Here is a 57,671-nt window from a genome sequence, read left to right as displayed (position 1 = left end):
TGGAGAAAGCGTTCCTTAAATAGGTGAATTTTGCACGCTTTTCCGGCGGCATCTGCTCGATCGTGCTCCAAAACGGCGCAGCGATCACATTCGCAATCTCCTCATGGCTGAGTCCCTGCCGCCGTCCGAGATAATCGATCATATAGGTGATTACCTCCGTATCCGTAAGAAGCGTACATTTATATCCAAACATTTCGATATAGCGGCGGTTCGCGTCATAGGAGGATATTTCCCCATTATGTACGATGGAATTATCCAGCATCGCAAAAGGATGCGCGCCGCCCCACCAACCGGGCGTGTTCGTCGGGTAACGTCCGTGAGCTGTCCAGCAGTAGCCGTGATATTCCTCCAGCCGGTAAAATTCCCCGACGTCTTCCGGAAATCCGACCGCTTTGAACACTCCCATATTTTTACCGCTCGAAAAAACGTATGCACCATGAAGCTGCGTATTGATCTTAATGACGCTGCGTACGACAAATTCCTTTTCATCGAGCTGGCTTTCTTTCAGCTTCGTATGCAGCGGCGTTACAAAATACCGCCAGATAAGAGGCTCGTCTGTGATGCGCGGATGCTTGCGGGTCGGTATCTTGGAAAGATTGATGATATCGAAATGCTCTTCCAAAAACTCCTCGCATGCCAGCTTTGCCGCTTTATTGTCATAAAAAATGTGAAACGCATAATAATCCTTATATTCCGGATAAATACCATATCCTGCGAATCCGCCTCCAAGACCGTTGGAACGGTCGTGCATCATGGAGATCGATCGGATAATAGAGTTTCCGTCCACTCTCTTTCCGTTTCTGGAAAACATCCCGGATATTGCGCATCCTGACGGGATCCTCACTTGTCCTTCTCTTGGTTGCATCATTTTTTCCACCTTTTCGTTATACATTTTTTACAATCGCTATGATACGCTTCTCTCCCATCTCCTGTCAATAGAAAAATGAAATATTTTAAATTTTTATTGCATTTTATAGCTATTTTATCAAATTTATCAGCCTAATAATTCAATTTATTGCAATTTTATATAAAAATATTTCATTTTTTTACAAAAATGCCTTGACTTTTCCTTTCCGCGGTCTTATAATCCGAACTGTAGACAGCAAAGGCGCTGCGGAAAACCAAAAAAACCTTTCCCGCAGCGTCTTTCAAATTTTATAAAGAATCTATATAACAGGAAGGAACAAGGAAAATGACAAAGGTACCGGAATTGTTTGGCAGTATGGTGTTCGGTGACGCGGCAATGAAAGAGCGCCTGCCGAAGGATACCTACAAAGCTCTGAAAAAGACGATCGAGGACGGGAAAGACCTCGATATCGGCGTAGCGAACGTCGTAGCGAACGCTATGAAAAACTGGGCGATCGAGCACGGCGTCACTCATTTCACGCATTGGTTCCAGCCCATGACGGGAACGACGGCGGAAAAGCATGACAGCTTCATCTCTCCCTCGCCGGACGGCAAGGTCATCATGGAGTTTTCCGGTAAAGAGCTCATCAAGGGTGAACCCGACGCGTCGAGTTTTCCTTCCGGCGGCCTGCGCGCGACTTTCGAGGCGCGCGGCTATACGGCTTGGGACCCTACCTCCTATGCCTTTATAAAGGACGGTATTCTCTGTATCCCGACAGCCTTTTGTTCCTATGGCGGAGAAGCGCTTGACAAAAAAACGCCCCTGCTCCGTTCTATGGAGACGCTGAACGATCAGGCGCTCCGTATCCTGCGTCTGTTCGGAAATACGAAAGCAAAACGCGTTCTTACTACCGTCGGGCCTGAACAGGAATACTTTCTCATCGACCGCGAAATGTACGAAAAGCGGCGCGATTTGAAATATTGCAACCGTACCCTGTTCGGGGCAAAACCTCCTAAGGGTCAGGAAATGGACGATCATTACTTCGGCTCGATCCGTCCGCGCGTTTCCGCTTTTATGAAAGAGCTTGACGAGGAATTGTGGAAGCTGGGCGTTCTTGCCAAAACAAAGCATAATGAAGTTGCTCCGGCGCAGCATGAGTTAGCTCCTATTTTTACGACGACGAACATCGCCACAGATCATAATCAGCTTACGATGGAGGTCATGCGGCGGGTGGCTTATAAGCACGGCCTTGCCTGTCTGTTGCACGAAAAACCGTTTGCAGGAGTGAACGGCAGCGGGAAGCATAACAACTGGTCCATTTCTACCGATACGGGCGAAAATCTGCTGAATCCTACAGACGATCCGCACAGCAATTTGCAGTTTCTGCTGTTCCTGTGCGCCGTCATCAAGGGCGTAGACGAATATCAGGATCTGATGCGCGTCTCCGTCGCCAGCGCAGGCAACGACCACAGGCTGGGCGCAAACGAGGCTCCCCCGGCCATCATCTCTATGTTTCTCGGCGATGAGCTGACGAGCGTATTAGAGTCTATCGAGACGGACAGCGATTATATCGATCAGGCTAAGTGCGATATGGAAATGGGCGTTCACGTTCTCCCCAACTTTCAGAAAGATACGACAGACCGAAACCGTACTTCGCCGTTTGCATTTACGGGCAATAAGTTTGAATTCCGTATGCTTGGCTCAAGCCTTTCGATTTCCGGCCCCAATGTCGTGCTCAACACAGTCGTTGCGGAAGAACTGAAGCAATTTGCAGATGAACTGGAACGCGGAGACTGTTTCACACAGGATGTGCTGAATCTGATCAAAAAGACGGTGAAAGAGCATAAACGCATCATCTTCAACGGCAACAATTACTCTGACGAGTGGGTCGCCGAGGCTGAAAGGCGCGGGCTGCTCAATTTAAAGTCCACCGCCGACTGTATGCCCTATTTCATCCACGCAAAGAATGTGAAGCTCTTTACGGAGCACCATATTTTTACGGAAGCAGAGATGCATTCGCGGTATGAGATCATTCTCGAAAACTATTGCAAGACACTCAATATCGAGGCTTTAACGATGCTGCAAATGTCTAAAAAAAGCATCATACCTGCCGTAAGCGCCTACACAAAAGAGCTCGCAGACGCAGCAATCTCCAAGAAGCAGATCGGTGCGGATACATCGGCGGAGGAACGTCTTGCAAAAGAGCTTTCAGCTCAGCTGTCTTGTTTCTTAAAGGCAGTTGATGCGCTCGACCTCGCTCTTCTCGGTGCAAAGCAATATCCCGAGATCGGTGAATGTGCGAAATACTACCGCGAGTCCGTCTTTACCGCCATGCAGGAGCTGCGCGGTATCTCCGATACGATGGAGACCTTCGTCAGTAAAAAAATCTGGCCGTGGCCGACCTATGGCGATCTGCTGTTCAGCGTATAAAGTAGCGGAACGCAAACTGAATATCATTCGACACAAAGGCGTGTCTCAGACGGTTCCCCGTCCGAGACACGCCTTTTATATTTTTTAGGAGGTTTTGTATTATGTTTTCTGCAGTCGACACAGTATGGGTACTTCTCGGTGCAGCACTGGTCTTCTTCATGCAGGCTGGTTTCGCCATGGTCGAAACGGGCCTTACACGTGCAAAGAACACCGGCAACATCATCATGAAGAACCTGATGGATTTTTCTCTCGGTTCAGTCGTCTACTGGGCTGTCGGCTTCGGCCTGATGTTCGGCGTCTCTGCGGGAGGGTTTATCGGCACTCCGAGCTTTTTCGCTCAGAGCGGATATACCTCCGGGGATATCCCGCCATACGTATTTTTTATTTTTCAGACGATGTTCTGTGCAACAGCCGCGACGATCGTATCCGGAGCAATGGCGGAGCGCACTAAATTCTCCGCATATTGTATCTACAGCGTTATCATAAGCCTTGTTATCTATCCGATCTCCGGTCACTGGATCTGGGGCGGCGGCTGGCTTTCTGCTCTCGGCTTCCACGATTTCGCAGGCTCCACCGCCGTTCACATGGTAGGCGGCGTGGCGGCACTGGTCGGCGCTAAGATACTCGGGCCCCGTATTGGGAAGTATGACAAGAATGGCAAGCCTAAGGCGATCCTTGGACACAGCATCCCGCTCGCTGCGCTCGGCGTATTTATCCTGTGGTTCGCATGGTTCGGCTTCAACGGCTGTTCCACGCTTAGCGTACAGGGTGACAGCGCCAACTGGGCAGGCAAAATCTTTACGACCACCAGTCTTTCGGCAGCAGCCGGTTCCATCGGCGCAATGTGTATTACATGGGTCCGCTATAAAAAGCCGGACGTATCCATGACGCTGAACGGCGCGCTTGCCGGGCTTGTAGGCATTACGGCAGGCTGTGATACGGTAGAACCGTGGGCCGCTTTCGTCATAGGCTTGATTAGTTCGTTTGTCGTAGTCTTTGGCGTTGAGCTGCTCGATAAAAAGCTCAGGATCGACGACCCGGTCGGCGCGATTCCCGTACACGGCTTCTGCGGTGCTGTCGGTACCCTTCTGGTAGGTATCTTCTCCGTAGATGGCGGTCTTATTTATACCGGAGACGCTTCTTTCCTTGGAATTCAGGCTCTTGGCGTCGTATGCGTCATCGCGTGGGTGGCCGTTACCATGACGGTCGTATTCCAGATCATCAAGCACACGATCGGCCTGCGCGTATCCAAAGCGGAGGAGCTCGCCGGGCTCGACATCAAAGAGCATGGTCTCTCCAGCGGTTATGCAGATTTCATGCCCGCCGCTCCGTCGGGCTTTGCAGCAGCCGAGAAAGCCGGCTCTCCCGTTTCTTTGGAAAACGCTGTGCCCGTTGAACGGATGCCAAAAGCAGCGGCGGCGACTTCCGCTTCTGATGTCAAGATGACAAAGCTTGTAGTCGTAGCAAATCATGACCGGTTCAACACGCTGAAAGCCAAGTTGGAGGAAATCGGCGTGACCGGCATTACTGTGTCGCAGGTCATGGGAGCCGGGATGCAGAAAGGTCATACGGAATATTACCGCGGCGTAGAGGTCGATATCAATCTTCTTCCAAAGGTAAAGGTAGAGATCGTTGTCTGCAAGATACCGGTCGGGACCGTGATCGCGGCAATCAAGGAGGCTTTGTATACCGGTCATATCGGCGACGGAAAGATCTTCGTATATGATGTCGAAAACGTCATCAAGGTCCGTACGGGCGAGGAGGGCTACGACGCTTTGCAGGACGAAACAGAATAAAAGCTCCTATCTCATTATCCCATTGTAAAAGGGAGAACGGTTTCGAACCGTTCTCCCTTTCTCATACAGGGAAGGCTCCCATTTTTGCATCATTTCTGTGAACTCTTCCGCAAGCATCTTGGGCGGCAGGCACTCCTATGCTATACTGGTTGTTAAGGACATACCACAGGAGTTTATTATGAAGCGTTTTCTTACTGCAGTATCATACTTTTTTATCTGTATCGTTCTCTTCACAGCCTGCGCGCAGACCCCGACGACGGCGGGCTCCCCGGCAGCAACGCCTTCTCCGTCTGCAGAAGCCACGCCTGCGCCGTCTCCTGTGCTTTCCCCTTCTCCTGCCCCAAGCGCCGCGCCTTCTGCGCCGCCCACTCCGACCCCGGAGCCAACGAAAACGCCGATCGAAGATATCCCAATCGATTATACGGCGCTCTCTGCTCTCGATGGAACAAAGGACGGCTGGGGGCAGGGGCTTGAGAAAGACGCTCTGAACCGTCCGACGGGCGCCTTATCCGCACAAGAGGCTTATGGGAAGTACAACGCTCTTTTCATTATGCCGGAGGAGCCAAAATTTTATCTTACCTTCGACGAGGGATATGAAAATGGGAATACCGCTGCGATCCTCGATGTGCTGAAAGAAAAAAATCAAAAGGCGACGTTCTTCGTCACCGCTTCCTATGTGCGCGATAATCCGGAGTTGGTCGAACGTATGATCGCTGAAGGCCATGTGATCGGCAATCACAGCGTGAACCACCTCTCCATGCCAGACCTGTCTCTTGAGCAGGCGCGCGATGAGATCGTTGGCCTGCATACCTATATGCGCGATACCTACGGGATCGAAATGACCGTTTTCCGTCCGCCGATGGGCGAATATTCACAGCAGACCCTCGCGCTCGCACAGGCTCTCGGCTATAAAACCGCTTTCTGGAGTTTTGCCTATTACGATTACGAGCCAGACGATCAAATGGGGCCCGATGCGGCTTATGAAAAAGTAACGCAGAATATCCATCCCGGCGAACTGATCCTTTTGCACGCCGTCTCTTCAGACAATACGGCGCTTCTTCCCGGATTGATCGACTGTCTGCGCGGGCAGGGATATGAAATATTGCCTCTTGCATAACAGCAAACGAAAAAGCGCCCTTGCCGGGCGCTTTTTGAATAGGGTTTCATTCGGCGCTGTGTATGGCGCGCGCCATTTTACGTACATATTCCGCGGCACGCGGGACACACTCCTGTCCGTATCGCCCGATGATCTCTACAACCGCGCTTTCCACCACAATTCCGTCTGCTTTTCGCGCCGCTTCTCCGGCCTCTTCCGGCGAAATGGCGTCAAACACAGATAGACAGGGAACGCTTCCCGCTGCTTTTGCACATGCGATAGTCTCATCATTCGGAAACACGCAATATAAGAATCCCTCCGCCGCCTGTGCCACCGCCTGTATCCGTTCTTCCGGCGCAGGCGCTACCGGCGAGGCAAGGTCTACCCCATATCGGCCGCAATAAGGCTGTAATTCTTTCCGCTCCTCAAGCGGCATATCCGGCACCACAAGCGCACATACCCCGAGCTCTCCGCAGCGCGCTACAAAGCGCTCACTCCCGTAGGTAAAGATCGGATTCAAATAGGTCATAAAGGAAAACGGTACATTTGTTTTTTTTCGCACCTGCGCGATCATATCGAATATTTTATCCGTCGTGGTCCCCGCAAGAAGCGCCCGCTCGTCTGCCTTTTGGATCACGAGCCCTTCCGCCACCGGATCGGAAAACGGGATCCCAAGCTCGATCAGGTCTGCTCCCGCCTTTGCCATTTCCAAAATCAGCTCCTCCGTAACAGTAAGATTCGGATCTCCGGCCGTGATAAACGGTATAAACGCTTTTCCCTTTTCAAAGGCCTGCTTTGTTTTAATCATGGATATCCACCCCCCGATACCGCGCGATCGCCGCAACGTCCTTGTCTCCCCTGCCGGAAAGATTGACAACGATAATCTCGTCCGGCTTCATCTCTGGCGCTGCTTTTTTGGCATACGCTACCGCATGCGCGCTCTCTATCGCAGGAATCACACCCTCCATACGGGACAGGTATTCAAACGCCTCCACCGCCTCGTCGTCAGTCACGGCAACATATTGTGCTCTGCCCGTATCATATAGCCATGCGTGCTCCGGTCCGATCCCCGGATAATCGAGGCCTGCAGAAATGGAATAGACCGGGGCGATCTGCCCATATTCGTCCTGACAAAAATAGGATTTCATTCCATGGAATATGCCCGGCGTTCCCTTTGCGATCGTTGCCGCATTGCGGTTCGTATCAAGCCCGCGGCCCGCAGCCTCGCAGCCGACCATTTTTACCCTTTCATCGCCGATGAAATCATAAAAAAGCCCCATCGCATTGCTCCCGCCGCCGACACAGGCAATCAGCATGTCCGGAAGCTTCCCCTCAGTCTTTAGAATCTGCTCCCGCACTTCACGCCCGATCACGCTTTGGAAATCCCGCACGATCGTCGGAAACGGGTGCGGCCCCATGACCGAGCCCAATACATAATGCGTGTCCGCAACGCGTTCTTTCCATTCCCGAAGCGTTTCGTTCACTGCGTCTTTCAGCGTGCCCGTTCCGCTCGTCACCGGATGTACCTTTGCGCCTAAAAGCTCCATACGATATACGTTCAGTGCTTGCCTTTCCGTATCCTCTTTTCCCATAAACACTTCGCATTCCATGCCGAACAGCGCGGCCGCTGTCGCCGTGGCGACTCCATGCTGCCCTGCGCCCGTCTCTGCGATGACGCGGGTCTTTCCCATTTTTTTCGCAAGCAGCACCTGTCCCAATACGTTGTTGAGCTTATGCGAGCCAGTATGATTCAGGTCTTCGCGCTTCAAATATATTTTCGCCCCTCCAAGGTCCTCCGTCATCCGCTTTGCATAATAAAGCAGCGACGGGCGCCCCGCATAAGAGGCGAGCAGCTCTTCCAGTTCTTTTTGAAAGGCTTTGTCCGTCCTATAATGTTCGTATGCTTTTTCGAGCTCGATGATCGCATTCATGAGCGTCTCGGGCAAATATTGACCTCCATATCTGCCAAATCTTCCTTTTTCGTCCATCGTTTCTTTCTCCTGCCATTTCTTTCCAATAAAAAAACCTTTCATCCCAAGGGACGAAAAGCTTCGTGGTGCCACCCAAATTCCAGACCAAACGGCCTGCTTGTTGCGAATACGGCGCGCAAACGCGCTTATATCCTTTCCCTTAACGCGGGAACTACGGCGAGGTATACTCAAATTTCCACCTGCTCCTCACGGACCCATTCGCCACCGCCGTACGCACGGGCTTTCCACCAGCCGCCCGCTCTCTGCCACGCCGTTTCGGCCGCTACTTACTTCCGCTCACTGGATTTCCTGTTTCAAATTAGTTCTATTATATTGCTGCGGCTTCGTTCTGTCAACCCGCTTCATCTTCCGCTCTCTTGTTCTGTACCATTTCATGCCGCGAGCCCTACCGCCTCTCTGTTTTCTATGTAACATTTTTCTGATACAGTTGTTATATAAACAGATTGTCCCCGCGAGATCCGCAAACGCCATATTTTGAGGAAAGGAGGATAAAACGTGGAGCACGGCCTTTTGAACCGATTTTATCGCCTCTACCGGAAAGAGATCTATCTATACCTCTATTCCTTATGCGGGGATGCCGGACTGGCAGAGGACTTGTCTCAGGAAACGTTTTTAAAAGCACTTCTTTCACTTGGAGATCAACATTCGAATATCCGCGCGTGGCTTTATATGGTGGCAAGAAATCTCTACTTCAATCACTATAAAAGAGAGAAACGGAATGTTCCGTTGGAAAAATCGTATGAAATATGTGATGAAAGCGAGACTATGTTGGAACGATTGATCGCCGGCGAAGAAAGACGGCGTCTTTACCGCGCGCTCGGCAGCTTGGATAGAAATAAAAGGGAGGTCCTCCAAATGCAATATTTTGGCGGACTGTCGCAAAAGGAAATCGCGGTTATCCTGCAGACTACGCCTGAAAATGTCCGTATACTGGCATTTCGGGCAAAACAAAAGCTGAGAGTCTTACTTGGAGGTACAAATACATGACTTACCGTGAACTTCTTATGTTATATAAGTCCGGGAAGCTCGATGAACAAAGCCGGAAAAAGGTAGAAGCCGATATCGAGCGTCAGGACGCGATCAGCGATTATCTGTTCAATGAATCCGATATTCCTGATCTCGATATCTGTAAAAAAGAAAAAGAGAACTATGACGATGCCAAAGATGATACGGATGAAAAATTTATTCGTATGATCCACCGCTCCATCCGCCGTGTTTTTATAAAAATGGGTTTGATCGTAGGCGCCGTCATTTTAGCAGTCCTGCTGTGCGTCATCTTTCTCCTGCCAAGCGCCGTTTCTCTGTTTTATTACGATCCCACCGAAACCGTCGGTCAGAACGCACAGACCGGAAGTGAAACGAACCGCATGAGCCTTGATCTGTCTGTCTATACCGAGATGTTCCTCCCGGGCTGCTACCGCAATAAGGTGATCGCAGACAGCGAAGGGTATGGAAAATATACGATCTCTATTCCGCAGGTCGCCTCCTATACGGGAACATTCACAGATTTGACCGGAACACTGGAGCGCGGAAAGCTTACGCTATATAATACAAACGTTCTGAAAGCCCCTGCGGGCAATGCTTTTTTGCTGCCTGCCGGAACGCCGGGCGCCACTGCTTCCCTTCAAGACGAAGGAGGCGCATTGATAGGCCCGGCCGGAACGAAAGAAGAAGCCTATGCCGCACTTGATGCACTCGACGAGGACGAGTGGTATCTGGCCTATATTTCCCTTGCGGATATTACGGATTACGAAACATTTTATCGGTGGCTGGAAGAAAAAAAGCTTACCTACGGTTCTCTGTGGTGCGGTGTTTATACCGAAGATGAAAACGGCGTTTTCTTGACCGGCTCCGATGCCGTCGGCTTTTCTCCACAGCTTGCGGGAGAATGCATCGATTGGGACCGTAACGCTTATCCGAAGCTCAGCCTTTTGGACAACGCGGCAGAAGATGGGCATTGGGATGATGCTGAAAACGGCGAAGCGATGCAAACGCACTTCATCAGCATGCTGCGCTATCTGAAAGAACACAACGATATCATGACGATCATGAATGCGGGCGCGCTTGATTTTGATGGAATGATCCGCAGCATAGAAGAAAACGGACTTCGCATCTACGGCTTTGCGGTCGGCGCCAAAAAAGATACTCTGCTTTGTTTGAGCAAAGACCCGGCAGTATCCTACATCTATACCAATGCCATGATATAATAGCTTTCCTCAGCAAAATATGGTATGATTGGTAACAAATAAAGGAGAAAATGGGCATGTTATGACAAAAGATGAGATTTTCGCCTTTCTTGACCGGAAAGGTATCCATTATAAAAGGGTCGATCACGCTCCCGTTCATACCATAGAAGAAATGGAGGCCGCGGGGATATGCGGGCAGGGAAATGTCTGCAAAAACCTGTTTCTGCGGAACGGAAACGGGAAGCGCCACTTCCTCGTATGCGTCCATAAAAATAAGACCGTCGATCTGAAACAGCTTGGCTCTCTTTTAGGCTCCCGCATGAGCTTTGCTTCTGAAGAGCGCCTTCAGAAATATCTGGGGCTTGCCCCCGGTGCGGTCACTCCCCTCGGCATTTTGAACGACCAGAAAGCCGAGGTAGAGGTCGTGATCGATGAAGACCTCATGGGCGAAGCATCGTTGGGCGTGCACCCGTGCGAAAATACGGCCACGATATTTTTAGATTTTGCCGATCTTCGGCGCTTGATCGAGGAGCATGGCAATCCCATTACTTACTGCAAGCTTTAAATCAGGTCTGATGGAAAGGAGCTTTCATGAAAGAATCCGTCGAGTGTCCTAAATGCGGGGCACGATTTGAATTCAATACCTTCCCGCTTTTGGAGGATACGGAAAAAATCCTTGATTTTTCAGCTTTCTGCGCCGCATGTCCGTCATGCGGCGCAGAACTGACATTCCCCTATCCATGTGTCTATCACGATCAGACGCACCGCGTTATGATTCGTTTGATCCCGCGCGGATTTGATATCTCCGATCTCCCTGTAAGCATGCCTGCGCCGCGGCCCGGTGATTTCCTGCGCGATGTATACTCTATCCATAGTCTGCGGGAGAAAGCTCTTATTTTTGAGCATGGCCTTGACGACCGGGCTGTCGAACTGCTCAAGGTCTTGACGATCCAGCAAAATCCGGAGCGCTTTGATATCCATGATCCGGACGTATTATTGCTTGCCGCTGCAGATTCAGAAGCCCTCAGTTTTTTCGCGCTTGCAAAGGACGGAAATGATTTTATGCTCAAAACGCCGGTTGGATTGTATGAGCAAATGTGCAGGGAGCTTTCAGCGCCATGCTTTGAGCTATCCGGTGATTTCGAGACAGTAGACGCACAATGGGTCTTCGACCACTTTCACCTGCTCGAAAGTTAAGAGCTCCCGTCGGAATATTTGATTACTTTACGGAAAAAGCCGCCTTTAGGCGGCTTTTTCTATCGCTCCTGTCCATAATAGGCGTTTTTTCCATGTTTTCTCAGATAATGCTTGTCAAGCAGACTCTGGGATATCCGTTCAGGACCGCTTCCTTGAAGCTCTCTTGCGACAAACGCCATTTTTGCCGCCTGTTCGAGTACGACTGCGTTGTGTACGGATTCTGCCGCACTCTTTCCCCATGTGAACGGCCCGTGATTTTTCACCAGTACGCAGGGAATAGCCGCGGCGTCCAGTTCCCGAAATGTTTCTACGATCACCCTGCCCGTATTCAGTTCATAATCCTCCCTGATCTCATCCGAAGTAAGCCCGCGGGTGCAGGGCACATCTCCATAAATATAATCGGCATGCGTTGTTCCGCAGGCCGGGATATCCAAGCCTGCCTGCGCCCATGCGGTCGCCCACTCGGAATGCGTGTGTGTTATACCGGATATACTTTCGAAATTCCGGTACAGCTCCAAATGCGTGTCGAGGTCCGAGGAGGGGTGCAGCGCTCCCTCCAAGACCTTTCCTTCCAAATCCACAAGTACGATATCTTCCTGCCGGAGCATGTCATATTCCACGCCGGACGGCTTGATCGCAACGATATCTCCCTCACGTTCCGATACGTTGCCCCACGTAAATGTGATGAGACCATATTTGGGAAGCAGCATATTTGCTTCATAAACTCTTTGCTTCAGTTCATCCCTCATGTTCCTTTTTTATCCTCTTCAGCGTCTTCATAACGTTGTTTCCGCCTCTTCCGAAATAGTCATGAAGCCGTGTATACTCCGCATAAAGGAGGTCGTATGTTTTTGTTTCATCTTCATTCGGCATATAAACGACGTCTTTTAATTTCCCCATTTTTTCAGCAGCCTCAAATATGCTGTCATATCCTCCTGCCTCGCTCCCCGCTGCGACTGCGCCAAAAATCGCCGCGCCCAGAGCCGATCCCTGCTTGCTTCCTGAAATGCGGATCGGCTTACGAATGATGTCTGCATAGATCTGCATCATAAACGGACTTTTTTCCGCAATGCCGCCCGCAGCATAAAATTCATCGACAGGTACGCCGTTCTTTTCAAAATTCTCTATGATCGTGCGCGTACCGAATGCCGTCGCTTCCACCAAGGCCCGATACATTTCCTCCGGCTTTGTCTGCAGCGTCATGCCCAGCATCATTCCGGTAAGGTCCACATCCACGAGGACCGAGCGGTTTCCATTCCACCAGTCAAGCGCCAAAAGCCCGCTTTCTCCCGCCTTTTGCTTGCCTGCCAGCTTTTGCAGATATACTTGGATATCGAGGCCCTCTTTTTGTGCCTGTTCCACATAGCTCTCCGGCACACAATTTTTCACAAACCATGCAAAATGGTCTCCTACGCAGGATTGCCCCGCCTCATATCCATAGAAGCCCGGCAGTATTCCATCCTCTACATAGCCGCAGATACCCGGCACGGCCTGCTCCTGTTCGGAAAGCAGCATGTGGCAGGTAGAAGTTCCCATGATCGCAAGCACTTTTCCCGCTCCGCAGATTTTGACCGCCGGAACGCATACATGCGCGTCCACATTTCCCACCGCAACCGCTGTTCCGGGAACAAGCCCCGTTTTTTCCGCAATCTCCGGCGTGAGTCCGCCCGCCCGGCTCCCGAGCGGCAGTATCTCCGTTCCCAGCTTTTCCTGAACCACATGTTCAAGCCGCGGATCAAGGGCCGCAAAATATTCCCGCGGCGGATATCCTCCCCTCTTATGCCACAGCGCCTTATATCCTGCCGTACAGGAGTTACGCGTTTCCACTCCGGTCAGCTGCCATACGATCCAATCCGCCGCTTCGATAAAGCGGTCCATCGCCGCATAGACCTCCGGGCTTTCATCCAATATCTGCCATATTTTTGCAAACAGCCATTCCGATGATATTTTTCCGCCATAGCGTGCCAGCCATTTCTCGCCGCGTTTTTCGGCCGTCTCGTTGATCCGGTTTGCTTTGTTCTGCGCGGCATGATGCTTCCACAATTTCACATAGGCATTTGGCTCGTCCTGATATTCCGGCAAAAAACATAACGGCGTTCCGTCTTTTTTCACAGGCAATACTGTACATGCCGTAAAATCGATCCCCACTCCAACTATATCTTCTGCATCTGCACCGCTTTCCCGCAGCACCTCGGGTATCGTATGATAGAGGACGTCAAGATAATCCTGCGGATGCTGCAGGGCCCAGTCTACCCCTAATTTTCTCCCGGACGGGAGCGCTTCGTCCATTACTGCATGCGGATATTTGAATTCACTCGACGCTACTTCCCGGCCATCCGCAACATCTACTAAAACTGCCCGGCCGGAAAGCGTGCCGTAATCGATACCAATCGTATATTTTCCCATGGTTCCCCTCATTTCCATAAGCACTCTGGCCCGTAAATATTCTATTCGTTTATTGATTCCATTCTGTTTCTCGTCATACTCCCCCGACAGGCTTCTATCTCAGCCAGCGTAGGCATGGAAGGAATCGCTCCGCGCTTGGTAGCCGTAAGACCTCCTGCCGCATTTGCGAAGTCCAGAACGTCCTCCAGCTCTTCTTGAGACAATCCGTCCAGCTCGTCCGCCGCCTTATCCCGCAGCCTGTAATGCACCGCACCTAAAAATGCATCGCCCGAACCGGTCGTATCCACTGCATGCACCCGGAACGCAGGCACCTGTCCGGTTCCGCAGGCGGCACAATAAAAAGAACCATATTCTCCGCGGGATACAAGTACGATTCGCGGCCCTTGCTCCATCAGCTTGCGGGCGCCCGCCTCAAGACGGCTTTCTCCCGTAAGAAGCTGCATCTCTTCTTCCGATACCTTTAGGATGTCCGTCATCGGGAGAGCCCACAGCATTTCCTGCACTGCCCGTTCCTCTGTATCCCATAAAAACGGCCTGTAATTCGGGTCATAACTCATGAGCTTTCCGCGCTCTTTTGCATAGCAGATCGCGGCATGTGCAGCACTCCGGCAGGGCTCATCCGTAAATGAAAGGGAGCCGTAATGGAAAGTATGGCATTCATCGATAAGCCTCCATTCTATTTCACTCTTGCGCAGCATCACATCCGCCCCCGGCTTTCTGTAAAAGCTGAACGACCGGTCGCCGCACTCGTTTAAATGTACGAAAGCGATCGTCGTATTAACGCTCCCATCCTGTACGACGCCCTGCGTATCGATTCCGTTCCCATTCATGACGCTGATCAAAAAGCTTCCAAAATCATCCCTGCCGACCTTTCCTATGAAAGCAGTTTTTCCACCGAGCTTTGTATTCATAGCCAATACATTGGCCGGAGCGCCGCCCGGATTCCGCGCAAACAGCGCCATGCCCTGATCGTTTGTTCCATTCGGCGTAAAGTCGATCAGTACTTCTCCGAGCGCTACTACATCATACATCTCTCTTGTTCCCCTTCCCCTTATTTTTTATGTTACGTCTTATTATACGTCTTTCCATTTCTGTCAACAAGTCTTATTGACCGGTTTCTATACTTTTGCATAAGCGGGCATAAGCAGCATTCTTACAGAAAGCTTTAGAAGCGCGGCAATCAATGAACGTTTTTTTCCTTTTTGCGGTTCAAATCCCCTGTTTTCTTTTACAAAGCAGTTGCTTTCTTACCGGGATCAGTATATTATTTTTGCAGACAAAGCAAATTGGAAGGAGGATATTTATTTGCGCCTCATTCACCAAAGCAACAAAAAAGCATGGGCTATCACGGTAGGATGTTTAGCCGCCGCATTTATCTCGTTTCTGTTTCTTCCTGAGAATATTGTCGTACATTTCAGCGGCAGCATGCCGGATGGCTATGCGGATAAGGCCTTGATATTCCTTTTCCCTTGTTTGCAGGCATTATTATTATCAGTTGGGGAGATAAAATCTTTTCAATACTGGTGTATATATTGTAAGACGGCAGTTAAAACGAAATTTCAATATTATATGATATTGTTTTCCGTTATTACAATTATTGCGTTTTTTGAAGTGATCGTAATTTTCTTTTCCTTTTCGCAGGGAGCAGCATAGGCGCTTCCGGCCCATACAATAATTTTATCCAGAAAGGGATTGTATATGCAGAAAAAATTTGATAAAATATTATGGTATTAAAAATAAATCGTCTGGGTGTGGCTCAGCTTGGTAGAGTACCTGAATGGGGTTCAGGGGGTCGGAGGTTCAAATCCTCTCACCCAGACCAGTCCGAGTGTTCTTACAGAATTTGAGTTTGTAAGAACACTCTTTTTCTTTATACGGCCTGTTCCACTTGTGAATACTTTATTTCTACACCCTTGCGGGCTTGAAACTGTACATGGCAGTCCGCGATATCCGGCAGGTCTGGAATTTCTATGGAGCCCAAGCAGTTATAAACGATCCGTATTCGCTGCCTGCGCTCCCCGTTCTCTGTTCTTTCCGCGTGGAATACTTCGATCCGCTCTATCAGTTCGTTTAACATCCGTTCCGTCAATTTCCGGACATGGGTATATTTTTGCAGTGCCTTTACAAAGGAGGAAACGTCTGCGTCCCTGTTTTCCAATTCATCCAGTTCCTTTGCCAGCTTCTTTAGTTGTTCCGCCAGCGCGGCCTGCTCCTTTGCATATTGCGCTGACATTTTCATAAACCGCGCATCGTCTATCTTGCCGGAGATATTATCTTCATATAAGCGGTTAAAGATTTTATCCAATTCACGGTCGCGCGCTTTTTTTGCCTGTAATTCACGCTCTTTGCGTTTGCGCAAGGTTTCCTCCGCCTGCTGCGTAAATCCGATTGCCGCCTTTATAAATTGATTTCCATGCTTATTTACAAACTGCGTCAACCGCCTGATTTCGCCGAGCACGATCCTTTCCAAGAAATCCACCCTGATATGATGCGTTGCGCTGCAAGTCCCTCTGTTGCCCTTGTAGTTGGAGCAGTTGAAATACTGTATAGCGGGATTATTCTGGTTAAAATGGAACCACAGGTTGCTCCCGCAATCAGCGCACACTACAAGGCCGGAAAACATATTCTTTACGCCGTCGTTTGTTTTGCGTTTCCGGGCCTTGCCGCGTTTTTCCTGCACTCTTTCCCAAACTGCACGCTCAATAATGGGCTCGTGATTGTCCTTGAATATCACCCGGTTTTCTTCGCTTGTTACGAGCCGCCGTTTTAGCTTGAATGACTTGGAATAGGTCTTGAAGTTGATAACGTCGCCGCAATATTCCTGTTGGGAAAGTATCTTTATAACTGTTGAGGATTTCCATTTATACGGATTTTCAGGATCAAATTTTCCGCCCCTGTTCAGTCCTTTGCTTTTCCAATAGTGCATGGGGCGCAAAATCATATCTTCCTCCAACGCCCTGGCAATCTGTTCGCTGCCAATACCGGACAACCACATATTATATATCCTGCGGACAACGGCTGCCGCTTCCTCGTCTATCAGCCACCGTGTAGGATCGTTGGCGTCTTTCATATACCCATAAGGCGGAAGCGACAGGGGAATACCGGAATTGACCTTGACCGTGTTAGTGAGCCTGCGTTTTTTGGAAATATCCCGCGCATACCATTCGTTCATCAGATTGCGGAACGGTATAAACTCATCTTCGCCGTTATCGGTATCCAATCCCTCGGAAACAGCGATCAAGCGAATGTCATGTTCCGGGAAAAATTCTTCGATTAGTGTATCGGCACGAATATGGTCGCGGGCCAGCCGGGATAAGTCCTTGACAATGACGGTCCCGATACATCCCTTTTCCAGTTCCGCGATCATTCTCACAAATTCTTTCCTGTCACGGTCTGTACCAGTGATCCCATCGTCCATAAATTCAATGATACTTGTAAATCCCTTTTCCTTTGCCGCGCGCGTCAGCAATTTCCTTTGGTTCGTGATGCTGTAACTCTCGTCAAGCCCTTTATCGTCACGGCTTATGCGTAGATAGATAGCGCAGGTCTGCTCCCTGTCGTCCCAGCTTTTCGGTCTTGTCATTTTTCCTCCTTTCACGCAACCGAAAAAGCAGTATTTACAGTATCATTATACCGCTTTTTCGGCAAACCCGTAAAGGATGTCGCCGCCTTAAAAGGGCTCTGTTTCAGCTTTTATCAGCCGCAGCAGCAACGCGCCGAGGGAACAGTTGGCGTCGTCCTTAAAAATCCTTTCCACGTCAAAACGTTGCCCGTCTATCGTGTAACTGGCAAATTGTTCAACTAATATTTCTGTGTTATGCTTATCCCTTGAAGTGTCGTTGCATTGCAGCATATTTTTACCCCCTTATGTTTGCCGGGGAAAGGAAACGGGCAACGCAGAAGCGCCGCCCGTGCTCTTGATATGCACATCGGGCCAGGTTGGCTCGATGTGCAGGATAAATGCCGGACATATTTATTTCCATTTGCCGCAGGGCAAAAAATGCTCCGGTCTGCTTTATCCGACGCCAGCAGATAAAAAATACATCTTCACTATATAGTGAGAAATGAGGGATGTTTGTTTGACACTTTAATATATATTTTCAAAAAATTTTTTCATAGATGCTAACCCCCTTTTGATAGAAATGCTCACCGAACCTTTTGTAACTCCTTCTGCTCTCGCGATTTGATGTATGCTCATCCCGAACAGAAAACGCGCTTCGATACGTCTGGCCTGAATATCTGGCAGAGAATTAAGTGCACAACAAAGATTGCAGAACATTTCCTTAAATTCCAAGACTTCATACGGAGATTTTGCTGTGAATGATGTTCTGAGTTCCAAGCCAAAATATCCAGCGTCAAGAGAATATTGCGCTTTGTTATAATAGATCCGCCGCTTTTGCGCACTTTCATGCCGTTTGTTTGTCAATAGTTCCACGGCGATCTCATCAGAAATTTCCACATATTCATCATGCGTGTACCACGGATAAAAGTCTTTCAGGTTGATTTTCATCATTTCATTGACCTCCATTCAATTTTGAGTGTTGAGAAAACAAAAAAATTGAACAAAGGGCGGTGGGGAGCGGCAACGGTTTTGCCCGCGCTTTGCTTCGAGCCAAGTCGGCCCGAAGTCGACAGTAAACATATTCCCAAGATTTATGACAAAACAAAAATGGCGGTTCTTTCAAACCGCTATTTCTATATTCTGCATAAAACAATTTATTGCCACAATAGCATTTTTTCTTTTCTGTTGGTTAGGGCAACTGCGTAAAGTAATCTTTAAATCATTTGAATCTACATTGATTTGGTATGTTCATTTGTTCTTCATTTGGCCTTTCCGATTGTTTTATGATATACCGAAAAAATTCTAAGTTGGAGAACCCCATCTTTTGAAGCATATCTGCGCTGTTTTCTTGATCGTGTTCCGTATTATAGTTCGGAATCAGGGGGATACGGATGCGGACATTCTCCCTATCGATCGTATTTCGAAGTATGATAAGGTTTTTCTTCATAACTTCAGCATTTTGCCCTGTATAGCGTTTATAAATCTTATTATCCATGTCCTTTATGTCTATTATCATACAATCCGCCGCCCACGCCGCCTTGATAACAGATTCTGCCGGGACATGAAGGGAAGTTTCTATATTCAGTTTCCATCCTGCGGGCGCAATGGCGCGAAACCGCTTGATAAACTCCGGATAAAGCAGCGGTTCTCCACCGCCAAATGTAATACCGCCGCCTGTCGCCAGGAAATACAGGTCATCCGTTTTTACCTTGTCCAGCAGCCCTTCCGGCGTATATTCATGCATCTTTGTCCCTGCGCGCCATGAATGCGGATTCAAGCAATACCGGCACCGGAGCGGGCAACCGTAAGCTGCTGCGAGCGTCGTTACGCCTACGCCGTCCGTTGCCATCCGGTGCCGCGCCAAAGCAATTGCAGGGAATACGATCCTTTTACTCTTCTTCCCATTCATCTTCCATACTGTCCGCCGGGACTTCTCCCTCAAGCACCACCCATTCGTCTTCCGTATCTTCGTCCACCGCGCCCGTCGTCTCATAATAACCTTCCGAGGGCGCGCATCCCCTTCCGATCAAAGGCTCGATTCCAGCGCAACTCACAGCGCCCAGCGCCAACCCTGCCGCCAGCGCGGCCACGGCAACACGCTTTCCCGACTTCCGGCGCCGCTCAAGCTGTTCTTCCAAATACCGTACCTCCGCTTCGCAACGCGGACACGTTCCTTTACACTCGCCATGGAATCCGCATTCCCGTGTTGCATATTCGATCCCGTTCTCATCGGCTATTCTCTGCCGTATTTCCTTTAAAATCCTGCATTTTTCTTTTCCTTTCATTTTCTTTTCCTCCATATCGCATCCTATTGGTTTCTCCGAAACAAAGGCAGCCGCAGACAGGCTTACCAGCTTCCGCCGCCTCCGCCCGCTCCGCCGCCGGAAAAACCTCCTCCGGAAGAACCGCCTCTCCGCGAAGAACGAGAAAGCGCCATGCTGCTTGCCGCAAAATTAAGATGCCGTGTCATTCGCCCCATAAAGAGCGCCGCTGAGAACGTCCCATCGCCCGGACCGTAATACCAGTTCGGCGGATACATAGCTATCCCCTCAAATCGCTTCGCCCATTCATCGCTCACACCCAAAACATAAGCGTAGGGAAGGATATCGTAAAAATACCGTGGATCATCTCCTGCCAGCATACCTATTCGTTCTGCTTCCGCCGCCGCCAGAAACTGCCGGAAGCCAAGTATTTTTCCTTCCCACTGTCTTCCCTGTTCCGTCCGCCGTTCATAATATGGCAAAAACAGCAGAATCAGGAGCGAACAGGCCGACGCCACAATCGCTGGCCAGCCAACGCGGAGGAACATCGCCCAGCCCGGCATGATACAGCATCCCGCAGCCATGGCTGCGGAAATGACCAATATTCCCGTCCGCCGCAATTTTCGCATAGACGATGCTTTTTTCATGGTAGAGTCAAAGTATCCTCCTGCTATAAAACAGAGCGGCCAAAACATTATCACGAACATTATACAGTCCCACAATGAAACGTTTGTACGGCAGAGCGTCATCAGCAAAGCCGGTACGGGAAACAGTAGCCGTGCAAACAGATGGTATTGAAGCGATTTTGGCTCAAATATGCGTTTTTCCCCGCTTCCGTATTTGCGCCTGACCATTCCTTTAACTTCTTTTACTGTTTCATGCATCTTAAACTGCATATCAAAAACAGTATTGGAATCTCCATTCTCGAATATTTCGTCAAACAGCAGCTTTTCATAATCGTTTGCCTGCTCGGGCAGGCCGCGAAGCTTGCGCAGCTCTAAGTTGCGCTTTTCCAGCTCATGGATCTCAATATAGCCCCTATCCGCCCAATAAATCAGCAGGGACACCACATCTTTACTGTCTGCTTCGCCGTCCGCGACATAGCCAACGTCTGCCGGAGTCATCCCGATTGGCGGATAAAACTCCACCGTGGCAACCGCCTTCTTCCGTTTGCCAAGCGTTGCCAGCAACCCGCCCAGCACGACGGTTATCCCGATTCCGATCGCCATCATGATATATGCCGGCTCGATCCTCCAGCGTTCGTTTACAAAATATCCCTCGGGCAACTCCATGCGCATAGTAACTCCTTCAAGCGGAGCTATGCCGCGCGTCAATTCTCCATAAACCGTATTGCCGTCCACACCATAGACAAGCTCTCCCTCGCGATATCCCTCCTGTCCGGCTCTTCCGATGGAAAACCCGATCTTTTCCGCGTCGAAGCTTTTCGGCATATATACAGCAAACGAAAAATGCTCGATTGGGGCATCCCAGCTGGGTGCAATCAAATTATAGTAGAACTCGTCAAATTCCTTGATTCCATCGTCGCCAATATCGTAAAGGTAGCTGATGAAATAGGTCTGCTGCCCGTTCACATAGGTGTCCGGGCTGCCGATTCTCACGATGATATCGTCTCCCACGCGTTCCATTTCCGCTTCTCGGTCTGCCCGGACTTCCGAAACCTCCGCCTCATAGGTGTTGGTATAGGTCCTTCCTCCCGATTCGCGCGTTGTACTCCACCTCAATGGAATATCGACCCATAAACCGTGCGCCTCTTCCAGAAATGTAACGGTCATCGCATCCTGCACCAGGCAGACGTTGTTTTCATATACCGTAATTTCCCGCCGGTAATCGTTCATCACAAATTCCGGTTCTTCCTCTTCCGCATATCCGAACGACGGCAGGCACAGAATGAGCAGTACCGCTGCCACAGCAAATAATCGTTTCATGCGCTTTCTCCCTATGCGGACGCGGGGCGCTTTCTCTTTTTGCCCTGCGTTCCCCGTTTTATTCTGCTTGCTTCGGTCAGGCGAGCGATGCTCTCTCTTCTTCTGCAGCCGCTCCCCACAGCCCGCGCGCCTGCGCAACCGTATCTCCGCTGATCTGAAGCTCCACGAAGCACAGAACGCCCTGCGCGTCGGTTTTCTCAAAATACAGGTTCGCATTCCCGTTCCAGATATCCATGTTCTGCGCATATCCCGCCGCTTCCAACGCGCCCTGTGCCTGCACGGCGTCCATCCCGACGGACGCGCCTCCGATGGAAACCGGAGAAGCCGCGCTCCTCTGCGCTACCTCCACAACCAACCGCGCGCCGTCCGTTTGGAGCAGACGGAATGAAGTATCGCGGCAGGTATAGGTCGCATCGCTTCCGCCTCCTGCAAGCCCTTCGCCGTCCCGATACGTCTCCCCCAACATAGAAGCAATCTCTTCCGGCTCCATCGCCTTTCCTGCAAAATCCAGCCAGTCCAGTCCCGCTGCTCGGCTCGGTTCCGCTGTTTCTTCAGGTGCGTTTCCAGGGGTAGCTTCCTCTGCCGGCTCCACCGTTTCTTCGGGCGCAGGCGGCAGCGTATATTGCGGCGCGGATTCTTCGGGCGCAGACTCCTGCGGGATTGCCACCGTCTGCTGCGGAAGAAGCGCGGCGGAATCCGTTCCACCGTTCGTCGTACTGCCAGACTGCCCCGGCTTCGGGGCGCATCCTGCCGCCGCTATTACCATCAATATGCAAAGTATGATGCAAAGCACACTTTTCCGTTTCATGCCGTTCCTCGCTCCTTCCATATAAAACCGTCCCCGGTCATACCGGGCGCAGCGTCTGTAAAATGTCCGTCGCCGCAAGCGTTGCCGTCTGCTGGTTCGCTTCGTCTGTTTTAATCCCTACCACGTAAGGCTTGCCGCCAATATCCGCCGCCGAAAACGAAAACACATAGTCCGTTCCGTCAATATTTGTCAGATAACTGCGCGTCTGCCACTCCACGCCGCCAGCCACGTTGGTTGCCGGTTCCCCAACCGTGTGGCTCGGATAGCTTGCCGTAAAAGCTCCGCTCAGCTTTTCCAGCACCTCTGCCGCCGTCGCGCCTGCCGGACTTCCGTTCTCCACCTCGACCACAATATTTCTGTTTCCGGACACGGGATACAGGAATGCCGCATAGAAATGCTCTCCGCTGTCGTTCATCACCATTTCGGTCACTTCCACGCCGTCCGGAACCACTGTCGTATCATAGAGGAATTTGAAATCGAGCCTGCTGTCCGTAAATAACGCTGAATCCGTCATGGCCGCGCCGTTTACTGTGAAGGAGTCCATCGCGCTGCGGACGATGGAATAGGAATATGCATCGTCCGGCGGGTACATCCCGCCGATCAAATAGCATCCGAATCCGTTTTTCCCTTCTGCATACAGCAGAGACATGCCGACACTGCCCTCCGCGGTAGTTACGGTAAGATCCGTACGTATCCCCTGCGTTCCGTTCGCTTCATGCCGTTCCGTTGCAAGGATCGTACTGCTGCCTTCTCCCACCACCGCCTGCACGTTGCTGCTCACGAGCGCATCAATATTCGCTTCTATATCGCTCATGGAATAGATGGGGGCGGCGTATGGATAGTCATAGAATTCCATAAACAGCGAAATCGTCCCTTCCGGGTTCGTGAACGTCCACGATTCCGCGTCTTCCGTCCAGCCGGCCGGGATGTCTATGGAAGCGCTGAGGTTGCCCAAATCCGTTTTCACCATTTCCGGTGCGGACGGTGTGGGTTCTGGCGTTTTTTCGGGCGTGGGCGTTATTGTCGGCGCAGCGGACGGAACAGACGCCTCCTGCGTCGTGGACGGTACGGTGTCCTCACCCGGTACAGACGACAGTTCTTTTCCGCCGTATACCCCGGCTGCCGGGAATATCACCGCAAATACCACCACGGCAGCAGCAGCCCCAATAATAAGCCATCTTAAAAGGGCGTTCTCCTTCATTATCTTCAAAAATCCATTCTCCCGTTTTTCATCCTGCACGGTAGACAGGTTCGCAGCTCGTTCCGTAACGCCCGCCGTTACGCGCTGTTCGATCGATCCCGTTTTCCCGCTGTCTCCTGTGCCTTGCAGGACGGCGTATGCCGTCCCGTTTTCTCTGAAACAATCCTGCACGGTCATGCCATCTGTCCGGCTGCCGCCTGCCGCAGTCCGCATTTCATGCTGGAACCGCTCAAGCCCGTCCCGATACTCCTGCGCTGCGCTTTCTATCGGCTCCACCACATAGCCGTCCTCTCCGCGCGCGGCTATGCCCTGCGGCATATATTCCCTGATCTCTACCACAGCTTCCAGCTTTAAGTCATATCCGGCATAAACGATCGCTGACGCTTCCTGCGAAAGCGCCTTGCCTGCAACATACCGCCCGTTCAATATAGTTCCCGGCGGCAGAGCCGAAAACGGCTGGCCCTTCATTTCGTCATATCCGCAATGCGGGCATACCCCCGGTTCTTTCTCTCGAAAGCATCCGTAACACATTTTTTCTGTATTCATCTTGCTTCCTCCCTTTTGTCTGTCATAGTGTTCGCTTCATTTTCAATATGCTGAACAATGCTGTCCATCAGAAAGCCAAGAGCCCTCTGCTGTCCCTGTTCCGTCAGCCCTGCCGCCGGATGAAGCAGAGAAATGTGTATAATGGAAGAATCCCCCTGCTGCGTTACAGCAAGCGCAAAATCGTTCAGATTGTCAAACACGTTCACACGCGCCGTAATATCTCCCGCCAGCTCCTGCTCATAGACGCTGCTTAGTTTATCCAACACGTCAAAAATCGCATAGACCGTCATTCGGCGCGGACAGTTTACTGTTTTTTTGAGCACCGCCATATTTCATTTCCTTTCTTTTCTGTCCGTCATATCAAACGCAGCGAGGACAGCGTACAATCCATCACATCCTGCATTAAAGTGAGATTGGCTTCTTCTGCAAGCATCATTACATTCATCACTTTTCCGCCGATGTCCGCAAATCCCATGTGCATGGTTCTCCCTTCACTCTTCTGTTCCAGAATTGTCCACTCTACACCGCCCCACACTTCTTGGTAAGGTCCGCTTATTTGTGTTCCTTGCTGCACTGCGGCGGCGTGCACAGCATCGCTCACTTCTTTGGCAGAACTGCCTAAACCAAGAGGAGTCACATCGTTTACTTCTACTCCCTGCGTGGTATCCTCTGCAATCGGATTCATTATCACAGAATGCCACTGAGCTCCCCCGGACGTATCAGAGGTAACCTCCGGCGCGGGCGTAAGCTCCGTATCATACATGAATTTGATACCGAGCTCGCTGTTTTCATACAGTGCGAGCGTTGTATCGGCAGGAGCGGTTACACGAAAAGTATCCATATATCCGCGAAGCGTGGAGTAGGCCTGTTCATCGTTTGCCGGGCAAATTCCTGTAATCATATACATACCGAATCCGTTTTGTGTTGCGGTAGATAAAACGACCGTGTCTATCTGCGCGTTATTTGCGTCCGTCAGGCGCAAATCAATCTGATAGGCAGGCGCTCCGCTAAGCTGCTGTGCTCCTGCCGTGCGCACTTCATAGGCTGCCCCTTCTCCCGCAATGTTTTTGGCAGCTGCCGCCGCAATATGTTCCACATTGCTTTCGATATCATCGACAGAATAGCACGCCATATATTCCTGATAATAGAATAGTTCGACAGAAACGGACATGGCCTTATCCGGCGATGTAAACGTCCATGTATCCGCCGCTTCCTCCCAATCGGACGGTACTGTGAGCGCTGCACCGTAACCGCTGATATCATAAGTCTTCATTCCTTCGCCGGGTATATCCGTTTCAGGCGGTGAAGGGGTTCCGGCGGCGGACGGCGTGAATCCATTCGTAGCGGCAGGGGGATCCGATCCCTCTGTAGCGGCAGGGATGTCCTTTCCGCCATATATACCTGCCGCCGGGAAAATAACGGCAAATACAACGACTGCCGCTGCCGCCCCTACGATCAGCCACCGTATGAGCGGATTTGTCTTCAGCATCTCTAAAAATCCGCCGCTTTTGCCGGAAGCCGGAACCGGTTCTTCCGTACGCCGCGTCATGTTCCCTGCCCGCTCTGCGGTTGGAGCCGTCTTCTTCCCTGTAAGCGCATCGATAAATGCGCGCATATTCGAATACCTGTCCTCAGCTTTAACAGATAACGCTTTCATGACCGCTGTTTCTATGGTTGCAGGCAGGCTTACGCCCATTTCCGATGGTTTCCGGATCGTATCGTTATGGATACGCTCTATAGAATCCGGCGGTACCGCCCCCGTGATACAGCGGTAGAGCGTTGCGCCCATCGCGTAGATATCCGTCCATGGGCCTTGGTTCCCGTGGCTCGAATACTGCTCCTCCGGCGCGTATCCGTGTTTTAAGATGACGGATACGCTTTTGTTGTCTCCCATTGAAAAACGCGCCGCGCCAAAATCAAGTAGTCGGCTTTCCCCCGACGCCGTAATATAAATATTGTCCGGGCTGATGTCCCTGTGCATCAGGTTCATGGAATGCACCTCGCACAGCGCCTCCATAACCGGGAGCAGAATCGCCAGCGCCTCCGTATAGGGAATCATCCCTCCATGCGCTGCAAGATATTCCTTCAGGCTCATGCCCTCGATGTATTCCATTACGAAATACGCCGTATTATTTTCTTTAAAATAGTTTTGTACCGATACGATATTCGGCAGGTGTTGCAGCTTGGCAAGAATCCGCGCTTCGTCTACGAACCGTTCCATCCCGGCTGCGTATTCTTTTTCCACGCGTCCTGTGAGGGCGACCGTATATCCATCCTTATACCGCGTTGCCATACCGGACGGCATATATTCCTTAATCGCTACTTTGATTTCCAGCGACAGGTCGTACCCGAGGTATGTGATGCCAAAGCCTCCCACTCCGAGCACCTTTCCCGTCATATATCGTCCGTTTAAGATCGTCCCCAGCGGCAACGCCAAAAATGGTTGCTCCTCCGTGTCGCCATAGCCGCAATACGGGCAGACGCCCGGACCTTTTTCCCGGAAACAGCCATAACATATCTTTTCCGGATTCATACCTCTTCCTCCCTGATTTCTGCCAATACCCACAGGTTTTCATCCAGATAGCGTACGCGGTCTATATGGCGCAGCGCCAGATATTCCAGCCATCGCTTCGCGCCGGATGCTTTCAGAAAATCCACCTGTATCTCCAGCGGTTCGACATAAAACCCTTCACTGTGCGCCAGCAAGCCTTCTCCCGGCTTCAATACCGGAATATGCTCCTCTCTGCGGAACTCTCCGTTGGCGCTCATGTGATATATTCCCGCATATTCACGGGAGGCATACCCGCCGTATGCCTCCCGGACCTTCCCGTTTTCCAAACAATATGCTGCCATTTTTTACTCCTTTGCCACGAGGAAGCGGTTTGCGTTATCGCACAGATAGAACGTATCGCCTGCCGCCAGCTTTTCGGGAACGGATGCGGGCAGCTTCTTCCCGTTTCCAAGAAATGTTCCGTAAGTGGAGCCGTTATCCGTCAGCAGGAAGCAATCGTTGTTCGCGTCATAGGATACCTCGCAATGGGTTCCGCTAATACCCGGTGTATTTTTGTCAAACACGATATTACAGCGGTTTGGATCGCGTCCAAGCGTAACCTTGCCTTTTGACAGGTCAAAGCTCTGGCCTGCATATCTTCCCGTCACGCCGCGCAGCACTGGTTTTCTGCCTGCTGGGCTGCTTTTGGCCGGTTTGCCAGCAGACGACCCGCCGGCAGCGCCTGCCGCTGCCGCAGACGGCGCGTTTTTCCGGCCTGCGATCAGAAAAACGATTCCAAGAATGAGCGCCACACTGCCGACCGCGCCAAACGTATACAGCATCCAGTTCCCTTCGCCCACCAGCGTATATTCAATGCGTTCCTCATCTAAAATACGGATCAGCTGATCCGCCACGCTGGCGTAGTTGACGCTGGTACCAATCTCGACCGATTGTTCTGTCGAACCAATCTGAGTAACGAGTCCCGAGGTATTCACGCCGATCACGTTCCCCGCAGCATCCACAAGCGGTCCGCCCGAGTTGCCCGGATTGATGTCTACGTTCATTTGGAATGCCTCGTATTCCGTCCCCGTGACCGACACGCGTTTGCTGATAATACCGTCCGTGATGGTAACGTCCTCTACGTCATAGCGGATATTTTCCGCCAGCGTGTCCGATACGCCCGGAAAGCCGAGGGCATACGCCGTTTCTCCCGGCTGGACAGTGTCAGACGGCCTGAGCGAAAGCGGGATACGCTTATCCGTGGGGCTGGGAACCTTCAAGATTGCAATATCTTTTTCACTCGGTCCGGAATAGTATACGATCTGCGCATCTACAAAATCATTTTCCGCACCGGAATAAACTACTGTTACATTTCCTCTGTACGACGGATCCTGTTTTGGGATGACATATGCATACTGCACGACATGTCCGTTCGTTATAAAATATTCCACGGGTTCTCCCGGCTTGCCGACCGCCCAGCATGTTCCGCTGCCGGCAGCCACAGGACTGCCAGAGGCGTCATACAATACCTGCTCTACATAAGCCACGCCGTTCCGCGCCTGCGCGGGCGTCATGCTCATGGTTCCAACCGCCGCTATCCCGCACAGCACGCAGCTTAACGCAACCACGCAGAACATGACGATTGCCAAAACTTTCTTAGCCGATGTTTTCTTCTTCGCTTCCATCTTTATGTTCCTCCATTACTTTTCCGTGATATCTTACGGCAATCGCCGTATAATTATCCTGATTCGGCATATCCGCCGAAAGGATATCCTGCTCCAGCTTCCCGCAGCATTGAGCGGGCGGAAGAGCCATCGCTTCCCGGAGCTGCGCCAGTGTCAGCGTATCGCTTACTCCGTCCGAACAAAGCAACAGCGTATCCTCCGGCAGAAGGAGCAGCGGCTTACGCGTTTGTTCGCATATCACTTGCTCTTTACCGATATATTCGGAAAGCGCCGCAGCCTGATGGTCGGCAAACGCCTCTTCAGGCGGGAACGCTCCTTCCACTGCGCGGAGCAAAAGGTCGTTTTTATATTCCTGCCTCATGTTCAGCGCATAAATCTTTCCTTCGCGCAGCAGGAAAAGGTCGCTGTCGCCTACGCACCAGAAAGAGAGATTTCCGTCTTTTACCAGCGCCGCTACGAGCGTCGTCCCCCCCTGGCCGCGGAACTGGCGGTAAACGCGTGCGCTCATCGCGCCGATCTTTTCTTTCGGTACGTTGTCGCCCTGCCAAGGAAAAGCATCCAGAATATCCGCCACAACCTGCGATGCGATCATACCGCCTTCCGCCATACCGCCCATTCCGTCGCACAGCACCGTAAGCAGCCCATTGCTTTCATAATTATTCAACAGGCTCGCGCCGAAAGCGTCCTGCTGCTCCTCCCGTTTGCCAAGTCCCTGAAGATTGGCTATCTCAAGAATCGGCTTGATATCCGGATGTTCCGTAACAGGCTCTGTCTCTTGCTCTGTCTCTTGCTCTTTCCCTTTATCTTTTCTTTTTTTCCGTTTTCTGAGCAGGACGATCAGAACGATGATGATAACCAGCAGGCATGCTGCCGCCGGCATCCACAACCGGAACGCGCCGTCCTCTGTCAAAGGCGTGTTCAACCACGCAATCACCCGTTCCATTTATCACTCTCCGTCCTGCGTCTCATCGTCCCAGCGGAATTTATCGCCGCACAGCGGCAGGAACAGCAGACGGCTTTTCCCAACTTCTATAATATCGTATGCATGGATCGGCTGGGCCACTTCTATCTGCTCATCATTGCAATAGGTGATTCCGCGTCCCTGCCCGGGAGAAAGCGTAAACCGGTTATGCTTCGCATCATATGAAACAAGCGCATGGCTTTCTCTGGAGACGGTATCGTCATCCACCAGCGCCACATCCATCGCGGAAGCTCGGCCGATGAAGTTCCGGCCTGCACACAGCTTGAAGTCTTCGCCGCGGTGCGGCCCTTCAATGCAGACCAAAAAGCCGACCGCCGGATCGATCCCGATTTTCTTCTGGATGATCCCTACGGTTTTTCCCCGATCGGCATCTCCTGCGCCGTGCCCGGGTACCGCCGCGACCGTTTTTCCCACATTTCCTGCCGCGACTGTTTTTCCTACGCCCGCGCCTTCCTGGCAATACGGGCAGGAATCGAACCTTGTTTCGTCATAAAAATGACCGTTGTCGCACTGTTTCATTTTCTTCCTCCTAGTACATTAAAGATATTGTTTTGTTTTCAAATCATACAATTTTATTATGGCTTTTTTATATGCTTATTATGACTTTTTCTTTTATTCAGCGGTAGGCCGCATGCGCGCCAAACTTCCGAAAACAGATGGCGCAGCAGCGCCAAACCGCCTTCCTACAGTAGGAATTTCCCTTGTTTCAATGTATAATATATAATGTGCTAAATTTAGAGATAAGACAACGATAAGGAATTGGGTTATGTGGAACGAAATAAAAACAGAGCTGGGAAAGCCGGCGTCGCTCACCGCCGTCCTAATGATGGCTCTTTTCACTTTTGTGTTTCTGGGTACGGAATATTTATATGTCAATATGGTTTCCCTTTCGGCTGGGCCGTCGGCATCAGTTAACGCACAGAATTATGTGTTGGGGATCAGCGCCGGCGGTTTTTTTGCATATCCTCTGCTCGACCGGCTGATTGAAAAACAGTACAGAACTGGTTTTCTGTTCATCGCGTCTTTGATTGCAGTTTCCTGCATCTTTATGATCCAGCAGCACATCTCATACCTTGCGACGTTGATCTCGGGAAGTATGCTGTTCCTTCTGTTCGGCATATTCAGCGGCAAAGTATACGATATGTCCGCCCGTGCGCTTGGAGAAAACCGCTGCCTTGCCCGGCTGGTTGGAATATCATATGCGTTCGGGATTCTGCTTCAGTTTGTGAACAACAATCTCATCAACTCAGAATTGGCAGAAGCGATTGTCCTCTCCGGTTTTTTAAGTATGCTTGTCATATTTTTTATGAGGGCGGAACGGGCGCGCAGAAATTTTGCCATTCCCCATCAAAATCTGTGGCAGGAAGCAGAGGCCGCTCCAGCTCGAATAAAAGGCAGTCTTGCTTCCGGTCTTCTTCTCGCCCTTTTGGTCGCGCTGATGGCGTGCGTTTTCAGCACGCTCGACAATGCGGTTACGCTCAATCACGCGGCAGGTACAGATATTGGCCAGTGGCCGCGGCTTTTTTTGGCGGGCAGCGGGCTTGCGGCTGGCTTTTTGTTCGACTTTAAAAACAGAAAATTTATGGTCATTATGATGTACTGCGTTATGATTATGTCCGTCATGTGCATCGTACTTCTTCGATTTGGCGCTCCATTTCCGGTCGGATTATTTGTGTTTTACTTGTCTTCCGGTTTCTTCGTTGTCTTCTTTACTTCCAGTTTTATAGAACTTTCCCGGTATATGCGGCTCCCGGCTCTATGGGCGGGTATGGGTCGTACGGCAAACAATATCTGCGCCGTTCTGATCACGAACCTTTCGGTTTCCCTGTTGGTTTCCGGTCATGGTTTTACGGCGATCATCGCCGCGCTCGTGTTGTTCGTAGCAGTCAGTATTGTGATGGTCGCCTATATGAATCGTTGGAACAATATCGTAAAAACAGCGGCAGCAGACAGCTTTGAAACAGGCGGTCAGAAAAAATGTGCGGAAAAATTTATGGAAACCGTTTCGCTGACGTCGCGGGAATATGAAGTATTTGAACGGCTGATTTCCACCGAAGAAAGCGTACAGGAAATGGCGGATGCTCTTTATATGTCCCGCCGCACATTGCAGCGGTATATTTCATCGATTTACGAAAAAACGGGAACAAAATCCCGTCTCGGCTTGTATCGGCTTTATATCGAATTTTCCGGAAAGCTGTAGAGCCGCAAGAACGCCCTGCTTCTAAAATACTGTTATCCGCGATTCTCTTTGAGCGGATACGGTTTCACATAGAAAAAAGATATACGAGAGGTGATTATAATGAATCAAAAATCTTCAACCGGAATGGAAGCAAACCTTTTTGCAATGTTAGTTTACATTATTTCCATCATTCTCATATTCATTCCGTATGTATGCTTTGTTTCGTGGCTTTTTCCGTTGCTCGTCGTGATATTGATCGAGAAACAAAGCGTATTTGTCAAACGCCATGCGGCTCAGATTATGGCAATTTGCATCGTTTCTGCGGCGATACAAATCATATTCGAGATTATTGCGTTTGCTATCGCTTCCACCAACCCGTTCAGCGCGTTTTCAGGCATTTCATTTCTCAGTGTGCTCAGCATCATCATCCAGCTTCTTCTGGTGGCGCTCGGTGTATATGGAGCGGTTAAGGCATATAGAAACGAAGATTATTCCGCGCCTATTATTGGAATATTAGGCGACAGCATTGGTAATGGGCTGATTAAATAAAAAAATGCCTGTCGCGGAATTCAGATTATACTGCCGCGCTTTTGTCTGAAAATAAGCGCCCTGCGGTTTTTCTTTCCGCAGGGCGCTTAACTTTCAAGGGTTATGCATGCTCTTTTTTCTTCCGGCTGCAAAAAAATGTTCCGGCCAGAACAGCGCCTGCCGCTGACAGAAGGATAAGCCACACATCGAACGAGCTGGCGTCGCCTGTCTTGTGTATCGTACTTCTAAAATTTGGCGTTCCATTCCTGGGGGGATTGTTCATATTTTACCTATCTTCTGGATTTTTCGTCATCTTTCTTACCGCCAGTTTTATGGAACTTTCCCGTTATATGCGGATTCCGGCTCTGTGGGCAGGTATGGACCGCACGGCAAACAATATCAGCGCCGTTTTGATTACCAACGTTTCGGTTACGTTGCTGGTTTCCGGCGATGGTCTTACAGCGATCATTGCCGCGTTGGTTTTATTTGGTGCGGTCAGCGTTGTAATGGCTGCCTATAGAAATCGAATGAACGGTATTATAAAAAACACGTCGGCGGGCAGGGGCCGGAATGAAGATCAAGAGGAACGCTCTCAAAAATTTGTAGAAGCCTTTTCGATGACGCCGAGAGAGCATGAAGTGTTTGAGCGGCTGATTTCCACCGAAGAGAGCGTGCAGGAAATGGCGGATGCGCTTTATATGTCCCGCCGCACATTACAGCGATACATTGCCTCAATTTATGAAAAAACCGGAACAAAGTCCCGCCTTGGCCTATATAGGTTTTATGTCGAATATTCAGACAAATCACATATCAACGGATGAGACCTCTCTCTTGTACTAAAGTGTAGTTATTATATATTCAGAGACAGCTTTGACGGACGGAAGCACCAAATAGAGCGGAGAATATTTATCGGCAAGCAGGGCGAGTGTATATACACTCGCGGTTTTTTGCTTGTTGGGGCCATCCCCAAACCCCTGCGCTTCGGGCCATGTTGGCCCGGAGCGTGGCGGCGCGCCGCGCCTTATTTTGCGTCCTTTCGCTATCGCTCAATTTCCTTGTTTTTCTCCCTGTCCGCTATGCCGAGTAGGCAGTCTATGTTCGCCTTTACCGTAACGGCTTCCCGCATTTTTTTCTGCGCGGCGCGGTATTCCGCATAGCCGGATTTTTTCTTTGACGCAAGTCTGCGCCATTCCGCTTTGAGCGCATCCATCTTCGGCAGCTTCGCACCACAAAGAAGCTCCCGCATGGAAGCCTGCGCCGCCCGGTAAACGGCAAGCTCCGCTTCGTGCTCCGCAAGATATTTTCGGCTATATTTTTTCGCCTTGTATTCCTCAAATACAGGCCGCGTCTTTGCATAATCCACGATTGCTTTTTTGAGAGCAGCGTTGCGTTTCATGCCAGCCTCGACCTGTTTCAGCCTGCCTGCGGCGGCATGGAAATTGTCCGTCGCTTCCCATGCTTTTGCCTCTAAATCCTCGTAGGAAAACAGGTTGTTTTCCTGTAAATATTGGACGGCAGCCGCCATCTGCTTTAAGTTAAAAACCTTTGCCCACCGTTCATAGCCGGGGCCTTTCCCAGCTTTCAGACGCTCCTGTATGTCGATCACAAGGCTCATTTTCCTCCGGGGCGGCGCGTTGCCGGAACCCGTGGCGCGGCCCCCTATGGCGGCCCGTATCTCATCTTCACCATAGCCCTTTCCAAGCGTGGAAGCGCGCAGGCGGGTAAAACGTTCCTGTCCCTCCGTGCGGAACGAAATCGCACCGCCGCGTCCGCGTTTCACCTCCCATCCGGCCTCTTGCATAGCCTGCAAAAACGCTTCAAAACTTTGGGGGATATTAGCAATGCAGGCGTCGATCTGCGCTTTGAGCCGTTCCTTAAATCCCGGTTTCCTGTTTGCGCCCAGCCATTCGCCGTAGTGTCTGTATTTCCCTTTGCTTTTCAGCTTCGGGTGGGCAATATATGACAGGCGGTTCTCGATACATATCCGATCGGACAGCCGCCGGAGGGCCCGCGCTGAACCGAGGAAATCCCGAAATTTCCGTGTGCAGTCAAGCGTAGTGGAATTGTAATAGATGTGGATATGCGGGTGCGGGCGGTCTATATGCGACGCGACGAAAAAGGCGTGCTTTCCTTTCGTCCAGCGCATAGCAAGCTCGTACCCGATCTTGAGCGCACCTTCCGCATCGGTCTCGCCGGGCAGAAAGGACTGGCGTATCTGGTAGCACAGCACATCCTCGTTTTTCTTCTGCTTCCGCCCGGTGATCGCGTGGTATTTTGCTTTAGAGAGTACAAATTCCCGGTAAGCGGTTTTTGCGTCGCACTCGTAGGACAAGACAAGATCGCCGTCATTCGTTTTCAAAGGATTCTGCCCGTAATCAAAACGGTCTTTCATAGTTTGCCCGACGGTCGATCCTTTGGCGATGTGATGAGTGATAAGGCGCGTCGTTGCCATGAAATGATCCCTCCTTTATGCTTCGGGCCAACTTGGCCCGAAATTAGTTAAATCTTGTTGATCTTTGAAAAACAAGATATAATCATCATATAGAAACCATTATGAAATGAAAGGCTAATGGGATTTATGGAAGATAAAATACCAAAAATTTTCATATCATACTCTTGGGTTGTATCTGAACGAGTGCTTGAGCTTGCGGAACGGCTTGTTGCAAACGGAGTTGACGTTGTTTTAGATAAATGGGACTTAAAAGAAGGACAGGATAAATACGCATTTATGGAGCAATGTGTTGTCAACACTGGAATAGATAAAGTGCTGCTTATTTGTGATAAATCATATTGCGATAAAGCCAATTCGCGTGCGGGTGGGGTTGGGGACGAAACAGTAATAATTTCGCCTGAAATCTATAATCAAGTAAATCAAGAAAAATTTTTGCCGATTATTTTTGAAGTAGATGAATATAACAAGCCCTATATACCAGCTTATATAAAATCACGTATATATTTTGATTTATCAACAAAGGATGATCAATACGAAGTTGAATACGAAAAACTGCTTAGGAATATATATAATAAACCTTTATACAAAAAGCCCGCATTGGGTAAGAAACCAGATTGGTTAGAAAATGATACAGTTGATTTATCTTCAATACGAGATTTAATTAGGCAAACACGAGGCTATACGGGCGGTAATAAAACCAAGGCAGACTTTTTGCTTAGAAATGCAGTTAGTTTATTTTCTATGGCATTATTGGAATATGTAATTCCCCAAATGAATGATAAAATATTACTAACGAAGATCGAAGAAATGAAACCTTTGAGAGATTTATATATTGACTTTATAGAAGCAGTGATTTATAGTGATTTACCTTTAGTTGATACTATTACGTCGTTTTTTGAACAGACATATAATACTACCCATGACGCTAGCATCCCCGGATTATCAAGCTATAACTCATCTGATTTTGAGCATTACGACTTCTTTATTTGGGAGACTTTTATAGCTACTGCTGCCATATTATTTCACTATGAAAAATATGCTGAATTACGTGACGTTTTGCTACACACTTATTTCTTACGTGAAAGTTATTTTGATGAGTCATATATGAAAGAACACGATTACTGCGTTTTTAGAAAATATCTAAGAACTATCGAGGGTGAATGCAAAGCAAATTGTGATACGCCAAAATTATATTCTTTAGCGGGACGTATGCTAACACAGCGTGAAAAAAAACCACTTCTGACAAGTCAATCATTATCAAGAGCAGATGTTTTACTTTATCAACTGCGTAATGCTATAGGTCTGTCAACCTCGAATACAGAGTATTGGTTTCCCTCTTCCTATTGCTATTTTAAGGGTGGTGAGTCCATGTGGATAAAACTCAAATCAAAAAAATACTGCCAAAAAATACTGCCTTTATTCGGCGTAGCAACAATAGAAGAATTGAGGGAGAGACTGGCTAACTGTACGACTGATAGAAGAATGAGTTATCCATATAGTTTTGATCCTGCCCCTAACATTTTAAGTAGTATAAACCTTGATAGTATTGCAACCTTAAATTAACCTAATCTCCATTATAAATGCAAGGGGAAAATATACCCCTTGCGTTTATAACTCCACAATGGCCGTAAGCTGGTTTAGAACCTCGGAAACCTGCTCCCACAGCTTCGCATAGTCTTTTTGCAATCCTTTGACTTCGTACTCATAAATCCCGTAGGTATTGGCGTGAACAGCCACCTGATTGAGATTGTTTGAGCAGCGCCGGAGCAAAGATACCAGTTCCCGGACGGGCTCAAGGTCTACGTTCAGCACATACCCGTTGAGCGCCATTTTTCGTATGTACGCGCTCATATTCTGTATGCCTGCCGCAGCCATGCGCTCCTGTATTTCCTGCATTTCGTCCTCGCGTACCCAAACATAGAGGGGTATATTCCGTATCCGTTTGCCGCTCACCGTTCCACCTCCCGCTCCCGCGCCTTTGGCGTAGGTTTCTTTACCTTGTCAACCGGCTTTTTTGCCAGCCGGGCAGAGGGGATCGCCGGAGCTCCCGGCAGCGCCCGTCCAAGATTTTTCTTTTGCAGCTTCATAATGATTCCTCCATTTTCTTTGCTTTTGGGGACATCCGTTCCCGCAGGCTGTCCATGATCCCCGCGCACGTTACCACGAGCGCAAATAAAAGGCAGCGTATCAACCTAAACATCCAAACCTCCTTAAATTCCATTCATATTTACCGCCAAAACAACCAGCCTGCCGCCCGCACCATAGAGGGAGCGGTCGCAGGTAGAGAGCGTCAGAATGTTCGCGTCCTCTGGTATCTGCATATCCGCGCCGTAGAGGGACAATGCCTGCGCCTGCTCGATCCATTCCCTAAATTCTGTTTCGTCGCGGAAGTTTTGCTTCAAGTAGTCCCACTGTGCCGCGTCCGCGTCCAGTTGAACGACGGCAAACACCCGCCACGGGCCATGCTCCTGCCAGACGGTATCAAATTGGATCTGCCTGTGCGCGTCATAAAATCCCTTTTCAGCGTACCGCAAAAGGGAGCCGAACATATCCGTGCGTCCTTGTCCCATGTTATGCCCGTAGAGAATGGTATTACGGTCAAGCGGCATGGCAGCGTTCCCGCAGTCCATAAAGACAGCCCCCGCGCCGGAGCGTTCCCCATAAAAGGATGTGCGCAGGTATTTCTCATTGTCCCGCGCCTGCACCACGGGATAGGAAATCCCTGTGCCGGGGATAAACAGCCAGCCCACGGTTTCGGGGTTCGCGTCCAGCAGGGCTGCAAAGTCCACTGACAGGCCGGGCGCTTCGGCGGTATCTTTAGGCCCTTGCGGCATATTGCCGGAAACAGTCTTTTCAGCAGTATATACTTCCCGTATCTGCGCATATTCCAATACTTCTTCCCGCGCCGTTTGGTATTCCCGCCAAAAGAAAAAGCCGCACAGGGCGGCTGTCAAAAGCAGGGGCGGCAGGAGCAGGAAAACAACGAACTTTTTCATTCGCGCCTCCACATTTATCCGCTTCGGGCCTCGTCCGCGCAAATTCCGCTTACAGGGCTTCGGGCCGACTTGGCCCTAAGCCCTGCCGCTTCATTGCGCCTCCTCTTTCCCATAAAGCGATTCGCTTTATGGGAGCCCTCAAATTTTCCGAAATGGTTCATCTACTGTTCCTTGCGCTTCTGTTTGCGGAGATACCACACAAGCAAGACAGCCCCGGCGGCCGCTCCACTCATCACGGCAAGCATCCAAAACGGCAGGCCGCTGCGCCCGGTCTGCGCGCCCTTGCCGCTTTGCGGTTCCTCCGGCGGTGGTTCCACGCCTATACTTACCATCTGTGCCTCATCGTCTATGTCCGCGTGTTCGGCCAGCTTCGTCCCGCTTTCGTTATGCGTGAGCGTTTCAAATACCACGAGTTCTTTGCCCTGCAAACTCCGCGAATCAAAAACAAATTCCACTGCGGCGCTGCCGCTTTCGCTTTCCGGTGTAAACACCGTGGAAACCGTCAGTTCCTTTCCATTTATGGAAACAGGATTTCCCGTTTCCCGGTCGATTAATGTGCCCGTCAAAAGATATTCTTGTCCGGGGGAAAGGTTTTCATAGGTAACGGTATCAACGGCCTTTGCGGTCTCGGAAACGGCGACGGTCTTTGTCCCGTCCTCCGCAGCCGCGCTTGTCCCGATCATGGGCGTTAAAAATCCCACAGTCTGTCCTTCGTCGGAAATATCCCTGTGTTCCGCAATAAACAGTCCGTCAAAATACAGTTCCTCAAACACCACGGCCTGTTTTCCCGCGAGGGTGAGGGAGTCTAATGTAAACTCCATCGTCACGCTGCCGTCCGCTTCCTCTGGGGTAAACTCCTGTTCCACGCGAATTTCTTCGCCATTTACGGTAAGCGGCGCGTTTTTCTCCCTGTCCATGAGTACGCCTTGCAGGGTGTAGGTCTTTCCGGGAATTAGCCCCGCGTATTCCACCACATCATAGATCACGGTTTTAGGGTGAACGGTAAGCTGTTTTGCTTCATTTTCTCCCGTCGCCGTTGTACGAATCTCCGGGTTTTGGAACGTTACGGTCTGGCCCTCGTCGGAAATGTCCTTGTGTTCCGCAAGGAGCGTCCCGTCCGCGCCGTAAAGTTCCTCGAACACAACGACGCTTTTTCCGGCAAGCAGGGTGGAATCAAAGACAAACTCTACCGTAACGCTCCCGTTGTCGGACAGGGCGCGGAACGGCGTTTGTGCCGTGATCCCCGTTGCATCTCCCGTTCCGGCGTCCATAAGCGTCCCTTTTGCAAGATATTCCCGCCCCGGTGTGAGGCCGGAATAATACACCGTATCGAGGAGCACCGTTTCTTCGGAGACATACGCGCTGCCCAAATCCGTCGCCTTGTCGCGGGCTGTTGTGAATATCTCCGGCATTTGCACATAGTCGTTGGTGAGCGTCCCTAAGTCCACCGTGGTATTGTGGCGGTAGACGGACACGTCAAAGGACAAAAGCTCCCTGTCCGCGTTTGCCTCGCAGGGCAACTCTGTGAGCCGGTAATCGTCATACAGCAAAGCCCCTAATGAATCATCCAGCGCGTCCATGCTGCCAAACCAAATCCCGTCCCTGTCAGTTTCGCCCCGGTTAGTATTCTGACTGTGTGGGTTCCATGACGAGGCCGTGTTAAACTCGCCGTTTTTGTCTGTAACGGCGATATGGGCCTCGCCGGTCGTGAGGGAGCGTATCTCAAACGGGATTCCGGCCATGCGGCGCCCGTCGCTGTCCGAAATTTTCACGCCACGGAGATCGCCGCGAATGGGGTTATTTTTGAGCGCCGTGGCCGCAGTATCGAGCCTCACCATTTCGCCGTGCTTTCGTATGGTAAAGGTGCGCGTCAAAACGCCCGTTGCAAGATAGCCTTCCGAAACGACGGTTTCCCGCACCTCATAAGTGGAATACGGCAGGTAATATGCGTCCGGCGTGGAGCCGCGCCCCTCTCTGTCCAGCGTCATGGTATAGACCACCTCGCCCGGCGCATATTCCTTGCCGCCTACCAATACCGGATTTTCGCCAATATTGGCGATCTCCACTGTTACATCGAGGGAACCGCCGCCCTGCGCTTTGTTTTCGCCGAGCTCCGCGTCCCATTTTTCCACATACACGCCGCCGCGTATCACATCGTTTTTGATCGCGCCCGCATCCGTTTTAAGGTCAACTATTTTTCCATTTTCCGTGATACTGAACGCTTGGCGCAGCTTACCTGTATTCAAATATCCCTGCGGCTGGCCGCCGGGGCGCTCCACAAGTTCGTAATCCCCAAATGGGAGTAAGTCGGCGGACGTGCTGGCAGCGCCGGTTTTCGCGTCTGTCGTCAGGGTATATACGATTTTTCCGGGCGCGTAGGAAACGCCGTTCACTATAACGCTGCTTTCGCTCCGGTTATATATATCCAGCGTTGCGGCAAGGTCGGCGTCGCCCTGCGGCTGCGCCGGGCGGTCAAACTCCGCGTCCCGTTTCTGCACGGATATGCCGCCGCGTATCACTTCCTCCGGCACGATGGGAATCGCATATGTGCTGACCGCTTCCATTTCGCCGTCCGCCGTAACCTGCCGGATGAATACAGTGTCGTTTTTCAAATATCCCTCCGGGCTTTTGGATTCCCGAATCTCCACTGTTCCGAGGGGAATCGTGGGCGTCGTGCCGTTGCTCGCATAATACAGGGGATCGCTGCCCGGCACAAGGCTTTGCGGGAGCAGGGCTGCGTAACCGTCCCTGTCCGTTTCCACAATCCATGTGCGCTCCGGGGTTTTGCCTTTGAGTTCGTCCGCGCCCTGGTACAATCCTTGGTAATACCGGATCGTAAACTGCGCGCCGCCCAAATCCGCGTTGCCCTGCGGAGTATTTGACGCGGTATTGCCGTCCTGTTTTTTGAGCAGGATCGTGACCGGATCGCCCTGCGGGTGGTTTGTAACCGTTACCGCCGCCGTCTGGCCGGAAACGATCTCAAACGGGATTTTTTCCGTATGCTTCGCGTAGCCTTTGGGCGCGGTTTCTTCCAACAGGTACAGGCCGCTTTGTCCCGCCGCGATCCCATCCAGCCGCCCTTTGCCGCTTTCGTCCGTGGTAATGCCGCCGAGTCTTTCGCCATTCCCGGTATATATGCCGAACACCGCGCCCGCGAGGGAATAACAGGGATTGCCGTCTGTTTTGGCGGGATCGCCGGAAACTTTCTGTATTTCTACGCTTCCCGTGGGGGTGTACTCCCACGACATCAGGGATTGGTTCGTCTGGCTTCCGACATTATACAGGAACACCTCGAAGCCTTCCGGGGGCATGGCCTGCGCGTCTACTGCCGCGACGACCTGCCTTAAATGCTGTTTGACCTGCGCGGACAGCCCCTTAAAAGCATCCTCGTTATCCAGCCACATATATGCCGCAGCCGCGTGACACAGGCCATAGGCTTCCATCGAATCGGGTTCGCCGAACAGGTTATGTTTCACGCTGTCATATCCCGGCCCGCCGTACAGGTAATATGCGGCCTTGATTAGGTCGTCGTACCCCGTACCGCGCGTGAGCCATCCGCTTACGTCATATGTTCCCGCGTTGAGCCCGCTTACCGTGGGATCGAGGCAGAACGCCGTGTTGCCGTTGGCCGTATAGTACGACGTATAATATCCGTAATATATCTGCTCCGCACTTCGCGTATGGACGACCTGCGCGGTATTTCCTTTTGCCGCGCGCATGGCGCGTATTGCCGTGATATATGCCGTAACGGAAATATCTCCGCCGAGCGCGGGTGCGGAAAGATGCAATACGCCGCTCCCGGCTTGATACGACGCTTCATCGAGATCAACGCCGCTTTGCGATACGGTAACGCTGCCAGCGTCTGCAAGCGGTATGCTGATCCCGTCCGCGTTGGAGGAGATATTTAGCTTTTTTGTTTCCGTGGAAAATACGCCGTTTCGGTACACGCTCATTGTCACCCTGACCGGAAGTTCCACAACTTCGGACTGCGGGCAATACCATTCCACCTCGATCCCATGTCCCATATATTCCTGCGGCAGCGTTACGATCCCCGTTTCCGCGTCATACGACGCAAGGGCGGTAATATCTGCCTCGCCGCAGAGAACGCGGAAATGCAGGGCGTCCGTATAGACGGGTACTCTGCCCGGATAATGGTTGGCGGGTATGGCAAGCCCTGCGCCCGAAGATTGCGCGAGGGTGTAATATGTGTGGGTGGACGTAACCGCGTGATCCGCAATACTGCCCGCGCTGTTTTGAGTATCGCTATAGTAATGGTATATGACCTGTACCAAAGGACGCTCCACGGTCTTAACAGGTTTGGCTTCCACGGCTGGAATCACTGCGGCTTGTGGTTCTGCGGCTTCGAGCCAAGTTGGCCCGAAGACCTCCGGTGTTGGTTCCGCCGTGGGTACTGGCTCTGCCGCAGGGGCGGGCGTTGGTTCCGGCATTTCCTGTATATCCTGCTCCGGCGGCAGGGATGCGGACGGCGCGGGAACCGCCGCTTCTTCCGGGTTTGCCTGCGCCTGCGCGTCCGCCGCCATTACCGGGAATGGTAGTACGGAAACACACAGGATGACCGCCAGAAGCAGGCAGGTCATTGTTTTTAATCGCTTTTTCATAAAAATTCCTCCTCCTTGTGTTTTGGGAAACAGGGTACAAAAAAGAGACCTGCTTTTCAGCAAGTCCCTCATGTAGTACAGTATGGGGTTATTCGGTGCTCCAACCTCCGCCGCCGTCGTGCAGCGCATGGTATTTCATGTGTTCGTAAAGCTCGCTGTCCGGCACCATCTCGCCGCACACATTACATTTCGCGCCGGGCGGCGGCGTTGGCTGCGGAGTGGGAACGGGCGTTGGCTCCGGGGTTGGCGCAGACGTTGGAGCCGGAGTCTCTGCGGATGTAGGTGCGGAGACCTGTTCCTGTTCCTGCGCTGCTTCCTGTTTTGGCTGCACCAGCTCCGCGCTCGGTTCCTGCGGCACATGGCTTTCAGCGCGCGTTTCCGCATGGCCGGGACTTTCCTGCGCCTTGTTTTCGTTTTTATCCTGCGGCTGCCGCGTCCCGGACGGCTTTGACGTTTCCGTTGCTTTCGCTTCCTTTGCGGGAGCCCCGCTTTCAGCAGGCGAAACGGAGGGGAGCGCGGATGGCTTGACAGACGGCGGCGCGGCTGTTTCCATCGTTTGCACGCTTGCCGTTTCCTGCGCCTGCGGTTGCGCCGCGTCTGGCGCAAAGCACCCTGTAAAGAGCAGCGCACCGAGCAGGGCGGACGATGCGGCGGTTATGATGATCTTCTTTTGGTTCATAGATATATCTCTCCTTTTGCTTTTCCTAATACTATTATACCGCCCGCACACCCTGTAATCCATGTTGTCGCCGCCGATCCGATCTTGTCCCGCTACCGCTCTTGCTGCGGTTCCGGCGCGGTTTTCTGCGCATACGGCTGAAGCTCATACGGCTTGCGTCCGCTTTTGGGGCGGATACAATCGATACACCCTGCGGCGTAAATGGCGTTTTTTGTAAGCTGACGCTGCCACGCGTTCTGGCTGGGAGCCCATTTGAAACCGTTTTGTTTGAGTTCCTTGCGCTGCCCGTCTGTGGGTTTTTCGTCAAAGAACAGTTGCAACCGGTTTTCCTCTACGTTCGCCTCGGCCCGGCCTCCCTCGAAATCCCATCCGGTAAAGTCCGGCCTGCTTTGAAGCTCCTCGATTCGCTGACGCACCCGCCGCATATTCTGGTTATTGTTGGAAAGAAGATACGCCGGATATGGCACGGGTTCTTTCCTCCAGTCGTTTTCCATAGACGCTTTGAGGTTTTCTGTCTGCTCTGCGTCCAGATGGGGGCAGCCGTCCAGTGTCTTATGTTTGCGGTAATATGCGTTGACGGATTTCATCAATCGCTGCGTTTCTTCCATGCTGTCCAGCTTTTTTTGCAGCTTTTCCACGGCCTGCCTGTCGTCCGCGCTGATCCCGCCCATGCCGGTTGACCGTATCTTGTCTAAAATCCCTTGAATGTCCATATATTCGCCCATGTTTCTGTCGCGGGCGAGGTTTTGTTTTTCCTTTTGCCGCACGGGAAAATTCGAGCCGCCCGCAATCAGGATCGAGGGAACGCGCGCGTCTATGGCGCTGCGTTCATTGAAATTCTCCGCCAGCCTGCGCGCGTACCTGTCCAAAAGGCGGTCTATTTTTTCGTGATACATGGGATCGACGCGCTGCTTCTGCCGCTCCGCAAGGGCCGCCGCTTTCTCTATCATTGCCCGGTATTCCGCCGTTGCCGAACCCGGCGTATAGTCAGAAAAGCTGTTCGCCTGTTTTGCCCGGCGAGCCGCTTCCTCATCGATTGGATAATATTTCATTACCGTGTCCTCCATAAGTTTGGTATATGTCATATCACTTCGGGCCATTTTGGCCCGAAATACCCTGGTGTTGAAAAATATCTGCCTAAAATAGGGGCAGGCCATACCGTTATATTGCCTGCATCGTTTCGCGCCCTGAAACGTCCGTTGTTATGCGGTTTTTTCGTCGGTATTTTTCAACATTTATCCCGCATTTTCCGCATATATTCCCGTTGCCGCACCCTCTGCGCCATTTTGGCGCAGCGCACGCAGCAATACCTCCGCTTGCCATGCCCGGCAAACTCCTGTCCGCATACCGCGCAGCGGCGCAGGGACATATCCCCGCCGAGCAGGGCGGCCATGAGCGCGGGATCGAGCGGCAGAACGGCGCGTACAAAATACAGGCAGTACGAGCCCGTCCACCATTTATGGAACATATAACAGTTGGAGGCAAGCGGGATGCAGCCATCTTCCCGGTCATAGTTGGCGCACTCGCGCGCCACAAGCGCGCGGATCGCCGCCCGTTCCCAGCGTGTCAGTTCGCGGCTATCCATTGTCCGGCCTTTCGGCCCGCGCGGCAGGTTTTCGCCGCCTGTTCCTGCGGTCTGACGGCTGCTTTTTCTTTATATGTATCTGCGCGGAACGCGGGGGACGCGGTACCTGCTTCATCATTTTTTCATAGGGGCTGTCGGTGAAATTCATTCGTTTTCCTCCTCATCTTCGCCGTCCGTTTCGTCCTCATCCCACGGTGGGGCGTCGTCCGGTTCTTCGCCGTACTCCTCATAATCCTGCTCATATGGCTCCTGCTCCGGCAAGCTGTCCGCTTCGTATTCGTCCTGTGTTTCCGTCGCCTCCCTGCGTTTGCGGTACACCTTGAAATACCATGCGCCTATGCCAAAGGCTGCTGCGGCTGCAAGAACAACGATCAGGTTGACCGGGACGCCGCTTTGTTCCTCCGCAGCTTCCTGTTCCGCCTGCGGTTCCTGCGGGGCGGGGGGCTGCGTTTCCGCTTCCAACGCCGTGGCTTCTGTTTCCGCTATGCTTTCGCCTGACTTTTCCGCAAGCGCAAGCAGGTCTTTTTCCGTAACCGCGTCGAGGAAATATACATTCTCCGTTTGGCGGGAGCGGTCTATGACGAGGTAAAAAACATTGTTTTCCGGCGTTGTAATGGTGTAAAACTCGCGCCCGTCCTCCTCCGTCGCGGTCTCGATCACCGTTCCCGTCCCGACAGGGGGAGCCGCCATACCGCTTTCCGGTGTTTCCGCAGCTTCCGCGCTGTCAGGCGCGGCCGTGGGTTCCTCCGTGGTCGCGATGGCCGGGGTATGGGGCTCTTTCGGTTCTTCCACCGCAAACGCCACGGTGCATAGCAGACTCATAGATAAAGCAAAGGCGGCGCAAATGGCCGCCGCTCTGGATTTTTTCATTCCTCACTGTCCTCCTTTTTTTGTGCGGTCGTGTTCGGGCCAAATTGGCCCGAAGCTGCTTTCAGCATATCTGCAAGCTCGGTCAGGGAAATATCCATGCCGCGCACTGCGCTGATGATCTCGGTATTCTCAAGCTCGGTTTTCTGTTTTTCCAAATCCCGGAGCCGCGCCTGCAAAGCGCCGATCTTGTCCCTTGTTTTCTCCATTTCTTTCGTTACGCGCTGTATTTTGGGGTTCAATCCGTTTCCTCCTTTCAGTTCAGTCGTCCAAAGCTGTAAAAGTGTTTCTGCCAGTATGGCGTGCGGAATGATGAATACTGCACGGGTTTTCCCGCGTGGAGCATGGTATCTCCGCCCACATAAAACGCGACGTGCGTCACGGGGTTTGGGGTTGAGTATGTCCCGGTAAAGAAAATGAGGTCGCCGGGCTTCGCTTCGCTGGGCGGGACAGGTGTGCACATATTGTATAGTCCCTGCGCGTTGGTGCGTCCCATGCTTTTAACACCGCTATGGTTCAGCACATAGCACACGAAACCCGAACAGTCAAAGCTGTTTGGCCCGGAAGCGCCGAACACATACGGTTTTCCCAAATGCTTTTCTCCTTCCGCGATCAGCGCGGCATAGCTGCCATCGCCCATAGCCGTTCCCGGATCGCCGTAGGCAGGCCCCGTGCCGTAGTCGTTGGTGACAGCAAAAAACAGGGGGTTCAGGTATTGCCCGTCCTTGAGGATTTCAAGGTGCAGGCTTGGGCCTGTCCGGGCGACCTGATCCCCGGTCTTAACTTCCTGCCCCTCGCCCACAAACAGATGCGAACATCCGGCGTACTTGGAAGTAAGGGAACCGTCCTCGATCACAACGGCAAGCCCATAACCCGGCGTTTCTCCGGCAAACGTGACCGTGCCGTCCTGTCCGGCAAGAATATCTGTGCCCTGCGGCATGGAAATATCTATGCCTTTGTGGTAATCCTTTGCGCCGTCCATAACGCGGCAGCCGTAATATGCCGTTACATACGGAAGCCAGTTTTTCTCTCCAAACGGGCTGTGCAGGTACTGGCGGCTGCCTTTGGTAGCCATCAGCACGTTATACCGCCCGCGCTGCTCCTCGTCCATACGGAAATATATCCCGCCGGTAAAGGAACGCGCGGTGAGCGTTACCTCCAATATGCGGTATTCGCGCGTTTCCGTTATGGTAAGGGTATTGCTGTTTCCTTCGGACAGGTACATGGCATGGGATTGCCGTCCCCATGCAAGCGCCTGCGCGTGGGTGTTGAAATATATGTCGATGTCCGAATTGTTGGCGTTCAGGTTTCCCGTATCTTCCACGGTGTACCTTGTGCCGTTGATGATGACATGTGTTCCCATCGGCACGATGGGGTTCTTCGCGTCCACGGCTATCGTGTGTCCCGCCGTTGGCATTGCGCCGCTCGCCGTCGGGCCTCCGGCCCATTTGCCGTTGCATACGGCGCAGTTGCAGTACGCGGTCGTCCGTACCTGTCCGATCAATTCTCCCGCCTGTACCGTGCGCGTTTCCGTCCGGGTTTCCACCGTTTCATTTGTTGTGAGGGTATATTGCTCCTCAAATATGCTGCGCAGCGCGTTCTCGACTTCCGCATAGGTAAAGTCCCCATACACGGCCGTTAAAAACGCCATGAGCTCATACGGGTTATGCCCGATGTCATCCACGTCATACCTGTATTCGTCATAACCGGGGTAGGCGTTTTCCATGTTTTGCAGGGTAAGCTGTAAATCTGTTTCCCACTCCGTATAGGCAAGTTCGGCCCTGTCGATCTCCGCGTCGGTGGCAAGGTAGGACGAGGCAACTGCCGCGCCGGACAGGCTGCTACCCAGCGTTGCCGCGCCGCCCATGCCGGATAAAAGCAGCCCGGCTATAAGGAGCAGGAGCGCGAGGATCAGGGTAAGGATCGGGTGCCTAACGACAAAGTTTGCCGTCTTTTCCGTCGTGACTGCCGTCTTTTGCGCTGTCCGAGCCGCTTGTGCTGCCTGACGGGCCTTTTTTTGCACGCGCCGTTTTTGTCGTTGCTTTTGCAAAAAGCGTTTGCCCTGCGCGGCGTTTCCGCCCGGTTGTGCCGTATCGCTTTTTCCCTGTATGCGCGCGCTTCGGGAAGAATGGGAGCGCAGGCGGTTTTTCAACAGCCGCGAGGTTTCGTTTGCGGCTCTTTCCCCGGCGATTCCTGTCCTGTGCGCGGCTTCCACGCCCACGTTTTCCCGTTCCGCTTCGCCGATCCGGCTGTGGAGCATAGATTTTACCCGCGCGCCCGCCATAGCTGCCGTGGACTTTGCCAGTCCTGCGCGTTTGGGCGGGCGGTTTTTTGTCCCGGCTTTCCTGTTCACCGCGCCTGCCTTTTTCGTATGCAGCGCGGAAGTATTGCTTTCCATACGCGCCTGATACCCGGACGAATCCGCGCCTTGATGCAGCCGTTCAGACGGCGGCTCCTGCGCGCTTTCCTGCCGGAATACCCGGTGCGGCTTTTTAGACTGCTTCGGGCCAACTTGGCCCGAAGTCCCATTTGAGGGCATAGAAAAAGCCAGTCGTTTAGGACTGGCTCTCTCGGGTTGATTTGAATCTGTATTTAATTGTTTTTGATTCACATATTACCTCCCGGAAAGTGAAAAACCTCCATAGTGGGCGGGTTACAACTAATGCTTGATAATCAGCACTTTAATATTCCCCATACTTTCAATATCTCTTCTAAATTCTTCTTCGTTTTGAATACAGCCTAAGTCATATACAATAAATAATTGTCTCTCATATTGCTTGCTGTACGCAGTTATATCAGCATTTATTTCTTCAATAATTTTTGATTTTTTCCCATCTCGCAACAATTTCACTTCAATACATAGTTTGAGTTTTGGAATAATGAAATCCGGTATGTATTCTTTACCCGAAAACTTGAATTTACCCGTTTCTCTGTCGTAATCCGTTCCTTTTCCCAATCCGCGGCCTAATAACAGCACTTCAATAACATCTTGAATCTCCATTTCCTTTTCAGGTTTGTTGTGAACAGCAGATCTAAGACGTGATCCAAAAAAGCTCTCCAGATTGTCAAATTCGTCATCAACGAAGTCCAAAGTTCCTTCCAAAGTAGCATGGAGCATTTTAGCAGCAATCAATACTTGCTCAAAGATTCTTTTCTGCTCTCCCCAAAGAGTATCCGTGTATCCTTTCATTTCATCTGTCTTAAAAGTGTAGAACATACTTGCTACTTTAGTCTTTTGGCGGACTTTTTCAGCAAAATCATTATACATGCAAGCCATATCTCTATAAGCGACATATCGAGAGTGCTCTGCCATTTCTTTATTATTAAGAACCTCTTGCATGGTATCAATAAATGCTCTGATCTGATTTAATAGGACTTTCAGTTCGCGTGTTTCATCCAAAGATTGCTTTCCCATAAATATCACCTCATTATAATAATATCATATCTTATTCCCAAAAAGGTAAAATGGTTTATTTTGCATTTGCTATATCATCCGGGCGCGTCGTGAGCAAATCGTAAATCTCCCCGTGCGGGAAGCGGTCAACAAACGGGATGGTGACGTCCCCAAAGAACAGCAGGCCCTCGCCGGACTGGCTGTGCGTGATGTAGGATAACTGGTACTCGGAGATATTAAGCTGTTTGGCAAGGATCGCCCGGTCGCCCTGTGCCTGTGCAAGCAGCACCATGAAATCCGTGTTTTCCAAAATGTTCTCGATCTCGCGGCTAGTAAACAGGTCTTTCACGTTCTGCGTGAGGGCTGACGGTACGCAGCCCTTTTTCCGCAGCATCTTCCAGATTCGTACAAAATACGAAGCGGAAAGACTGTCTTGCAGCAGAACGTGGAACTCGTCGAAATAACACCACGTTGCGATCCCCGCCGCAAAATTGGCGCTCGTCGCCGTCTGCACAAATTCGTTGGTGATGTGCATGGCGATCTTGCGCAGGCCCTCTCCCAGCTTTTTCAGGACGATGCACACCACGCGGTTATTCAGGTTGACGTTCGTATGGTGGTTGAACAGGTTGAGCGATCCCGTGCAGTAAAGCTCCAGCGCCGTTGCGATGCGCTTTGCCTCCGGCTCCGGCTGCTCTCCCAAAAGCCGGTACAGGTCTTGGAGCAGGGGCATTTCCGTTGTTTCCGGGCGCAGCACCACATCCCGGTAAACAGTGCGCACACAACGGTCAATGACCGTTTTTTCAATGGGCTGCAAGCCGTCCCGCCCGCCGACGATAAGCTCGCACAGGGATAACAAAAAGTCCGCTTTCAGCGAAAGCGGGCTTTCCTCGTCCGTAAGATTCATTTGCATGTCCATTGGGTTGATATAATGCGTACTGTCCGGGGCAAGCTCTATGACCTGTCCGCCCAGCCGCCGTATCAGCGGCGCGTATTCACCCATTGGATCGACCACAATGATCCTGTCCTTTGTGGCAAGAAATACGTTGATGAGCTCGCGCTTCGCGGCAAAGCTCTTGCCGCTCCCCGTGGAACCGAGATACAGGCCGTTTGCGGATTTCAGTTTTTTCCTGTCCGCCATGATAATATTGTGGGAAAGCGCGTTCATGCCATAGTAGACGGACGGGCCGCCCATGCGGAGCTCTTGCGTGAGAAAAGGAACGAAAATCCCCGTGCTGCTCGTCGTCATGCCGCGCTCGATCTCGATCCCGTTCCAGCCGAGGGGCAGACTGCTCATAAAGCCCTGCTCCTGTTGATAATCCAGCCGCTTCAAAAAGCAGTTATATTTCTGCGTAACGCCGGACAGCGTAAAAATATCGTTCTCAAGCTGCTGCCGTGTGGGTGCGGTGTTCACCACAAGGAACGTGAGCAAAAACATCCGCTCGTTGCGGCTTTGCAGGTCTGTCAAAAGCTCCGCCGCGTCCTTTGAAAACAGCACAAGGTCAGGCGGCAGGATGTCCATATCGTAGCCGGAACGCGCCGCTTTTTTCTGCTCGTCCATTTTCATGCGGGCAATATCCGTCAGCTTCCTTTTAACCATTTTGATCGCCTTTGACTGGTCTATCGCGCGGACATGCAGGGTAACGGACATTTCCGCGTCGGTCTCCAGCATCTCCGTGAGCAGCTTGTCCGAAAGCTCGGAAGCCATGATCTGCATATATGAGGCTGCGCCCCATGCCGCGCCCACGCGGAACGTCCGGCCCTGCCGGAAATCCATGGAAGTGGGAGCGATAAAGTCTTTGGTGTTCATGCCTGTTTGCGGGATCATGTCCCACGAAAACAGGAACGGCTCGCGTTCGCCCGGATGAAGCTGCCCGTGCAGCGCGGCGAGGCGTTCCCGTCCGGTAAGCGGGCGGCATTTCACGCCCAAACGCTTGAAGTTCCCCATAATATCCGCTTCCACACGGTCAAGCCGCGTCCGCGCCGTTTTCAGGCTGTCCGCGTGGATACCAAAGGTAACATACTTTGAACGCATAATGCCGTTATTGCTTTTTGCCGCCTGCGTTTTCAGCATTTCCACGAACTCATCCCGGATCGCGTCGCTGCCGTCCCTCTGCATGGGGACATTGACAATTCGCCTTTCCTCCGGGCGGGAGCGGCGGTTAATAAAGGACATCTGGAACGGCAGGGAGCTGTCAAAATAATTAAGGAACGCGCAATATCCGTCAAAAATGGCGGCTTGGTCGTCCCGCGACGCTACCGAATAATTGATGTCCTCATACGCTATGCTTTTCGTGTAATAATCTCCATCCACTCGGCAAACGCCGTCCCGCAGCATTTCGCGGTACGGTATGCTCTCCTGCGCGGATAAGGCGCGCTTATCCCTTTTTACGGCAGGGCGCTTGTTTCCTGTGGACGTGCTTTTTTGTGCCAATCTCTTTTTCCTCCTTTATGTTTTCACTGAAATATGCGTAAAAGTTCTGCGTCCTGTATGGCCGTATGCCCGGACGCAGGAATTTTACGCAGAGTATATTCCGCAAGACCTTTTCAAAAGGCAGGCCGTCCCGCTCGTACATGGCGAACAGAAAACACGGCAGCATTAGGGCGATCATAAGGAACATTGCCCCGGTGTTGCCGATAGCTGCGCGGCTGCATAGGTAAACGGGAATCCCAACAGCCGCCGCGCTTCCAAAACAGATAAGCTGGCGCTTCGTCAAGCCCATGACCAGCTTGTTTTTTACTTTAGATAAATCGTTTGGTACGTTTACATACGCCAATCCGAAAACCTCCTTGCTTAACTCGATCCAAAATATGTTGGGAGCGTACTTCCTTCCTCTTCGGGCCATGTTGGCCCGAAGTATGCGGCTATCTTTCATACTGTGTCATCCTAATGTCTGCTTTTTCCTGTCCGGCCCGTCGTGCCCGCCAGTAATCCGGGCAGTATTGCCGCAAAGTTGCGTTAATGCTTTCTTCAAAGCCAGCTTTGTCTTTGATACGGTCTGGGATTTGCCATAACTTTTTATCCAGCAATTCACGCAGCACGATATTTTCATCCGCATCTTCTTCAAAACACAAATACCCGTGGTGCCGGAACCCGTACCTGCGGGCGGCGGGAGAAAGCGCGGTCTGCATATCCTTTGCGACCATTGTCCCGCCGTGGCTTGCGGTAGATACCATGAACACCCCCGGACAGAGCGCGTCGCAAGCCTGCACCGAGCCCCACGGGGATTGTTCTGGAATTTCAAACATTCGTTATCCTCCTTTAACGTTCCGCCGTTTTTTCCTTTGCCGAAGCAGGGTGGGACGCGTTGTGTTCCGCCGCCTGTTTCCCGGCTTTTTCCATCTGATCCGCCATGCGCGGCTTATCTTTCAGCGCCGCCGCTCTGGCCTGCACGCGTTCCACCGATGCGTGGTATTCCTCGATCACTGCCGCGTTAAACTCCTCCCGGATATCCTTATCCACATAAGCCATGCTGCGGTAGCCGCCTTTGCCGTCCGGCCTGCTCGGCATCCCGACGAACAACTCGCCGTCTTTGTTTTCTACGATCTTGAAATCGTTTATGGTGATACCGCCGACTGTGATCCGCGCGAATCCGTACAGGTTGCCCTGCGGCTCTACCGGACGCACGGTGATCTCCATTTTCGGCGGCGTGGCTTTTACCATTTCCATGACGCGCAGCTTCGCCGCTTCGTCCACACTCACCCCGGCGTATTCCGCAAGTTCCGAAATCGGGGCGTCGAAAAGATAATGCCGTTCCTCTGCAAGTTCCTGATCCGTCTTTTGGGCAGGTTGCGATGTTTCTTCTTGCGCCTGTTTCTGTTCCATCTCCTGATTTTCCATTGCCTTTTTTGCCATGATTTTTTCCTCCGAAATATTTTTAATGTGCTCCAAAAATAGATTTTGCGAGCGTTCCCGTCTTAAACAGCGCGAAGCATAAAAGGATGGTGTACCCCAAAACGCCCCATATCGCGTCAAAGGCGTTATCGCTCACCGCGATGTTTTTGACGAGTACCGCGTAAATCCCAATACATACCATTATGAGAAAGCCCTGAAAAGCGATTGCCGCAAGCGAACGAAAATAGTTCTGCCCGGCCTGCGATGTCTCCCGGTTGGCGACCGTGGCCGCCGGAATGGGCGCAAGGCTCGTGAGCAGATATATTTCTATCATCCGGCCATAGGCAATGATAAAGATCACTATGTTCAGTATCGGTACCACCAGCTTCACAAAAAGCGACTGGAACCACAGTCCGATGAGCGGGCCAATATCCATTGCCTGTAATTTTTCCTCTACATCGAGGATAATATCCGGCGTTATTGCCGTGGAACTGTCGATGACATCAGCCGCTCCCGCTACCGCGTTTTGCGATACGTCAAAGATTGCCATAATAATGTTGAATGTGTTTGACAGGATCATCACCGCGACAAACGTCTTGAATATCCACTTGAAAAACATCCATGTGTCGAGGTCGTGCAGATTGTTCTTTTCAACGATCATTTGTATGAGCTCGTAACACACGATCCCTGTCAATATCACTCCGGCAATGGGAAGTATCACTGTTTCGGATAGCTGCCGTATCAGCGAGAAAATATCCGCGTCCCATGCGGCGGGAGAAGTCCCCGCCAGCACGGCCACTTCTCCGATCTGGTTGTTCACGTCGGAGAACAGCGTTTCCATGTTCCACATGATACCGTCGATCAGCACGCCTTTCAGCCATTCGCCGATCCACTCGAAAATGACCATAATTGCTGCCTCCCGCTAAAACAGCCCGGACAGCAGCGGAACCAATGTCGCGCCAAGCAAAATAACGCCGCCTCCGGCCATAAGCTGTTTTACGCCCTGCGATTTTGCTTATGTGTGATAAAGAAGCAATAGAAGTGCAAAAAATTTTGCCGTTCCTATCCGACACTTGGCCATTGTGTCGGATAGGTCGGGCGGTTATTCGGGCAAGTCAATCTTGCCGACAAAGCTGTAATAAATCTCAATGTCCTGCCTGCGGGTGCCGTTCTCATCATAGCTGCACTCATGCACCACAATTTTCTCGATCATTTCCCGCAAGAGAGTGGGGGTCAGTTCTTCAAAGGCAAGGTGCTTGCGGACAATGCCCATAAATTTCTCGGCGTTGACGGTAGCTGCCTGTGACTTGTCCAGTTCGGCTTGCAGGGCGGCGGCTCTCTTTTTCAGCTCCGCTTGCTCGGCTTCGTAGTCAGCCGACAGTTCCATGAAACGCTCATCGCTGATTTTGCCGTTTACATTGTCCTCATACAGCCGCTTGATAATGCGGCTGATTTCAGAAATGCGTTCCTGCGCCTGTTCAAGCTGCTTGATGGCTGCGGCGGTCTTTCGCTTGCCGCCGATCTCGTTCTGCTGGACAAGTAGTTTCACAAACCGGCTCTCATGCTTGGCTGCGTATTCGGTCACTTGCCGGAGATTTGCCAGGACACCAGCGGTCAACAGATCGGTGCGGATAAAGTGCGCCGTACAGTTGCGGGTGCGCTTCTTGTAGCTGCCGCAGATGTAGCAGTCCTGTTTGCGGTCTTTGTTCTGATACCGCTGCTGATACAGCACATGGCCGCAGTCGGCGCAGAACAAAATCCCGGAGAACAGCCCCACTTCATCGTAGCGGTTCGGGCGTTTGCGCTGTTTGCGTAACTCCTGCACCCGTTCCCATGTTTCCTTGTCGATGATCGGCTCATGGTGGTTCTCGAAAATGGCCTGCTTCTCGACGGGGTTCTCTATGCTGTGCTTGACCTTATAAGAAGGCTTTTCCGTTTTGAAGTTCACCAGACATCCGGTGTACTCTCGGTTTTCGAGGATATGAACGACGGTGTTGGTCGCCCATTTGCACTCATAGCCTGGGTGATAACGGCGGGTGCTGCCTGTCCGCTGATATTCCAGCGTCCCCGGCGTGGGGATTTGCTGCTCCGTCAGCATACGGGCAATCTTGGTCGGGCCGTTCCCGGCAAGGCAAAGCTGGTAAATCTGCTGCACCACCGGGGCGGCTTCCTCGTCTATAATAAAATTCTCGTCCTCGTCCATCACATAGCCGTAAACCGGCTTGCTGGTAACAGGCTTGCCGCTCATGCCTTTTGACTTTTTCACTGCCTTGATTTTCTTGCTCGTATCTCTCACCAGCCATTCATTGAACAGATTTCGCAGCGGGGTAAAATCGTTGTCCATGCCCTCGCTGGCACTGTCCACATTATCGTTGACAGCGATAAAACGCACACCCTTTTGAGGGAACAGCATTTCCGTGTAAAACCCTACCTGCAAGTAGTTTCGCCCTAACCGGCTCATGTCCTTGACGATGACCGTACCCACTTTCCCGGCTTCAATGTCCGCAAGCATGGCTTGAAATCCGGGCCGCTGGAAGTTCGCGCCGGAAAAACCGTCGTCGGTGTACCAGCGCAGATTGGTAAAGCCGTTCTGTTTTGCGTAGGTTTCGAGTATCCTTTTTTGGTTCGATATGGAATTACTCTCGCCTTGCAATTCATCCTCGTGGGACAATCTCGGATAAAGGGCGGTAATGAGGTTTTGGGTGGCTTGTCTTAACATAAAATCCTCCGTTTCCGACAGCCAGCCCCACTATTCCGTGGTTTCATTGTACCACGGAACGGCGGGGGCTGTACAGCGGCAAAAGCGTTAAATTTGCTTCTTTACAGCTTTTCAATTTTCCGATTTTTATGGTATGGGTTGTCGTCCCATATTTGCAGTAGAAAAGTTCATAACTCCGTGGTATACTCTGATTTAACAAAAAAATCAGAAGTTAAAGGAGAAAACATGAAGTATACAATAGATGAATTAACCGCGGCCAAAAGGCAAATTGATTCAACTCTGCACAAGCTAAGAGAAACAGTAAAAACATTTGAATCAAAGGATAATTCCGAGCGTTATAAATCACAAATCACATTGGCAAAGAGAAGAATAAAAGCCTTTGAAATTGCAAATTATTTTATAGAGAATGAGATTAAGAATTGCTAAAGCACTTCCGATTTTCGTTCCAGCGGTCATGCTCCCTGGCATGGCCGCTTTTCCATGCCCCGGTTCACGCCGGATAAGTCGGCTCCTGTGTAGCAGCGGCTTCCGCTTCCAGTACCCGCGCCATTTTGTCGGCGGCTGTGGTTGTGGTGTCTTTCTTGAAATAGCCGGACACGACAAGGACGGAATTGCCCATGCGGATTTCCGTCACACAGTCAGGGCGGCGGGTGGTGCGGGTGTCGTGCTGCTTGTTATCTGCCATAGGCAATACTCCTTTCAGTCGGTAATCAGTTTCTTCATGCTCTCCATTTTCCGCTTGGCGGTTTCCTGCCGGAAGTTGTCGCCGGTAAAGCGTACCGGGACGCACATGGAAAGCAGGCGGTCATAAATCCGGGAATGGGCGGTGTCCTCCGGGTTGTGCAGGTCGTCCAGCGTAAGGTTGGTCGTGACGATCAGCGGCTTGCCGCTGCGGTAACGGCTGTCAATCACATTGAACACCTGTTCCAGCCCGTATTCCGTCCCGCGTTCCATGCCGAAGTCGTCAAGGATCAGCAGCGGATAACGACAAAGGCGGGAAATGTACTCGTTGCGCCCCTCAAAGCTGGCGGCAAGGTCATTGAGGATAAGAGCAAAGTTCGTCATGCGGACGGGGATTTCTTTCTCCATGAGGGCGTTTGCGATACAGCCTGCAAGGTAGCTTTTGCCGGTGCCTACGCCGCCCCAGAACAGGCAGCCGATATTGTCTGTCCGCATATCTTCCCAATGCTCCACATACCGGCGGGCAAGCCCGGTCTGCGGGTTCCTGCCGTTGTCGTTCTCGAAAGTCCAGTCCCGCATGGTGGGGTCGGTAAAGCCCCGGCGTTTCAGTTCTTCCACGGTGTCAAGGTGTCTGCGCCGCTTTTCGGCGGCTTCCCGTTCCTCGCGGGCGGTTCTCTGGCAGTCGCACTCTGCCGGGTGGCGGTCGCGCCCGAAGATAGCGGCCTTATCCGGCGCAAAATAGGCTTCTTTCGGCTTGCGGCACTTGCCGCAGTACAGTAAACCGTCCTCGCCGGTGTAGTCCTCCGGCTCCGGGATGGTGGTCGTCATATTCTCCAAAACCGCGTTGATTTCATTCTTCATAAACTCTCGCCCTCCTTGCATGAGTAGTCTGGTATGCCCTTTTTAGGGGCTTCCTTTTTGTCGTTCCCCGCCCATATCCGCAGGGCGGCGGCATAGTTCTGGTAGCTTTTCCCGTTGGCGGCAAGGTAGCGGCTCATTTCCTCGATGAACCGTTCCAGCCTGTCAGGGTACTCTGCCTGCAACTCGTCGTATTCGGTCTGTGACAGAAAAATATTTCCATATCGGCCATAGGGCGCGGACGGCCCCCCACTCACTCCCTTTGTTTGGCTCTCTGTAAGGTTGTTTATAGTAGTTTGGTTAGGGGACGGTTTTCCGACCATCATAAGGTCGGTTTTCTGACCATCAGTAGGACGGTTTTCCGGCTCTATGAGGGGCGGACTTCCGGCCATCAGTTGGTCTGAAAACTGTACCTGTGGCACTGGCGGTACTTTGACATAAAGCCGGTTCGGTGCGGAGAAGCCGCCCCGTTCCCGTTCCAACAGCCCCGCCGTGTCCAGTTCATTAAGCGCCCCCTTGATGGTGGTGCTGCCTTTATCCAGTATTTCTGCTATCTCCGCGATGGGATAGATAATATAAATCCTGCCCTCGTCGTCCAGCCACTTGTTTTTCTGGGAGAGGGTGGAACGGTCTAACAGCAGCGAATACAGCAGCTTGGCGGTCTGTGAAATCTCCATTTTCAGCAGGAAACGGGGATACGGCAGATAGGCGGGCAGCCGCGTGTCTGCCCTGATATAATCAGCGATAGGATCACCTCCCTGTGTTCGGGTTGATTTTGGCGTATTGTCACGCATTAAAACGCCGTTTCCGGGGGAAAAGGATAAATGTATCGCGTACCCTTTGACACCCAC

The 57,671-nt window shown here is 51.6% G+C and carries 54 protein-coding genes, 1 tRNA gene, 2 pseudogenes and 1 other annotated feature (1 of these 58 running past the window's edge); of the genes and pseudogenes, 14 read left to right on the top strand and 43 right to left on the bottom strand.

Features of this window, described 5'->3' with window-relative positions; all coding sequences use genetic code 11:
* Positions 1-865: the 5' portion of a class II glutamine amidotransferase gene (locus PUP29_RS00285; protein ID WP_079547757.1), read on the bottom strand. Its footprint begins 254 nt before the window's first position; only the first 865 of its 1,119 coding nucleotides appear in the window; it begins with the start codon at positions 863-865; the stop codon falls past the left edge of the window.
* Between the two features lie 327 nt (positions 866-1,192).
* Between PUP29_RS00285 and PUP29_RS00280 the strand changes: the two genes are divergently transcribed.
* The 3 genes from PUP29_RS00280 to PUP29_RS00270 all read left to right on the top strand — a co-directional run bounded on the left by PUP29_RS00280 (position 1,193) and on the right by PUP29_RS00270 (position 6,190).
* The gene (locus tag PUP29_RS00280) at positions 1,193-3,277 is read left to right on the top strand and encodes a glutamine synthetase III (RefSeq protein ID WP_079545253.1); all 2,085 of its coding nucleotides are present in this window, start codon (positions 1,193-1,195) and stop codon (positions 3,275-3,277) included.
* A gap of 101 nt (positions 3,278-3,378) precedes the next feature.
* On the top strand, positions 3,379-5,073 hold the full coding sequence (locus PUP29_RS00275; protein ID WP_079545255.1) for an ammonium transporter: 1,695 nt from the start codon (positions 3,379-3,381) through the stop codon (positions 5,071-5,073).
* 178 nt (positions 5,074-5,251) lie between these two features.
* Entirely contained in the window at positions 5,252-6,190 is a 939-nt protein-coding gene (locus PUP29_RS00270) for a delta-lactam-biosynthetic de-N-acetylase (protein ID WP_353423534.1), read from the top strand.
* Positions 6,191-6,236: 46 nt separating this feature from the next.
* On the opposite strand, the gene trpA is transcribed toward PUP29_RS00270, so the two are convergent.
* Both trpA and trpB read right to left on the bottom strand, forming a co-directional pair.
* The gene (trpA, locus tag PUP29_RS00265; protein WP_353423533.1) at positions 6,237-6,977 is read right to left on the bottom strand and encodes a tryptophan synthase subunit alpha; all 741 of its coding nucleotides are present in this window, start codon (positions 6,975-6,977) and stop codon (positions 6,237-6,239) included.
* The gene (gene trpB, locus PUP29_RS00260; RefSeq protein WP_353423532.1) at positions 6,970-8,157 is read right to left on the bottom strand and encodes a tryptophan synthase subunit beta; all 1,188 of its coding nucleotides are present in this window, start codon (positions 8,155-8,157) and stop codon (positions 6,970-6,972) included. Before trpB ends, trpA begins: the two co-directional genes overlap by 8 nt.
* A gap of 46 nt (positions 8,158-8,203) precedes the next feature.
* Positions 8,204-8,449 (bottom strand) — a binding site (T-box leader).
* A 221-nt stretch (positions 8,450-8,670) separates the two neighbouring features.
* Between trpB and PUP29_RS00255 the strand changes: the two genes are divergently transcribed.
* The 4 genes from PUP29_RS00255 to PUP29_RS00240 all read left to right on the top strand — a co-directional run bounded on the left by PUP29_RS00255 (position 8,671) and on the right by PUP29_RS00240 (position 11,543).
* Positions 8,671-9,147: an RNA polymerase sigma factor gene (locus PUP29_RS00255; protein WP_353423531.1), complete on the top strand. Its 477-nt coding sequence runs from the start codon at positions 8,671-8,673 to the stop codon at positions 9,145-9,147.
* Entirely contained in the window at positions 9,144-10,367 is a 1,224-nt protein-coding gene (locus tag PUP29_RS00250; protein WP_353423530.1) for an anti-sigma factor C-terminal domain-containing protein, read from the top strand. Before PUP29_RS00255 ends, PUP29_RS00250 begins: the two co-directional genes overlap by 4 nt.
* Before the next feature lie 61 nt (positions 10,368-10,428).
* Positions 10,429-10,911, top strand: coding sequence for a prolyl-tRNA synthetase associated domain-containing protein (locus tag PUP29_RS00245; RefSeq protein ID WP_353423529.1), 483 nt, complete (start codon positions 10,429-10,431; stop codon positions 10,909-10,911).
* Between the two features lie 26 nt (positions 10,912-10,937).
* Entirely contained in the window at positions 10,938-11,543 is a 606-nt protein-coding gene (locus PUP29_RS00240; protein ID WP_353423528.1) for a CpXC domain-containing protein, read from the top strand.
* A 59-nt stretch (positions 11,544-11,602) separates the two neighbouring features.
* On the opposite strand, the gene PUP29_RS00235 is transcribed toward PUP29_RS00240, so the two are convergent.
* From PUP29_RS00235 to PUP29_RS00225, 3 genes are read right to left on the bottom strand one after another with little or no spacing between them, the layout of a single operon-like run.
* Positions 11,603-12,292: an L-ribulose-5-phosphate 4-epimerase gene (locus PUP29_RS00235; protein ID WP_079545265.1), complete on the bottom strand. Its 690-nt coding sequence runs from the start codon at positions 12,290-12,292 to the stop codon at positions 11,603-11,605.
* On the bottom strand, positions 12,282-13,949 hold the full coding sequence (locus PUP29_RS00230) for a ribulokinase (RefSeq protein WP_353423527.1): 1,668 nt from the start codon (positions 13,947-13,949) through the stop codon (positions 12,282-12,284). The genes PUP29_RS00235 and PUP29_RS00230 overlap by 11 nt, the downstream gene beginning before the upstream one ends.
* A 41-nt stretch (positions 13,950-13,990) precedes the next feature.
* Entirely contained in the window at positions 13,991-14,980 is a 990-nt protein-coding gene (locus PUP29_RS00225; protein WP_079545268.1) for a carbohydrate kinase family protein, read from the bottom strand.
* 208 nt (positions 14,981-15,188) lie between these two features.
* On the opposite strand from PUP29_RS00225, the gene PUP29_RS00220 reads away from it, so the two are divergent.
* Both PUP29_RS00220 and PUP29_RS00215 read left to right on the top strand, forming a co-directional pair.
* A complete protein-coding gene (locus PUP29_RS00220) occupies positions 15,189-15,602 on the top strand; it encodes a DUF1648 domain-containing protein (RefSeq protein ID WP_353423526.1) in 414 nt (137 codons plus the stop codon).
* 92 nt (positions 15,603-15,694) lie between these two features.
* Positions 15,695-15,771, top strand: a tRNA-Pro gene (locus tag PUP29_RS00215).
* A gap of 48 nt (positions 15,772-15,819) precedes the next feature.
* On the opposite strand, the gene PUP29_RS00210 is transcribed toward PUP29_RS00215, so the two are convergent.
* From PUP29_RS00210 to PUP29_RS00145, 14 genes are all read right to left on the bottom strand, one after another.
* The gene (locus PUP29_RS00210; protein ID WP_079545272.1) at positions 15,820-17,532 is read right to left on the bottom strand and encodes a DUF4368 domain-containing protein; all 1,713 of its coding nucleotides are present in this window, start codon (positions 17,530-17,532) and stop codon (positions 15,820-15,822) included.
* An 87-nt stretch (positions 17,533-17,619) separates the two neighbouring features.
* Positions 17,620-17,802, bottom strand: coding sequence for a hypothetical protein (locus tag PUP29_RS00205; RefSeq protein ID WP_079545274.1), 183 nt, complete (start codon positions 17,800-17,802; stop codon positions 17,620-17,622).
* Positions 17,803-18,036: 234 nt separating this feature from the next.
* Positions 18,037-18,462, bottom strand: coding sequence for an RNA polymerase sigma factor (locus PUP29_RS00200; protein ID WP_079545275.1), 426 nt, complete (start codon positions 18,460-18,462; stop codon positions 18,037-18,039).
* A 268-nt stretch (positions 18,463-18,730) separates the two neighbouring features.
* Positions 18,731-19,420 carry a radical SAM protein gene (locus PUP29_RS00195; protein WP_079545277.1) on the bottom strand — a complete coding sequence of 230 codons (690 nt, stop codon included), beginning with the start codon at positions 19,418-19,420 and terminating at the stop codon, positions 18,731-18,733.
* Positions 19,401-19,796, bottom strand: a complete 396-nt coding sequence (locus PUP29_RS00190) for a hypothetical protein (protein ID WP_353423525.1) — start codon at positions 19,794-19,796, stop codon at positions 19,401-19,403. The genes PUP29_RS00195 and PUP29_RS00190 overlap by 20 nt, the downstream gene beginning before the upstream one ends.
* A gap of 62 nt (positions 19,797-19,858) precedes the next feature.
* A complete protein-coding gene (locus PUP29_RS00185; RefSeq protein ID WP_353423524.1) occupies positions 19,859-21,718 on the bottom strand; it encodes a DUF2207 domain-containing protein in 1,860 nt (619 codons plus the stop codon).
* Between the two features lie 76 nt (positions 21,719-21,794).
* Entirely contained in the window at positions 21,795-22,526 is a 732-nt protein-coding gene (locus PUP29_RS00180) for a hypothetical protein (RefSeq protein WP_353423523.1), read from the bottom strand.
* Positions 22,527-22,563: 37 nt separating this feature from the next.
* Positions 22,564-24,273: a hypothetical protein gene (locus PUP29_RS00175; RefSeq protein WP_353423522.1), complete on the bottom strand. Its 1,710-nt coding sequence runs from the start codon at positions 24,271-24,273 to the stop codon at positions 22,564-22,566.
* Positions 24,270-24,602, bottom strand: a complete 333-nt coding sequence (locus PUP29_RS00170) for a hypothetical protein (RefSeq protein ID WP_353423521.1) — start codon at positions 24,600-24,602, stop codon at positions 24,270-24,272. Before PUP29_RS00170 ends, PUP29_RS00175 begins: the two co-directional genes overlap by 4 nt.
* A gap of 26 nt (positions 24,603-24,628) precedes the next feature.
* A complete protein-coding gene (locus tag PUP29_RS00165; protein ID WP_353423520.1) occupies positions 24,629-26,806 on the bottom strand; it encodes a serine/threonine protein kinase in 2,178 nt (725 codons plus the stop codon).
* Entirely contained in the window at positions 26,803-27,126 is a 324-nt protein-coding gene (locus tag PUP29_RS00160) for a hypothetical protein (RefSeq protein ID WP_079545284.1), read from the bottom strand. Before PUP29_RS00160 ends, PUP29_RS00165 begins: the two co-directional genes overlap by 4 nt.
* 3 nt (positions 27,127-27,129) lie before the next feature.
* On the bottom strand, positions 27,130-28,449 hold the full coding sequence (locus PUP29_RS00155) for a trypsin-like peptidase domain-containing protein (protein ID WP_079545285.1): 1,320 nt from the start codon (positions 28,447-28,449) through the stop codon (positions 27,130-27,132).
* Complete coding sequence (locus tag PUP29_RS00150) at positions 28,421-29,392, bottom strand: PP2C family protein-serine/threonine phosphatase (RefSeq protein ID WP_079545286.1); 972 nt, start codon at positions 29,390-29,392, stop codon at positions 28,421-28,423. Before PUP29_RS00150 ends, PUP29_RS00155 begins: the two co-directional genes overlap by 29 nt.
* Positions 29,393-29,395: 3 nt before the next feature.
* A complete protein-coding gene (locus PUP29_RS00145; protein WP_079545287.1) occupies positions 29,396-29,950 on the bottom strand; it encodes an FHA domain-containing protein in 555 nt (184 codons plus the stop codon).
* Between the two features lie 247 nt (positions 29,951-30,197).
* Here PUP29_RS00145 and PUP29_RS00140 point away from each other — a divergent pair, with 247 nt between their 5' ends.
* The 3 genes from PUP29_RS00140 (at position 30,198) to PUP29_RS00130 (ending at position 32,959) form a co-directional block, all read left to right on the top strand.
* A complete protein-coding gene (locus PUP29_RS00140; RefSeq protein ID WP_353423518.1) occupies positions 30,198-31,631 on the top strand; it encodes a response regulator transcription factor in 1,434 nt (477 codons plus the stop codon).
* A 99-nt stretch (positions 31,632-31,730) separates the two neighbouring features.
* Positions 31,731-32,159 carry a DUF4870 domain-containing protein gene (locus tag PUP29_RS00135; protein ID WP_353423517.1) on the top strand — a complete coding sequence of 143 codons (429 nt, stop codon included), beginning with the start codon at positions 31,731-31,733 and terminating at the stop codon, positions 32,157-32,159.
* Positions 32,160-32,200: 41 nt separating this feature from the next.
* A complete protein-coding gene (locus PUP29_RS00130) occupies positions 32,201-32,959 on the top strand; it encodes a response regulator transcription factor (protein WP_079545290.1) in 759 nt (252 codons plus the stop codon).
* Positions 32,960-33,177: 218 nt separating this feature from the next.
* Here PUP29_RS00130 and PUP29_RS00125 read toward each other — a convergent pair whose 3' ends face one another.
* The gene (locus PUP29_RS00125; protein WP_079545291.1) at positions 33,178-34,590 is read right to left on the bottom strand and encodes a relaxase/mobilization nuclease domain-containing protein; all 1,413 of its coding nucleotides are present in this window, start codon (positions 34,588-34,590) and stop codon (positions 33,178-33,180) included.
* A gap of 117 nt (positions 34,591-34,707) precedes the next feature.
* Here PUP29_RS00125 and PUP29_RS00120 point away from each other — a divergent pair, with 117 nt between their 5' ends.
* The gene (locus PUP29_RS00120; protein ID WP_079545292.1) at positions 34,708-36,153 is read left to right on the top strand and encodes a toll/interleukin-1 receptor domain-containing protein; all 1,446 of its coding nucleotides are present in this window, start codon (positions 34,708-34,710) and stop codon (positions 36,151-36,153) included.
* A gap of 45 nt (positions 36,154-36,198) precedes the next feature.
* On the opposite strand, the gene PUP29_RS00115 is transcribed toward PUP29_RS00120, so the two are convergent.
* The 19 genes and pseudogenes from PUP29_RS00115 to PUP29_RS00025 all read right to left on the bottom strand — a co-directional run bounded on the left by PUP29_RS00115 (position 36,199) and on the right by PUP29_RS00025 (position 55,281).
* A complete protein-coding gene (locus tag PUP29_RS00115; protein WP_353423516.1) occupies positions 36,199-36,543 on the bottom strand; it encodes a plasmid mobilization protein in 345 nt (114 codons plus the stop codon).
* Positions 36,540-36,677 (bottom strand): hypothetical protein, encoded by a 138-nt coding sequence (locus PUP29_RS00110; RefSeq protein WP_353423515.1) that lies wholly within the window; start codon positions 36,675-36,677, stop codon positions 36,540-36,542. The genes PUP29_RS00115 and PUP29_RS00110 overlap by 4 nt, the downstream gene beginning before the upstream one ends.
* Before the next feature lie 123 nt (positions 36,678-36,800).
* Complete coding sequence (gene srtB, locus PUP29_RS00105) at positions 36,801-37,586, bottom strand: class B sortase (RefSeq protein ID WP_079545294.1); 786 nt, start codon at positions 37,584-37,586, stop codon at positions 36,801-36,803.
* A 161-nt stretch (positions 37,587-37,747) separates the two neighbouring features.
* Positions 37,748-42,205: a VaFE repeat-containing surface-anchored protein gene (locus PUP29_RS00100; protein ID WP_079545296.1), complete on the bottom strand. Its 4,458-nt coding sequence runs from the start codon at positions 42,203-42,205 to the stop codon at positions 37,748-37,750.
* Positions 42,206-42,293: 88 nt separating this feature from the next.
* Positions 42,294-42,884, bottom strand: a complete 591-nt coding sequence (locus PUP29_RS00095) for a hypothetical protein (protein ID WP_079545297.1) — start codon at positions 42,882-42,884, stop codon at positions 42,294-42,296.
* Positions 42,885-42,976: 92 nt separating this feature from the next.
* Entirely contained in the window at positions 42,977-43,984 is a 1,008-nt protein-coding gene (locus PUP29_RS00090; RefSeq protein ID WP_434542794.1) for a hypothetical protein, read from the bottom strand.
* Between the two features lie 128 nt (positions 43,985-44,112).
* A complete protein-coding gene (locus PUP29_RS00085) occupies positions 44,113-44,469 on the bottom strand; it encodes a cysteine-rich VLP protein (protein ID WP_079545299.1) in 357 nt (118 codons plus the stop codon).
* Entirely contained in the window at positions 44,462-44,617 is a 156-nt protein-coding gene (locus PUP29_RS00080; protein ID WP_353423513.1) for a hypothetical protein, read from the bottom strand. The genes PUP29_RS00085 and PUP29_RS00080 overlap by 8 nt, the downstream gene beginning before the upstream one ends.
* A complete protein-coding gene (locus tag PUP29_RS00075) occupies positions 44,614-45,339 on the bottom strand; it encodes a CD1107 family mobile element protein (protein ID WP_079545301.1) in 726 nt (241 codons plus the stop codon). The genes PUP29_RS00080 and PUP29_RS00075 overlap by 4 nt, the downstream gene beginning before the upstream one ends.
* Positions 45,336-45,578 (bottom strand): DUF4315 family protein, encoded by a 243-nt coding sequence (locus PUP29_RS00070; protein WP_079545302.1) that lies wholly within the window; start codon positions 45,576-45,578, stop codon positions 45,336-45,338. Before PUP29_RS00070 ends, PUP29_RS00075 begins: the two co-directional genes overlap by 4 nt.
* 14 nt (positions 45,579-45,592) lie before the next feature.
* A complete protein-coding gene (locus PUP29_RS00065; protein WP_079545304.1) occupies positions 45,593-47,875 on the bottom strand; it encodes a CD1108 family mobile element protein in 2,283 nt (760 codons plus the stop codon).
* Positions 47,876-47,995: 120 nt separating this feature from the next.
* Entirely contained in the window at positions 47,996-48,751 is a 756-nt protein-coding gene (locus tag PUP29_RS00060) for a hypothetical protein (RefSeq protein WP_079545306.1), read from the bottom strand.
* A 55-nt stretch (positions 48,752-48,806) separates the two neighbouring features.
* A complete protein-coding gene (locus PUP29_RS00055; RefSeq protein ID WP_434542793.1) occupies positions 48,807-51,161 on the bottom strand; it encodes a VirB4-like conjugal transfer ATPase, CD1110 family in 2,355 nt (784 codons plus the stop codon).
* A complete protein-coding gene (locus tag PUP29_RS00050; RefSeq protein WP_079545310.1) occupies positions 51,106-51,504 on the bottom strand; it encodes a PrgI family protein in 399 nt (132 codons plus the stop codon). Before PUP29_RS00050 ends, PUP29_RS00055 begins: the two co-directional genes overlap by 56 nt.
* Positions 51,505-51,592: 88 nt before the next feature.
* Positions 51,593-51,976: pseudogene (locus tag PUP29_RS00045) on the bottom strand (DUF7007 domain-containing protein); the annotation flags it as partial.
* A 13-nt stretch (positions 51,977-51,989) separates the two neighbouring features.
* On the bottom strand, positions 51,990-52,583 hold the full coding sequence (locus PUP29_RS12735) for a septation protein SpoVG family protein (protein WP_079545313.1): 594 nt from the start codon (positions 52,581-52,583) through the stop codon (positions 51,990-51,992).
* Between the two features lie 22 nt (positions 52,584-52,605).
* Positions 52,606-53,472, bottom strand: coding sequence for a VirB6/TrbL-like conjugal transfer protein, CD1112 family (locus PUP29_RS00035; RefSeq protein WP_353424081.1), 867 nt, complete (start codon positions 53,470-53,472; stop codon positions 52,606-52,608).
* A 12-nt stretch (positions 53,473-53,484) separates the two neighbouring features.
* Positions 53,485-53,577, bottom strand: a pseudogene (locus PUP29_RS00030) (Maff2 family mobile element protein); the annotation flags it as partial.
* An 87-nt stretch (positions 53,578-53,664) separates the two neighbouring features.
* Positions 53,665-55,281: a recombinase family protein gene (locus PUP29_RS00025; protein WP_002596236.1), complete on the bottom strand. Its 1,617-nt coding sequence runs from the start codon at positions 55,279-55,281 to the stop codon at positions 53,665-53,667.
* A gap of 225 nt (positions 55,282-55,506) precedes the next feature.
* Here PUP29_RS00025 and PUP29_RS00020 point away from each other — a divergent pair, with 225 nt between their 5' ends.
* Positions 55,507-55,707 (top strand): hypothetical protein, encoded by a 201-nt coding sequence (locus PUP29_RS00020; RefSeq protein ID WP_002596235.1) that lies wholly within the window; start codon positions 55,507-55,509, stop codon positions 55,705-55,707.
* Positions 55,708-55,771: 64 nt separating this feature from the next.
* Here PUP29_RS00020 and PUP29_RS00015 read toward each other — a convergent pair whose 3' ends face one another.
* The 3 genes from PUP29_RS00015 to PUP29_RS00005 are packed head-to-tail and all read right to left on the bottom strand — an operon-like array spanning position 55,772 to position 57,614.
* On the bottom strand, positions 55,772-55,966 hold the full coding sequence (locus tag PUP29_RS00015; RefSeq protein ID WP_002596234.1) for a transposon-encoded TnpW family protein: 195 nt from the start codon (positions 55,964-55,966) through the stop codon (positions 55,772-55,774).
* A 14-nt stretch (positions 55,967-55,980) separates the two neighbouring features.
* Positions 55,981-56,823, bottom strand: a complete 843-nt coding sequence (locus PUP29_RS00010) for an ATP-binding protein (RefSeq protein WP_002596233.1) — start codon at positions 56,821-56,823, stop codon at positions 55,981-55,983.
* Complete coding sequence (locus PUP29_RS00005; protein ID WP_006356266.1) at positions 56,820-57,614, bottom strand: replication initiator protein A; 795 nt, start codon at positions 57,612-57,614, stop codon at positions 56,820-56,822. The genes PUP29_RS00010 and PUP29_RS00005 overlap by 4 nt, the downstream gene beginning before the upstream one ends.
* Positions 57,615-57,671: the final 57 nt, after the last annotated feature.

It is taken from the genome of Christensenella massiliensis, assembly GCF_040409835.1.
Classification (GTDB): Bacteria; Bacillota; Clostridia; order Christensenellales; family Christensenellaceae; genus Christensenella; species Christensenella massiliensis.
This window is presented reverse-complemented; position numbering and strand designations above follow the sequence as displayed.

Coding starts and splice junctions, on each gene's coding strand:
- PUP29_RS00280 (WP_079545253.1), top strand. CDS start 1,193: ATGACAAAGGTACCGGAATTGTTTGGCAGTATGGTGTTCGGTGACGCG.
- PUP29_RS00275 (WP_079545255.1), top strand. CDS start 3,379: ATGTTTTCTGCAGTCGACACAGTATGGGTACTTCTCGGTGCAGCACTG.
- PUP29_RS00270 (WP_353423534.1), top strand. CDS start 5,252: ATGAAGCGTTTTCTTACTGCAGTATCATACTTTTTTATCTGTATCGTT.
- trpA (WP_353423533.1), bottom strand. CDS start 6,977: ATGATTAAAACAAAGCAGGCCTTTGAAAAGGGAAAAGCGTTTATACCG.
- trpB (WP_353423532.1), bottom strand. CDS start 8,157: ATGGACGAAAAAGGAAGATTTGGCAGATATGGAGGTCAATATTTGCCC.
- PUP29_RS00250 (WP_353423530.1), top strand. CDS start 9,144: ATGACTTACCGTGAACTTCTTATGTTATATAAGTCCGGGAAGCTCGAT.
- PUP29_RS00245 (WP_353423529.1), top strand. CDS start 10,429: ATGACAAAAGATGAGATTTTCGCCTTTCTTGACCGGAAAGGTATCCAT.
- PUP29_RS00240 (WP_353423528.1), top strand. CDS start 10,938: ATGAAAGAATCCGTCGAGTGTCCTAAATGCGGGGCACGATTTGAATTC.
- PUP29_RS00235 (WP_079545265.1), bottom strand. CDS start 12,292: ATGAGGGATGAACTGAAGCAAAGAGTTTATGAAGCAAATATGCTGCTT.
- PUP29_RS00230 (WP_353423527.1), bottom strand. CDS start 13,949: ATGGGAAAATATACGATTGGTATCGATTACGGCACGCTTTCCGGCCGG.
- PUP29_RS00225 (WP_079545268.1), bottom strand. CDS start 14,980: ATGTATGATGTAGTAGCGCTCGGAGAAGTACTGATCGACTTTACGCCG.
- PUP29_RS00210 (WP_079545272.1), bottom strand. CDS start 17,532: ATGACAAGACCGAAAAGCTGGGACGACAGGGAGCAGACCTGCGCTATC.
- PUP29_RS00205 (WP_079545274.1), bottom strand. CDS start 17,802: ATGCTGCAATGCAACGACACTTCAAGGGATAAGCATAACACAGAAATA.
- PUP29_RS00200 (WP_079545275.1), bottom strand. CDS start 18,462: ATGATGAAAATCAACCTGAAAGACTTTTATCCGTGGTACACGCATGAT.
- PUP29_RS00195 (WP_079545277.1), bottom strand. CDS start 19,420: ATGAATGGGAAGAAGAGTAAAAGGATCGTATTCCCTGCAATTGCTTTG.
- PUP29_RS00190 (WP_353423525.1), bottom strand. CDS start 19,796: ATGAAAGGAAAAGAAAAATGCAGGATTTTAAAGGAAATACGGCAGAGA.
- PUP29_RS00185 (WP_353423524.1), bottom strand. CDS start 21,718: ATGAAACGATTATTTGCTGTGGCAGCGGTACTGCTCATTCTGTGCCTG.
- PUP29_RS00180 (WP_353423523.1), bottom strand. CDS start 22,526: ATGAAACGGAAAAGTGTGCTTTGCATCATACTTTGCATATTGATGGTA.
- PUP29_RS00175 (WP_353423522.1), bottom strand. CDS start 24,273: ATGAATACAGAAAAAATGTGTTACGGATGCTTTCGAGAGAAAGAACCG.
- PUP29_RS00170 (WP_353423521.1), bottom strand. CDS start 24,602: ATGGCGGTGCTCAAAAAAACAGTAAACTGTCCGCGCCGAATGACGGTC.
- PUP29_RS00165 (WP_353423520.1), bottom strand. CDS start 26,806: ATGAATCCGGAAAAGATATGTTATGGCTGTTTCCGGGAAAAAGGTCCG.
- PUP29_RS00160 (WP_079545284.1), bottom strand. CDS start 27,126: ATGGCAGCATATTGTTTGGAAAACGGGAAGGTCCGGGAGGCATACGGC.
- PUP29_RS00155 (WP_079545285.1), bottom strand. CDS start 28,449: ATGGAAGCGAAGAAGAAAACATCGGCTAAGAAAGTTTTGGCAATCGTC.
- PUP29_RS00150 (WP_079545286.1), bottom strand. CDS start 29,392: ATGGAACGGGTGATTGCGTGGTTGAACACGCCTTTGACAGAGGACGGC.
- PUP29_RS00145 (WP_079545287.1), bottom strand. CDS start 29,950: ATGAAACAGTGCGACAACGGTCATTTTTATGACGAAACAAGGTTCGAT.
- PUP29_RS00140 (WP_353423518.1), top strand. CDS start 30,198: ATGTGGAACGAAATAAAAACAGAGCTGGGAAAGCCGGCGTCGCTCACC.
- PUP29_RS00135 (WP_353423517.1), top strand. CDS start 31,731: ATGAATCAAAAATCTTCAACCGGAATGGAAGCAAACCTTTTTGCAATG.
- PUP29_RS00125 (WP_079545291.1), bottom strand. CDS start 34,590: ATGGCAACGACGCGCCTTATCACTCATCACATCGCCAAAGGATCGACC.
- PUP29_RS00120 (WP_079545292.1), top strand. CDS start 34,708: ATGGGATTTATGGAAGATAAAATACCAAAAATTTTCATATCATACTCT.
- PUP29_RS00110 (WP_353423515.1), bottom strand. CDS start 36,677: ATGAAGCTGCAAAAGAAAAATCTTGGACGGGCGCTGCCGGGAGCTCCG.
- srtB (WP_079545294.1), bottom strand. CDS start 37,586: ATGAAAAAGTTCGTTGTTTTCCTGCTCCTGCCGCCCCTGCTTTTGACA.
- PUP29_RS00100 (WP_079545296.1), bottom strand. CDS start 42,205: ATGAAAAAGCGATTAAAAACAATGACCTGCCTGCTTCTGGCGGTCATC.
- PUP29_RS00095 (WP_079545297.1), bottom strand. CDS start 42,884: ATGAACCAAAAGAAGATCATCATAACCGCCGCATCGTCCGCCCTGCTC.
- PUP29_RS00090 (WP_434542794.1), bottom strand. CDS start 43,984: ATGGCCCGAAGTGATATGACATATACCAAACTTATGGAGGACACGGTA.
- PUP29_RS00085 (WP_079545299.1), bottom strand. CDS start 44,469: ATGGATAGCCGCGAACTGACACGCTGGGAACGGGCGGCGATCCGCGCG.
- PUP29_RS00080 (WP_353423513.1), bottom strand. CDS start 44,617: ATGAATTTCACCGACAGCCCCTATGAAAAAATGATGAAGCAGGTACCG.
- PUP29_RS00075 (WP_079545301.1), bottom strand. CDS start 45,339: ATGAAAAAATCCAGAGCGGCGGCCATTTGCGCCGCCTTTGCTTTATCT.
- PUP29_RS00065 (WP_079545304.1), bottom strand. CDS start 47,875: ATGCCCTCAAATGGGACTTCGGGCCAAGTTGGCCCGAAGCAGTCTAAA.
- PUP29_RS00060 (WP_079545306.1), bottom strand. CDS start 48,751: ATGGGAAAGCAATCTTTGGATGAAACACGCGAACTGAAAGTCCTATTA.
- PUP29_RS12735 (WP_079545313.1), bottom strand. CDS start 52,583: ATGGCAAAAAAGGCAATGGAAAATCAGGAGATGGAACAGAAACAGGCG.
- PUP29_RS00025 (WP_002596236.1), bottom strand. CDS start 55,281: ATGTTAAGACAAGCCACCCAAAACCTCATTACCGCCCTTTATCCGAGA.
- PUP29_RS00020 (WP_002596235.1), top strand. CDS start 55,507: ATGAAGTATACAATAGATGAATTAACCGCGGCCAAAAGGCAAATTGAT.
- PUP29_RS00015 (WP_002596234.1), bottom strand. CDS start 55,966: ATGGCAGATAACAAGCAGCACGACACCCGCACCACCCGCCGCCCTGAC.
- PUP29_RS00010 (WP_002596233.1), bottom strand. CDS start 56,823: ATGAAGAATGAAATCAACGCGGTTTTGGAGAATATGACGACCACCATC.
- PUP29_RS00005 (WP_006356266.1), bottom strand. CDS start 57,614: ATGCGTGACAATACGCCAAAATCAACCCGAACACAGGGAGGTGATCCT.